We start from the raw sequence: 55,441 nt of genomic DNA, 5'->3' as shown, positions 1-55,441 counted from the left end.
GGTACGAGCTTGCCGCCGGCGTGCACCAGGACGCCCGCGAGCGCGGCGACCGGTATCACCCCGAGCGCGGCCGGGAACAGCGCCGCGAAGAGCAGCAGCCACAGGCCGTGCAGCACCCGCGAGACCTTGGTGCGGGCGCCCGCCTGGACGTTGGCGGCGCTGCGCACGATGACGGCGGTCATGGGCAGGGCGCCGAGCAGGCCGCACACGGCGTTGCCCGCGCCCTGGGCCATCAGCTCCTTGTCGTAGTCGGTGCGCGGCCCGTCGTGCAGCCGGTCCACGGCCGCCGCGCTGAAGAGGCTCTCTGCGGAGGCGATGAGCGCGAACGCCAGGACGGTGCCGATCAGGGCGCCGTCGACCAGGCCGGTGAAGTCGCCGAGGCCGGGTGGCTGGATGGATTCGAACAGACCCTGGACCTCGACCTTGGCGACGGGCAGCGAGAACAGCGCCGTCACGCCGGTGGCGAGTGCCACGGCCGCCAGCGGCGCGGGCACCAGGCCACAGACGCGCGCGGGCAGCTTCTTCCAGAGCACCAGGACGGCGACGGTCCCGGCGCCCAGCGCGAACGCCTTCCACGCCTGATCGTCCGAGACGAGGCCGGAGACGAGGCCGGGCAGCCCGGCGATCTTCTCCAGGCCGCCGCCGGGCGCCTTGAGGTCGCCCATCGCGTAGGACTGGCCGAGGATCAGCACCAGGCCGATGCCGGCCAGCATGCCCTGGACGACCGCGACCGAGATGGCGCGGAACCAGCGCCCGAAACCGAGCAGGCCCAGGGCGAGTTGGAGGGCCCCGGAGGCCAGGACGATCACTCCGAGGGTGCCGAGGCCATGGGTCTGCACGGCCTCGTAGACGAGCACGGTCAGGCCGGCGGCCGGGCCGCTGACCTGGAGGGAGCTGCCGGGCAGCACCCCTACGACGAGACCGCCGACGATGCCCGTGACCAGACCGAGTTCGGCGGGCGCGCCGGAGGCGACGGCGACCCCGACGCAGAGCGGGAGGGCGACGAGGAAGACGACGAGCGAAGCGGTTACGTCCCGCCGCAGCACGGCGGGACCGGGATTGGTGAGCATGGATTCCTCACGTGAGGTGGGGAAGGCGAGCTGGAGTGACCCGTGGCCCCTGGAGGGGACCGGGAGGGAGCCGGGGCGGTCGGCCGCGCCCGGGCCGGCGGGTCACAGCGGAAGGAAGAGGGCGTCGTCCCCGACGGTCCGGTGTCCCAGCACGAGGCCGGTGTGCACCTCGTAGTACCAGGCGTGCAGCCCGAGGCGGCCGTCGGCGAGCCGCTCGGCGACGCACGGGTAGGCGCGCAGCCGGTCGAGCTGGGCGAGCGCGTGGCGCTGCACCGGGACGGCGACGGCGACGTCGGGGGTCTCGCCCTCTTCGGCGCGCAGGGCGGGTGAGGCCCCGCGCTCCAGCCAGCCGCGGACGGCGGGCACCCCGGTGAGGTCCTCGTCGCGGACCAGCGCGCCCACGGCCCCGCAGTGGGAGTGGCCGCAGACGATGATGTCCCGCACCCCGAGGACCGTGACGGCGTACTCGATGGTGGCCATCTCGCCGGCCGGGTATTCGGTGCTGTACTCGGGGACGATGTTGCCCGCCGTCCGGAGCTCGAAGAGGTCGCCCGGCCGGGTGTTGGTGATCAGCGTCGGGACGACCCGGGAGTCGGAGCAGGTGATGAACATGGCTTCGGGGGACTGGCCTGATGCGAGGCCGCTGAGCTCCCCGGTGAGGGACTGTCGCGCGCGGGTCGGGAAGGCGCGGGCGTGGTCGATGAGGGACTGCATGAACGGCTTACCTCCTGGAGGTAGTCGTTGTCGGTCGGACATCGAAGACGTGCGTCATCGGGACGTCTTGACAGGGAATGCCGCTTCGGAGATGTGTGCGGCAGCGAAGAGAGTGACGAAGGCGCTGAAGAGATCTGCCGTGGGCGCGCGTTACTGAGGGTGATGACGTGACCGGACGGTCGTCGGCTGCGCGCGGGGCAGGGACCTTCGGCGGATCAGTGTCTGAAGACCTGGAGGAGCGTGCCGACTTGGCGGCCGGAGCCGCGGGTCGTCACCTGGGGGCGTCTGTCGGGCGGCCCTGTACAGACGTCAACGCCGGTTCCCCCGGGGGAGTTCCCCAGGGGTGCCGTGGTCCGGACCTGCTTGCGGGGCTGGGCCGTTCCGCCCCGGTGGGACACCTGGGCGCGCCACAGGCCCGTCTCGTTCCCGGAGCCGTCTCCGGGGTGGGCGCGCTCGGTCTCGGCGGGCGTCGTGGGGCCCGCCGCGTAGGCGAGGGAAGGGGCCGCCGGGGTCTGCCGGGCCTCGGCCGACCCGGCCGTCAGCAGCACGGCCAGCGCGAGGGTGAGGAGCGCGGCGAGCGTGCCGACAGAGCGTAAACGCATGCTTCCTCGACCCCCTTTCGAGTGACCGTGCTGGTCGATTCTAGCCACACGACGGTCAATGCAGGGGCAAAGCAATTGTCGGTTCGGTTAAGTCTTCGCTCTCGTGGTCAAAAGGTGAACGCACGTGTACGGGGGCCGACTTGTGGTGGAGACGGGACATCTCCCTCGCAAGCCGACCCCCGTACCGGGGCGAATCCGTCAGTACCTCACTTGCCGAGTACGGCCTCCATGACCTTCTTGGCGATCGGCCCGGCGAGCTTGCCGCCGGAGATGTCCTCGCGGTCGATGTCCGAGCCCTCGGGGTCGATGAAGACGGCCACCGCGACCGGCGAGCCGTCGCCCTGCTTGGCGTAGGAGACGAACCAGGCGTACGGCAGCTTCTCGTTGTTGACGCCGTGCTGCGCGGTGCCGGTCTTGGCGCCGACCGTGACGCCGTCGATCAGGGCCGCCTTGCCGGTGCCCTTCTCCGCGGTGTTCTCCATCATGGTCTGGACCTTGCGCGCGGTGTCGGCGGAGACGGCCTGCGACATCACCTCGGGCTTGTGCTTCTCCAGCGTGCCGAGGTCCGGGCCGCGCAGCTCCTCGACCATGTAGGGCTTCATCAGCTTGCCGTCGTTGGCGAGGCCGGCCGTCATCATGGCGATCTGCAGCGGTGTGCTGGCGAGGCTGCCCTGGCCCATGCCGGTCAGCGCGGTCTGCGGGCGGTCGAGCTTCTTGGGGTAGAGGCTCTCGCCGGCCCGCACCGGGATGTCGAGCTTCTGCTGGTTGAACCCGAACTTCTCCGCGGTCTCGCGCATCTTGTCCGTGCCCAGCTTGTCCGCGAGGTCCAGGAAGACGTTGTTGCACGACCACTGGAGGCCGGCCTTCAGGGAGCCGTTGACGCAGTCCGGCGTCTGCACGTCGTTGCGGACCGTGGTGGTGCTCAGCGGCAGCTTGTACGGCACCGGGGCGCTGCCCTTGGCGTCGATGTCCGAGACGATCCCGTGCTCCAGGGCGGCCGCCGCGGTGAGGATCTTGAAGGTCGAGCCCGGGGGGTAGCGCTCTTTGAGCGCCCGGTTCAGGGTCGGCTTGTTCTTGTCGGCCGCGAGCGCGTCCCACGCCTTCTGGTCCTTGTACGTGTTCCCCGCGAAGACCGAGGGGTCGTAGGACGGGGTGGAGGCCAGGGCGAGCACCTTGCCCGTGCGCGGGTCGAGCGCGACGACGGCACCCTTGTACTTGCCGAGCCCCTCGAAGGCCGCCTTCTGCGCCTTGGGGTTGATCGTCGTGACCACGTCGCCGCCGCGCGGCTTCTTGCCCGTGAGCATGTCCGTGGTGCGCTGGAGGAAGAGCCTGTCGTCGGTGCCGCTGAGCAGCTTGTCGTTGACGAACTCCAGCTGGCTGTTGCCGTAGATCTGCGAGGCGTAGCCGGTGACCGGGGCGTACATCTCGGCGTCCTTGAACGTCCGCTTGTACCGGTAGTCACCGGTGGTCTCCGCGGCGCCGGTGACCGGCTGGCCGCCCACGATGATGTTGCCGCGCGGCTGGGCGAAGGAGGCGATCCGGACCCGCTTGTTCTGCTTGTGCTCGGAGAGCTCGTTCCCGCGCACGAACTGCACCCAGGTCGCCTGGACCAGCAGGGCGAGTACGAGCACCCCGACGAAGACGGATATGTGCCGTACGGGTTTGTTCATGTGGGACGCGCTCCCCGGATCGCGGGCATTTCTCTAGTGATGATGCGAATGGGGGGATTTTGGTTGCAGTGAGTTACCCGGGGCCGGTGGGGGACCAGGGGTCAGTGCAGGCCCAGGATGAGGAACAGCACCACCATGCCGACGGCCAGCACGAGGCCGGCCCGGCGGAGCATGGCCTGCGCTTCGCGCAGCTCCTCGGGGGGGTCTTCGGGCGGATCCGACCACAGCATGGGTTCCATGCTCGCGCGGTGGGGGTGGGCGGCGCCTGAGTACGCGTACTCAAGGTGGGGCGGGGCGGGACTTTTCCCCTACCCGCCCCTTCCCGAATGTCCTCAAACGCCGGACGGGCTGATTTTCAGCCCGTCCGGCGTTTGAGGACCGGGGTCCGGGGCGGAGCCCCGTTCTTACGACGGCCAGTACGTCGTCCGCCACGCCCGTGGACCCGCGGCCGGCACCCGACCCGCCGCCAGCCGCCGCGCCGGCGCCGACCACTCCGGACGTGCCTCGTCCCCGGACCGCGCGGCAGCGCCCCCCGCCGCCGCGCGGGCCCGGACCACCGCCAGGGCGGCGGCCAGCTCCTCCGGCGTGGGGTTGCCTCGTACAACCTTGATCATCGGACAGCCCTTCCTAGAGCGGGATGTTGCCGTGCTTCTTCGGCGGCAGCGCCTCGCGCTTGTCCCGCAGCACCCGCAGTCCCCGCACCACATGGCGGCGCGTCTCGTGCGGCATGATCACCGCGTCGACGTAGCCCCGCTCGGCCGCGGCGTACGGGTTGAGCAGCGTGTCCTCGTAGTCCGCGATGAGCTTGGCGCGCAGTTCCTCCTGCTCCTCCGGGGTCTCCGCGGCCGCGATCGTACGGCGGTGCAGGATGTTCACCGCGCCCTGCGCGCCCATGACCGCGATCTGCGCCGTGGGCCACGCGAGGTTGAGGTCGGCGCCGAGGTGCTTGGACCCCATGACGTCGTACGCCCCGCCGAACGCCTTACGGGTGATCACCGTGATCAGCGGCACCGTGGCCTCGGCGTACGCGTAGATCAGCTTGGCGCCGCGCCGGATGATGCCGTTGTACTCCTGGTCCGTGCCCGGCAGGAAGCCCGGGACGTCCACGAAGGTGAGCACCGGGACGTTGAAGGCGTCGCAGGTGCGGACGAACCGCGCGGCCTTCTCGCTCGCGTCGATGTCCAGGCAGCCGGCGAACTGCATCGGCTGGTTGGCCACGATGCCGACCGGGTGGCCCTCGACCCGGCCGAAGCCGGTGAGGATGTTCGGCGCGAACAGCGCCTGCGTCTCCAGGAACTCCCCGTCGTCCAGCACGTGCTCGATGACGGTGTGCATGTCGTAGGGCTGGTTGGCCGAGTCCGGGATGAGGGTGTCCAGCTCCTGGTCGGAGTCCGACACCTCCAGGTCCGCCTCCTCCGGGAAGGCGGGCGGCTCGGAGAGGTTGTTCGAGGGGAGGTAGGAGAGCAGCGCCTTGACGTACTCGACGGCGTCCTTCTCGTCGCCCGCCATGTGGTGGGCCACGCCGGACGTGGCGTTGTGCGTACGGGCGCCGCCCAGCTCCTCGAAGCCGACGTCCTCGCCGGTGACGGTCTTGATGACGTCGGGGCCGGTGATGAACATGTGCGAGGTCCGGTCGACCATCACCGTGAAGTCGGTGATCGCGGGGGAGTACACCGCGCCGCCCGCGCACGGGCCGACGATCAGCGAGATCTGCGGGATCACGCCCGAGGCGTGCACATTGCGGCGGAAGATCTCGCCGAACAGACCGAGGGCGACCACGCCCTCCTGGATGCGGGCGCCGCCGCCGTCGTTGATGCCGACGATCGGGCAGCCGGTCTTCAGCGCGAAGTCCATGGCCTTGCCGATCTTCTCGCCGTACACCTCGCCGAGCGAGCCGCCGAAGACCGTGAAGTCCTGCGAGTAGACGCAGACCGTACGGCCGTCGACGGTGCCGTAGCCGGTGACGACGCCGTCGCCGTAAGGGCGGTTCCGCTCGATGCCGAAGTTGGTCGAGCGGTGCCGGGCGAACTCGTCCAGTTCGACGAAGGACCCCTCGTCCAGCAGCAGTTCGACGCGCTCCCGGGCGGTCAGTTTGCCCTTCGCGTGCTGCTTCTCCACCGCGCGGGCCGATCCCGCGTGCGTCGCCTCCTCGGTCCTGCGGCGGAGGTCGGCGAGCTTGCCCGCGGTGGTATGGATGTCGTATTCCGGCTCGGACACGGGATGCGGCTCCTGCTCGTCCAGAGGGGTGGGCTGACTGGGCTACCGGTTCGTAGCGTATCCGCGCGGATGCGCCGTGGCAGTGCGTCGTCGGCCACACCTTTTTGCCGCCGATTGCCTCCTAAGGTGGCTCTTATGACGCCTGCTGACGCCTCCGGCTCCGCCGCGAACCGCTGGTCCGACCTCGACCGGCCCCCCCTCAACGCCCTCGCGCTCCGGCGCGGGCTCCTGCGCCCCGGCGGCCTGTGGAGCTCCGTCGAGGTGGTGCCGCGCACCGGATCCACCAACTCGGACCTCGTCGCCTCGGCCGCCGCCGGAAAGGCGGCCGAGGGCGCCGTCCTCGTCGCCGAGGAGCAGTCCGCGGGGCGCGGGCGGCTCGACCGCACCTGGACCGCGCCGCCCCGCTCCGGCCTCTTCTTCTCCGTCCTGCTCACCCCGGGGCCAAAGATCCCGATCGAGCGCTGGGGCTGGCTGCCGCTGCTCGCCGGGGTCGCGACGGCCACCGCGCTGTCCCGGGCCGCCGGCGTGGACACCGCCCTGAAGTGGCCGAACGACCTGCTGGTGACGGTCGGCGGCGCCGAGCGCAAGGCCGGTGGGATCCTCGCCGAGCGCTCCGGCGACGGCGTCGTCGTGGGCATCGGGCTGAACGTCTCGCTGCGCGCCGAGGAGCTCCCGGTGCCGACGGCGGGCTCGCTGGCCCTGGCCGGGGCCCGGGTCGTGGACCGCGATCCGCTGCTGCGGGCCGTGCTGCGGTCGCTGGAGGAGTGGTACACGGAGTGGCGACGCGCCGGAGGCGACCCGCGCGCGTCCCGGCTCCAGGAGGCGTACGCCGCGGGGTGCGCGACCCTCGGCCGGACCGTGCGCGCCGAACTGCCGGGCGGCAAAGACCTGGTCGGGGAGGCCGTGGCCGTCGACGGCGACGGCCGGCTGGTGCTGGCCACCGGGGACGGGGTGCAGCAGCCGGTGGGCGCCGGCGACATCGTTCATCTACGGCCCGCGCTGTCGGAAGAGTGAGCTACGGCACACTTGTCGTATCGTTGTGCGCGGAACCTAAGCGAGCAGTGATCGGCAGGGCAGTGCGCACGGATCGGACAGGGGGCGGGCGGTGACCGGCGACGGTGGGGGCACCTCCCGTGCCGTTGAGGCCACGGGCGGCACCCCGGGCGGCGGCAGCGCCGCGCGGGGGAGCGCCGGGGGAACCGGCGATGACGCCGACCGGCAGGGCGCGGACGGCGCGGGCCGGAGTACCGGCCGGGGCGGCGCCAGAGGCGTCGAGGAGTACGGGGACGAGGGCGGCGACCCCATCGCCCTGCGGCTGGAGTCGCTGATCCTCGGTGCCGAGCGCCGCTACACCCCCTTCCAGGCCGCCCGCGCGGCCGGGGTCTCCATGGACCTCGCCTCCCGCTTCTGGCGCGCCATGGGTTTCGCCGACATCGGCCAGGCCCGCGCGCTGACCGAGGCCGACGTGCTGGCCCTGCGACGGCTCGCCGGCCTGGTCGAGGCCGGGCTGCTCAGCGAGCCCATGGCCATCCAGGTCGCCCGCTCCACCGGGCAGACCACCGCCCGCCTCGCCGACTGGCAGATCGACTCCTTCCTGGAGGGCCTGACCGAGCCTCAGGAGCCGGGCATGACCCGGACGGAGATCACCTATCCGCTGGTCGAGCTGCTCCTCCCCGAGCTGGAGGAGTTCCTCATCTACGTCTGGCGGCGGCAGCTGGCCGCCGCCACCGGCCGCGTCGTCCAGGCCCAGGACGACGCGGAGATGGTCGACCGCCGGCTGGCCGTCGGCTTCGCCGACCTCGTGGGCTTCACCCGGCTGACGCGCCGTCTGGAGGAGGAGGAGCTCGGTGAGCTGGTCGAGGCGTTCGAGACGACCGCCGCCGACCTGGTCGCGGCGCACGGCGGCCGGCTCATCAAGACGCTCGGCGACGAGGTGCTGTACTCGGCGGACGACGCGGGCACCGCGGCCGAGATCGGGCTGCGGCTCATCGAGACCATGACCCATGACGAGACGATGCCGGAGCTCCGGGTCGGCCTCGCCTTCGGCACGGTGACGACCCGCATGGGCGACGTCTTCGGCACGACGGTGAACCTGGCCTCCCGGCTGACGTCGATAGCGCCGAAGGACGCGGTCCTGGTCGACAGCGCCTTCGCGGAGGAGCTGGCCCGCAGCGGCGACGCCCCGAAGTCGGAGGTGGAGGCGGCGGCAGCGGCCGACGGCACGGAGAAGTACCGCTTCGCGCTCCAGCCGATGTGGCAGCGGCCGGTGCGCGGGCTGGGCGTGGTCGAGCCCTGGCTGCTGACCCGGAGGAACAACGGCGGCTGAGGGGACGGGCCCGCCCCCGGGGCCTCCCGGCGGCGACCGCGGACGATTGAGGATGTCCCCGCCCGGTGCGATGATCGGCGACGGAAGTTCACGGCCGTTAACGTCACCGGGAGACACCACGTGAGTGAGCACCGCTTCGGGGAATGGGTCGCCGTAAGGCGCCACGGGCACGTCGCCGAACTCGTCCTCGACCGCCCCAAGGCGATGAACGCCGTCTCCACGGAGATGGGCCGCCGCATAGGGGAGGCCACCGCCGCCCTCGCCGCCGACGCCTCCGTAAGGGTCGTCGTCCTCACCTCCACGCACGAGCGCGCGTTCTGCGTGGGCGCCGACCTCAAGGAGCGCAACTCCTTCACCGACGCCGACCTCGGCCGGCAGCGCCCGCACGCCCGCGCCGCGTACACCGGGGTGCTGGAACTGCCCATGCCGACCATCGCCGCCGTGCACGGCTTCGCACTGGGCGGCGGCTTCGAACTGGCCTTGTCCTGCGACGTGATCGTGGCGGACGCCACCGCCGTCGTCGGCCTGCCCGAGGTGTCGGTCGGCGTGATCCCCGGCGGTGGCGGCACCCAGCTGCTCCCGCGCCGGGTCGGCGCCGCCCGCGCCGCCGAACTGATCTTCACGGCGCGGCGGGTGCCCGCCGAGGAGGCGCGGGAGCTCGGTCTGGTGGACCGGCTCGTCGCCGAGGGCGAGGACCGTACGGAGGCGCTGGCCCTGGCCGCGCGCATGGCGGCCAACTCGCCGGTCGGCCTGCGCGCCGCGAAGCGCGCCCTGCGGCTCGGGCACGGCCTGGACCTGCGGACGGGGCTGGAGGTCGAGGACGCGGCGTGGCGCACGGTGGCCTTCTCCGGCGACCGTGCCGAGGGCGTGGCGGCGTTCAACGAGAAGCGGACGCCGGACTGGCCGGGGGAGTGAGCGCTGCGGGCGGTCGGGGTTCCCCGCCCCCTCCGGTCTGCTCCGGTCCTTTCCGCCTACGCTGGTAATTCCCCTGGTACGGCTGTGGCGCGAGGACTGCCAAGCCGGTCATAGGGCGGAATGGGCGCAACATTCATACGCTGGAGTGCAGGTACTGCGCACGGTGACGAATGTGAGGCTCGGGTGGCAGACGGCGGGGAGTGCGACGTCCGGCTGGGCGCCGTCGTGGGGCTCGCACAGGCGATGGCCGCGGCGCAGTCACCGCTGGAGTCGGTGGCCGCCGCGGCGGAGCGGGCCCGGCTGGCGCTGGGCGGCACCTTCGCCGCCATCTCGGCCTGGGAGCGGGAGCACGGCCGGCTGCGGGTGCTGGTGAACGCCGGCGAGCTGGCCGAGGGCGAGGAGCGGTACCCGGCGGACGAGTCGTACCCGGTGCACGACTTCCCCGAGATCGCCGAGATCCTGCACGAGGAGTGGGCGGGCGGCGGCGCCGGGCCCCACGCGTGGATCGAGAGCGCGGCCGGCCCCGAGGACGCCGGGAGTGCGGACGGCCCCGGGGACTCCGGGAGTGCGGCCGGCCCCGAGGGCCCCGAGGGCACGGCCGGCGCCGGTCCGTACGGGTCGGGGGACGCCTACCGCCACCAGCGGGTGGCCGCGCTGACGCGGCGCGGCCGGGGCAGCTGTGTGGTCGCGCCGATCGTGCTGCACGGGCGTGCCTGGGGCGAGCTCTACGTGGCCCGGCCGCCGGGGGTGCCCGCCTTCGGCCGCACGGACGCGGACTTCGCGACGGTCCTGGCCGCCGTGGCCGCGGCCGGCATCGCGCAGACCGAACGGCTGGAGGAGGTGCGCCGGCTCGCCTTCACCGACCCCTTGACCGGGCTGGGCAACCGGCGCGCGGTCGACGCGCGGCTGGACGAGGCGGTGGAGCGGCACCTGGCCGACGGTGTGGTCGTCAGCCTGGTCGTCTGCGATCTCAACGGCCTCAAGAAGGTCAACGACACCCTGGGGCACGCGGTCGGCGACCGGCTGCTGGAGCGGTTCGGCTCGGTGCTGTCCCTGTGCGGGGCGATGCTGCCGGGCACGCTGGCCGCCCGGCTGGGCGGTGATGAGTTCTGTCTGCTGACGGTCGGTCCGGCGGCGGACGAGGTGGTGCGGATCGCGGACGAACTGTGCCGCAGGGCGGCCGGGTTGGAGCTCGGCGAGGGCGTCGCCTGCGGGGTCGCCTCCACGGGCGACCCGATCGGGGCCGTGGGCACGGCCCGCCGGCTCTTCCGGCTCGCGGACGCGGCCCAGTACCGGGCCAAGGCCGCGCGGTCGGCGAAGCCGGTGGTCGCGGGGCGCGACGGCGGGCGCCGGGACCCGGTCGTGCGGCTCGCGGACCACCCGCCGGCCGCGTCGGCCGCCGAGCGACGGCGGTTCCGGGGCCGTAATTCGAACACGTCCGGTGACTGAGGGCCACGGGCGGCGACCGCGGGCGACGGACGGCGGTGAGCGGGAAAGCAGGTGCGGGCGACAGGCGGCGGTGAGCGGGAAGGCGGGTGCGACGGACGGTACGGAGGCCGGTGCCGTGGGCGGCGCGGCGCCGGGTGCGCGGCTCGGGCCCGGCCGTGACCCGGCCCGTGGCGGGGGGCTCCGGGACGACCTGCCGGAGACTATGTACAGACAGCGATTCAGTCTCTAGGGTGCCTGAATATGGATATGCACACTGTGGTGGTGGGGACGGCCGGGACGACCGCGGAAGATGTGATCGCCGTGGCACGCGACGGTGCGCGCGTCGTGATCTCGGACGAGGCGCTGGCCGCCGTCGCCGCCGCGCGGCAGGTCATCGACGACCTGGCCGCCAAGCCCGATCCGGTCTACGGCGTCTCCACGGGCTTCGGCGCCCTCGCCGTCCGCCACATCAGCCCCGACCTGCGCGCCCAGCTCCAGCGCAACATCGTCCGTTCGCACGCCGCCGGCATGGGCCCGCGGGTGGAGCGCGAGGTCGTCCGCGCGCTGATGTTCCTGCGGCTGAAGACCCTCGCCTCCGGCCACACCGGCGTACGCCCCCTCGTGGTCGAGACCATGGCGGCGATCCTCAACGCCGGGATCACCCCGGTCGTGCACGAGTACGGCTCGCTCGGCTGCTCCGGCGACCTCGCGCCGCTCTCCCACTGCGCGCTCACCCTGATGGGAGAGGGCGAGGCCGAGGGCCCCGACGGCACGCTGCGCCCGGCCGGCGAGCTGCTCGCCGCGCACGGCATCGTGCCCGTCGAGCTGCGCGAGAAGGAGGGGCTCGCGCTCCTCAACGGCACCGACGGCATGCTCGGCATGCTGGTGATGGCCTGCGCGGACCTCGCCCGTCTGATCACCTCCGCCGACATCACCGCCGCGCTCTCCCTGGAGGCCCTGCTCGGCTCCGAGAAGGTCCTCGCCCCCGAGCTGCACACCATCCGCCCGCACCCGGGTCAGGGCGCCAGCGCCGACAACATGCTCCGCGTGCTGGCCGGTTCCGGGCTGACCGGGCACCACCAGGACGACGCGCCGCGCGTGCAGGACGCGTACTCGATCCGCTGCGCCCCGCAGGTCGCGGGCGCCGGCCGGGACACCCTGGCCCACGCCCGGCTGGTCGCCGACCGCGAGCTGGCCGCCGCCGTCGACAACCCCGTCGTCCTCGCCGACGGCCGGGTCGAGTCGAACGGCAACTTCCACGGCGCCCCGGTCGCGTACGTCCTGGACTTCCTCGCCATCGCCGCCGCGGACCTCGCCTCCATCGCCGAGCGCCGCACCGACCGGCTGCTGGACAAGAACCGCTCGCACGGGCTGCCGCCGTTCCTGGCCGGTGACCCGGGCGTCGACTCCGGCCTGATGATCGCTCAGTACACGCAGGCCGCCCTGGTCAGCGAGATGAAGCGGCTCGCCGTGCCGGCCTCCGTGGACTCGATCCCGTCCTCGGCGATGCAGGAGGACCACGTCTCCATGGGCTGGTCGGCCGCGCGCAAGCTGCGCACGGCGGTCGGGGCGCTCACGAAGGTCGTCGCCGTGGAACTCGTCGCCGCGACACGCGCCATCGAGCTGCGCGAGGGCCTGACGGCCGCGCCGGCCAGCCGTGCGGTGCTGCGCGCCGTGCGCGCGGCGGGCGTCGAGGGGCCGGGCGGGGACCGGTTCCTGGCCCCCGACCTCGCGGCGGCCGAGGAGTTCGTCCGCTCCGGGAAGCTGGTCGAGGCCGTCGAGCCGGTGACGGGCACGCTGGCCTGAGGCGCTCCCGCTCAGACCCTGCCCGGCGGGATCACCGGTCCGCCGTGCGCGACCTGCGCACGGCGGCGGTGACCAGCGCGCCGCCCGCCGCGACGAACGCGACGCCGCCGAAGACGTACGGGGTGGTGTCCACGCCGCCCGAGGCGGCGAGCAGGGGCTGCGGGGACGCGGGCGTGGCGGGTGCCCCCGCGTCTCCCGCGGTGAGGGTCGCGCTCCGCGCCGTGTCACCCTTTCCGGTGCCGGGCCGCTCGGCCGTCGCGTGCGCGGACGGCATGAACCACACCGCGCAGAGCAGCGAACCGGCGGCGACGGCGGTCAGCAGCGGTCGATGCGCGGTCACGGGATGAATTCCCCCCGAAGTGGCGATTATTGGGGCCGTCGTGCGAGGTGCCCGGCCCCGGCTGACCCGATGTTAGTGATACGAACGGGTACGCGGAAGCCGGGAGACGGGGCGGGAAGCCGCCGATGGGCGGACGAGGGAGTACGGGGCGGTCCGCGGGCCCGCGCTGCCATGGATTCGGGCGGGCTCGGGGGAATAGCACCGGAAAGTCCTCGGGTGAACATCGCCGGAAAGTCAAGGGCATCCCGACCCTGGCAGTCACAACAGCCCCGCCCGCACCATGGAAAGCAGGCATCTACCAGCACCCCGGCTACCGTGCCGACCCCGCGAGGGGCTTTACTGGGGTGGTCTTCCCCACATTTCCCTGAGGTGTGGAACGGACGTATCGGTGCAGGCGTTCCTTAAGCAGAAGCCGGGATACGTGCTGCCCCACGATTCGGCTCGGGGATTTCGGGGTCCAGGAGCAATGGAGAAGCGTGTGATGACGGACGGCAAGCGCCGCAAGGGCCTGGTGGCCGCGGCCGCTGTGCTCGGCGGTGTGCTGACCCTCGCCGCCTGCGGCGGTGGCGACGACGACGGCAAGAGCGGCTCCGCCGGCAACGGCAAGTCCCAGAACAAGGTCGACGCAGCCGCTGCCAAGGAAGCCTCCAAGGCGCAGATCAAGATCGCGCAGAAGGACGGCTCGACCAACGCCGGGATCACCACCGACGCCGCCAAGGTCACCGTCAGTGACGGCGAGCTCACGAGCGTCAAGATGACGACCGACAAGGGCACCCCGGTCGAGGGCACGATATCGCCGGACAAGACCTCGTGGAAGCCCGCCAAGCAGCTGGAGCGGTCCACCAAGTACAAGGTCGTCGTCGAGGCCAAGGACTCCGAGGGCCGTAAGGCCACGGAGAACTCCTCCTTCGCCACGGTCTCGCCGACCAACAGCTTCATCGGCTCCTTCACGCCGGAGGACGGCTCGACCGTCGGCGTCGGCATGCCCGTGTCGATCAACTTCGACAAGCCGATCAAGGACCGCAAGGCCGTCCAGTCCGGCATCACGGTCAACTCCAGCACCGGCCAGAAGGTCGTCGGCCACTGGTTCGGCGACCAGCGGATCGACTTCCGCCCGCAGGAGTACTGGAAGGCCAACTCCGACGTCACCCTGAAGCTGGACCTCGACGGCGTCGAGGGCGCCCCGGGCGTCAAGGGCGTGCAGAAGAAGACCGTCACCTTCAAGATCGGTCACTCCCAGGTCTCCACGGTCGACGTGAAGTCGCACCAGATGACGGTCGTCCGGGACGGCAAGACCATCAAGACCATCCCGATCTCGGCCGGCAGCCCCGAGAACCCGACGTACAACGGCAAGATGGTGATCTCCGAGAAGTTCAAGGAGACCCGCATGGACGGCTCGACCGTCGGCTTCACCAAGGGCAACGGCAAGGGCGAGTACGACATCAAGGACGTGCCGCACGCCATGCGCCTGTCCACGTCGGGCACGTTCATCCACGGCAACTACTGGGGCAGCGGCATCTTCGGCTCCGCGAACACCAGCCACGGCTGCATCGGCCTGGAGGACAAGCAGGGCGCGGACGACCCGTCGACGTCCGGCTCCTGGTTCTTCAGCAACTCGCAGCTGGGCGACGTCGTCGAGGTCAAGAACTCCAACGACAAGACGATCGCTCCGGAGAACGGCCTCAACGGCTGGAACATGGACTGGAGCGCGTGGGTCGCGGGGAGTGCGACGGGCGCCTGAGTCTGTAGCTTTTTTCGCCGGGCGGCGGCTTGCACGGTTTGCGTGCGGGTCGCCGTCCGGCGTTTTGGGGGGTCCTTCGTTCGGGTGACGGGGTGGGTTGCGGGTCGGGGTGCCGCTGCGCGGGGCTATTTCCCCACCCCGCCCCTTCCCGAATGTCCTCAAACGCCGGACGGGCTGAAAATCAGCCCGTCCGGCGCTTGAGGACACCGCGCGGAGCGCGGAAGGGGGTCTGGGGGCTTGCCCCCAGTTACGGGAAGGGGCGGGGCTGGGGAAAAGCCGCCCGCAGGGCCGTCACCGCACCCCGCACGCCCCGGCCACCCCGCGAGACAATGGAACACCCGCGCGAAACCCCCCGCCGGGCCGGAACCCGAGGAGCACAGACACCCGTGGGCAAGCGCAGCACCCGGCAGCGACCCGAGGACGCCCCCCGAGCCGCCGTGGAGGCGGCCCTGGCCGCCCTGCGTGCCGTCCCCGCGGACGACCTCGACGACGCCCTCTACGCCGCCGCCTCCGCCCTTACGGCCGATCCGGCGGGCCCGGAGGCCGTGAGCCGCGCCCTGCTGGGCACCGCCGAGAAGGTCGTACGGCGCGCGTGGGAGGACGGCTGGCAGCCCGCGGACGTCGCCAGGCTCGTACGGCGTGAGCTGACCGCCGCCGAGCTGCGCTTCACCGTCGACGCCGTGGCCGCGGAGGCGCGGCGCTACGCCCCGGATACGCTCTCCGCCCGCTGGGCGGCCCAGCTGGGCGAGCTGGAGGCCCGGGTGTGGTGGGAGGCCGACGACGCGTTCCTGGAGGGCTTCGCGGGCCGTGAGCGGCTGAGCCGCTTCGAGGCGGCCGCGTGCGGGCTGGGCGCGCTGCGGCTGATCGGCTCGCTGCCGCGGATCGGCGCGACGGGGCCGCTGCCGGGCGCCGCCCGGCCCGTGGGCGCGCGTACGGACCGTCCCGCCGTCGCCGTGGAGCCGCGGATGCTCACCCGGATCCGGGCGCTGCTGGCGAAGGCGGAGTCGACGGAGTTCGCGGAGGAGGCCGAGGCGCTGTCCGCGAAGGCCCAGGAGCTCATGGCCCGCTACTCCCTGGACGAGGCCCTGCTCGCGGCCCACGCCACGGAGCCCGTGGACGGCCCCGGGGCCTGGCGGATCGGCGTCGAGGGCCCGTACGAGTCCGCGAAGGCCCTGCTCCTCGACGCGGTCGCGGAGGCGAACCACTGCCGGTCGGTGTGGTCGAGCGAGTTCGACTTCTCCACGGTCGTCGGCTTCGAGGCGGACTTGGAGCTGGTGGAGCTGATGTACACGTCGCTGCTGGTGCAGGCCACGACGGCGATGCGGCGCGCGGGCGACGACCACCACGCGCGCGGCCGCTCGCGCCGCACCCGCGACTTCCGTCAGTCCTTCCTCATCGCCTACGCCGCCCGTATCCGCGACCGGCTCACGGCGACGGCGGCGGCCGTGGTGGCGGAGGCGGCGGACGGCGCCGCCGAGACTCCGGCGGAGGTCCTTCCGGTGCTGGCGGCGCGGGACGTGGCGGTGGGGGAGTCGACGGAGCGGCTCTTCCCGACGACGACGTCGCACCGTCTGAAGGGGCGCGACGCGGAGGGGTGGGCGCGGGGGGAGGAGGCGGCGGACGCGGCGCGGCTGCGGTGACGGTTTGCGGGGTGGGGCGGGGCGGGTGCGGGGTGCGCCTGCGGCGGGCCTTTCCCCACCCCGCCCCTTCCCGAATGTCCTCAATCGCCGGACGGGCTGAAATTCAGCCCGTCCGGCGATTGAGGACCGGGGTCCGGGGCGGAGCCCCGGTTCGGGAAGGGGCGGGGTGGGGAAAAAGCCCCGCGCAGCGGACCGCTCACCCATCCCCGCCCGGCCGCGCGAAGTACGTACCCGGAGGCACCCCCACCCCCCTCCGGAACGCCGCCACGAACGCGCTCGGCGACCCGTACCCCACCCGTCGCGCCACCGACGACACCGTCGCCCCCGCCGCGAGCAGCGGCATGGCCGCCTGGAGGCGCAGTTGCGTGCGCCACTGCCCGTACGTCAGGCCCGTGCCGGAGACGAACGCCCGCGCGAGCGTCCGCGCGCTGGCGCCCACGACCGTTCCCCACTCCGTCAGCGTCCGTCCGTCGGCCGGGTCGGCGCGGAGGGCCTCCGCGACGCGGCGGGCGCGGGCGTCCGCGGGGTCGGGGGCGCGGACCGTCGTCACGGACACCGGGCGCAGGAGGTCGAGGACGACGCTCTCGGCCCGGAGCCGGGCGTCGGCCGGGATGCGGTCGGCGTCCTGCGCGAGGTGCCCGATGAGCTCGCGCAACAGCCCGGACACCGCCACGACTTGGGGCTCGTCCCAGGTGACCGGGCAGCGGTCCGGCCAGAAGTAGAGGCTGCGGAGCAGGGCCGAGGAGGTCGCCCCCGTGGCGTGCGGCACCCCGGCCGGGATCCAGAGGGCGACGGTGGAGGGGAGCACCCAGGTGCGGCCGGCGGCCCGTACGGCGAGGACGCCGTGGGGCGCCCAGGCGAGCTGATGGGCACCGTGCTCGTGGCGGGCGAACCACTCGCCGTCGCCGAGGGGGAAGCTGCCGACGGCGATCGCGCTGCCGAGGGGCGCGACGAGGCGGCCGTGCGGGGGGTGTTCGTCCGGGCCTTTCCGGTACGGGCGGTGCTCGTCCTGGCCTTCCCCGTGCGGGCGGTGCCCGTCGCAGCTTTTCCGGTACGGGCGGTGCTCGTCCTGGCCCTCCCCGTACGGGCGATGCTCGTTCCGGCTCTCCCCGTGCGGGCAGTGCCCGTCGCCGCCTTTCCGGTGCGGACTGTGCTCGCCCCCGCCCTTGCCGTGCGGACTGTGCCCGCCCCCACCCTTCCCGTACGGCCCGTGCTCGCCCCCACCCCCGTCCTCCCCCCGCGGACCCCGCCCGCCCTCACCCTGTCCGTCCGGCGACATCAGTTGACCCCCTGGCCCGTATCCGACACCCCGCCCATCTTCCTAGCCTCGGACCATGCCGATGAACTTCATCCACCGCCGCCTCTGCGCCTCCGACAAATGGGCGCGCGCGATCGAGGACGAACTGCTGCCCTGGGCGCTCGAAGGGATCACGCTCGGGCCCGAGACGCTGGAGATCGGTCCCGGTTACGGTGCCACCACGCGCGTACTGCTGCCCAAGGTCTCCCGCCTGACGCTCGCCGAGGCCGACGCCTCCTACGCGGCCCGGCTGCGCGGGGAGTTCGGTGACCGGGCGGACGTCCTGCACGCCGACGGCAGCGCGCTGCCGCTGCCCGACGACCGCTTCGACTCCGTCGCCTGCTTCACCATGCTCCACCACGTCCCCTCGCCGCGCGCCCAGGACCGGCTCTTCGCCGAGGCCCGCCGGGTGTTGCGCCCCGGTGGCTTTTTCACCGGTTGCGACGCCCTCGGCAACTGGGGTTTCCGGTTGATCCATCTCGGTGACACCTGTGTGCCCGTACCGCCGGAGACGCTGGAGGGCCGACTGCGGCGGGCGGGCTTCGACGACTGTGAAGTCAGCGTAGGAAAGGGGAGTTTCCGCTTCATCGCCCATCGGCGATGAGACCGGACGCGGGGGTGTCCGGGAGCGCGGGGGCGGCCGCGATGACGGGGGTACCGCGGCCGCCCGCGCCGCACGGAACACGACAGGGCGCCGCCCGCGCCGTCCTCGCTACGATCGCGTGTCATGGACATAGCCGCGTATGTGATCCTCGCCGTGCTCATCCCGCTCCTCGGAGCGCTGAGTTCGACCCAGGAGCGCAGACTCAAGCGGCTGGACCGCAGGATCAAGGAGCTCGACCGCAAGACGGACCTGATCCTGCGGCACATGGGCATCGCCGAGCCGGCCGACGGGTCCGAACTGGGGCAGGTGAGAGCCCTCTTGAGCAAGGGTAAGAAGATCGAGGCGATCGCGGCCTACCGGAAGATCACGGGCGCCGACCTGAGGGAGGCGAAGGAGGCCGTCGACCGGATGTAGCCGGCCGGACGCCGCCGAGGGCCGGTGCCACCGTCGGCCGGACACCACTGCGGGTCGGTGCCACCGCCGGCCGGACATCACCACGGGCCGGCGCCACCCGGCTCCGGGCCGCCGCCGGCCGGACGCGCCCGGGACTGCCAGGGCCCCGATTTCGCCGGGGGCGGAACGCCGTCGGCCCCCGGCCGGGCGGGACGCTCCTACTCTGAAGGGGTGAGCACCCACGCGCCGAACCAAGCCCGCGTCGTCCCCCTGTGCCCGGCCGCCGCCGCGCGCCCGACCCCCGCGGCCAAGGAACCGCTGTGGCGGGACGTCGTCGGCGACGTGCTGCGCCGCGAACGCCGCGCGCAGGAACGCACGCTGAAGGACGTCGCCGACGCGGGCCGGATCTCGATGCCCTACCTCTCCGAGGTCGAGCGCGGCCGTAAGGAGGCGTCGTCCGAGGTCCTCGCCGCCGCCGCGCAGGCCCTCGGCCTCGGGCTGGCCGACCTCCTCGCCCTCGTCCAGGAAGAGCTCGCCCGCCTCGGCGGGGCGCGCCCGGCCGGGCCCCGTACGGCCGCCGCCCCGGTCGCCCCGGTGCGCTCCCTCCACGCGGCCCGCTCCGCGCCCACGGCACGCTACGGAGCGGCGCCGCCGGTCTCGCGGCAGGGCGAGGTGCGGCTCGCGGCATGAGCCGTGCGGGCCGAAGGCGGCCATCGCCTCCCCCGTGGGGCGACGGCCGCCTCCGCGCGGCGCCTCGGGGCGCCGCCGTCACCGCCGGGCGGCCGCGAGCTCCCGCCGGCTGAGCACGGCGTCGGCGAGCCCGTAGTCCACCGCCTCCCGCGCGGTGAAGAACTTGTCGCGGTCCATGTCCTCGCGGAGGGTCGCGACGTCGTGAGGGGTGTGCCGGGACAGCACCTCCTCGACCTCCGAGCGGATCCGGAGCATCTCCTTGGCCTGGAGGGCGAGGTCGGAGACGGTCCCCTGCCGCCCGCCGCTCGACGGCTGCCCCAGCAGCACCCGGGCGTGTTCGAGGACGAACCGGCGCCCGGGGGCCCCGCCTGCGAGGAGGACCGCCGCCGTCGAGGCCGCCTGACCGACGCAGAACGTCGAGATCGGCGAGCTGACGAAGGTCATCGTGTCGTAGATCGCCATGAGCGAAGTGAACGAGCCGCCCGGCGAATTGAGGTAGATCGCGATCTCGCTCTCCGGACTGGACGACTCCAGGTGGAGCAACTGCGCGATGACGACGTTCGCGACACCGTCGTCGATCTCCGTGCCGATGAAGATGATCCGCTCGGACAGCAGCCGGCTGAAGACGTCGTACGCCCGCTCGCCCTGCTGGGTGCGCTCGACGACCGTGGGAATGGTGTACTGGCTCATCGTCAGAGTCCGATCCGTCGCTTCGTACCGGCCGGCCGGACGTCGTCGAGGGACTCGACGACGCGGTCGACCATGCCGTACTCCTTGGCCTGCTGGGCCGTGAACCACCGGTCGCGGTCGCCGTCGCGGGAGATCGTCTCCGGGGTCTGGCCGGTGTGCTCGGCGGTGATGCGCTCTACGGCCCGCTTGGTGAACTCCAGGTTCTCGGCCTGGATGGCGACGTCGGCGGCGGTCCCGCCGATGCCCGCCGAGGGCTGGTGCATCATGATCCGCGCGTTCGGCAGGGCGAAGCGCTTGCCCGCCGCGCCGACGGTGAGGAGGAACTGCCCCATGCTGGCGGCGAATCCCATGGCCAGCGTGGAGACGTCGTTCGGGATCAGCCGCATCGTGTCGTAGATCGCGAGGCCGGCCGTGACCGAGCCGCCCGGGCTGTTGATGTAGAGGCTGATGTCGGTCCGCGGGTCCTCCGCGGACAGGAGCAGCAGCTGGGCGCAGACCCGGTTGGCGGAGACTTCGTCGACCTGGGTGCCGAGGACGACGATCCGCTGGGTGAGGAGCTGTGCCGCGAGGTGGTCGTCGAACCGCGTGGACGGCGTGTCCCCTTCGGAGGCGCGGGGGTGTCGGTACGCGTCCGATCCGGTGATGAGTGCTGACATGGGACCTCCTCGTCGTGGCGCGGCTGCCGAGCGCCGCGGGTCCCTCCACTCTCGGCCCGCCCGGGCCGGTCCGTAAGCGATCTCGGCCCGCAGCAGATTCGCCGAGGGCAGAGCGGCGGGGGTCGTACGTATCCGCCCACGGCCCGCCGGGGCGTGCCCCTTTCGGTGGCGGGCGCCGCCTTGCTGGAATGCCCGTATGAATCCTCTGAATCCTCAGGGCACCTCTCGGCGGCGTTTCCTGCACACGACGGCCCTGGCGGTCGCTCCGCTGGCGGCGGGGGGCGTGCTCGCCACGGCCCCGCCCGCGCGGGCGGGTTCCCCTTCCAGGGCGGCGTGCTGGGAGGGCGACTGGCCGCCGCGGCTGCGGGCCGCGGTCGCCGACGCCATGGCCGAGGCCGTGCGGTACGCGCGCGCGGCGCACTGGCCTTTCGGGGCGGTGCTGGTCGATCCGGCCGACGGCGCCGTCGTCATGGGCGTGGGCAACACCTCGGAGGGCGGCGACGCCACGGCGCACGCGGAGATGAACCTCCTGCGCCGGGCCGCCGCGGCGGGCGTCCCCCTCCGGTCGCACATCGTGGTGAGCACGGCCGAACCCTGCCCGATGTGCGCGGGCGCCCTCGTCTGGTCCCGGGTACGGGGCGTCGCCTACGGCACCTCGATCGCGCACCTCGTCGCCGTGGGGATGTCCCAGATCGAGGTCCCCTTCGCGGACATCGTCGACGCCTCGACGATGCCGCGCCCGTCCCTGGCCCACCACATCCGCACGGACCTCACGGACCCGCTGTACCGCACCGTGCCGCAGGGGTGAACGCCCGGCGGCCCCGGCGCCCACGCCCGCCGGGGCCGGCACCGGGCACCCGGGTGGGTACGCGAGCCCGTCAGGCGTCCGGCGAGGACGCCCCGGCGATCCCGACCGGGCATGAGACGCCCGTGCCGCCGATCCCGCAGTACCCCGCCGGGTTCTTGTCCAGGTACTGCTGGTGGGCCGGCTCGGCCGGGTAGAACGGGCCCGCCGGGAGGATCTCCGTGGTGATCGGGCCGTAGCCGGAGCCGCGGAGGACGGCCTGATAGGCGTCGCGGGAGGCTTCCGCCACCGCCTGCTGGGCCGGGGAGTGGGTGTGGATCGCGGAGCGGTACTGGGTGCCGCGGTCGTTGCCCTGGCGGAAGCCCTGGGTGGGGTCGTGGGACTCCCAGAAGAGCTTCAGGAGGGCCTCGTACGAGGTCAGGGCCGGGTCGAAGACGACGCGGACGGCCTCGGTGTGGCCGGTGAGGCCGCTGCACACCTCCTCGTAGGCCGGGTTCGGGGTGTGGCCGCCCTGGTAGCCGACCAGGGTCGTCCAGACGCCCGGGGCCTGCCAGAACTTGCGCTCGGCGCCCCAGAAGCAGCCCAGGCCGAAGTCCGCGACCTCCAGGCCCTCGGGGTAGGGGGCCGCGAGCGGGGTGCCCAGGACCGTGTGGCGCTCCGGGAGGGTGAATTCCGGCTCCGGGCGGCCCTTCAGGGCCTCTTCGGGGCTGGGGAGACGGGTCTCATGGCGGGAGAAGAGCATTGCGGCTCCAGGGGAGGGCCGGACGGACGGGCTGTCCCGTCAACGTGCGGGGCCGTCCGGCGATTCCCGCCGGTCGGCGGTTCCGCCCGCCGGACGGACGGCGGCTCCCGGGCGGCGGGTGATTCCGACCGGTGTCCGGTGGCTCGGTCCACGGCCGCGCGGCCCGGTGGTCGCCGGGCCGCGCGGTGACCCCGGAGGGTGTGTCCCGTCCGGCTGTTCCGCGGATTCGGCGATCGCGGCCCGCGGTCTGCCGACCGGGGTTCCTGACCACGGGCAGCACGTGCAGGCCGGAGTCGGCACGCAGCCTCGATTGTGCGGCCGTCGCGGCCTGCGGGTCCTGGCCGGCCGCAGGCTCCGGCCGTTCCGTGATCACGGGCCGCGAACGTACGGCCCGGCGCCTCCGGCCGTACCGCACCCGCCTACCCCGGCGCCGGCCGCCCCCGCCACCGGCCGCTCAGCGGCCCCCGCCCTGCTCCCAGCCCGCCACCGCCCGCGCCCGGTACATCAGGTACGCCCCCACCGGGTCCTGCTCGTACGACCACGGGACCGCCCCGATGTGGCCGTCGACGGCGCGCAGCTGTTCCATCGCCTCCGGGTAGCGCTCCGCACGTACCAGGAACCACACCAGCAGGTGGCGGACGTGCGGCAGCACCGGGTGGTCGGCCGGGGCGCCGGCCACCGCGAAGCGGGCCGCCTCGATCGCCTGCGACACCACCACGCCCTGGTACAGACCGGGGACCAGCTCCACGTCCGGCAGGTGGTCGTGGACGGCGAACAGCGGCAGCGCCGGCAGCAGGCTGCCCGGGGCCGCGCCGGCCGCCGCACTCTGCGCGAAGGCGTCCGCCCGCTCCTGCGAGCCGTGCCACTTCGCGCTCCAGTAGCGGAGCGCGACCAGGTGCGCCCCCATGTGCTGCGGGGCGCGCGCGACCACCCGCTCCCACAGCGACTGGAACTCCGCCTCGGAGGCGCCGAGCCCCCGGGCCACGCCCAGTTCGACGATGGCCGGGACCGGGTCGCCCGGGGCCAGCAGGGCGGCCTCGGCGCAGACCGTGCGGGCCTCCTCCAGGATCATCCGGAAGTCCTGCGAGGACGGGTCGCGCAGCGCCTGCTGGACCAGGAACTCGGCCTGCACGGCCGCGCCGCCCGCGTCCTTGGGGGCCACCACGCGCCAGTGGCGCAGCCACATGCCGCCCGTGCCGGGCGTCTCCGCCAGCTCCTGGGCCGCCGCGCCCGCCAGCGTCTGCACCCGCTGCCACCGCAGCTCCGCGGCCGTCTTCGCGTCCGTACGGGCCAGCAGCTCGGCGGCCGGCTTCCAGTCCTGGGTGCGGCGCGCCTCCAGGACCGCCGCGAGCAGCTCCTCGTCCGGGCCGGGCAGCCGGACGTCGAGCCGCTCGGCGGGCAGGAAGCCGTACGCCCCGGCGGGGTCGACGGCCGTCCGGGCGCCCTGCGTCACCTCCTGGCCGGCCCGCCTGCGACGCATCGCGGGGCCGATCAGGACACCGCAGACGACCACGATGGCGAGCAGGATGAACAGAAACTCCATGAGGTGTCCCGGGATGCGATGCGTGGGGGCCGACATCAGGACAACGCGGCAGCCCGGCGGATCGTTCATCCGCCAGTTACAAGTGAACAGGAGTGTTCGGGTACCCGGGGTACTACCCTCGGGGAAATGAGCGACCAGCACTCTTTCGAAACCCTCGCCATCCACGCCGGGCAGGAGGCGGACCCGCTGACGGGGGCCGTCGTGCCGCCCATCTACCAAGTCTCCACCTACAAGCAGGACGGCGTCGGCGGCCTGCGGGGTGGCTACGAGTACAGCCGGAGCGCCAACCCCACGCGCACGGCGCTGGAGGAGAACCTGGCGGCGCTGGAAGGTGGCCGCCGCGGACTCGCCTTCGCGTCGGGCCTCGCCGCCGAGGACACCCTGCTGCGGACGCTGCTGTCGCCGGGTGACCACGTCGTCATCCCGAACGACGCCTACGGCGGAACGTTCCGCCTCTTCGCCAAGGTCATCCAGCGCTGGGGCGTCGAATGGTCCGTGGCGAACACCTCCGACCCGGCCGCCGTCCGCGCCGCCGTCCGGCCGCGCACCAAGGTGATCTGGGTCGAGACGCCGTCCAACCCGCTGCTCGGCATCACGGACATCGCCGCCGTGGCCGAGGTGGCGCACGCCGCGGGGGCGCGGCTGGTCGTCGACAACACCTTCGCGAGCCCTTACCTCCAGCAGCCGCTGTCCCTGGGCGCCGACGTCGTCGTGCACTCCACCACCAAGTACGTGGGCGGCCACTCCGACGTCGTCGGCGGTGCGCTCGTCACGGCCGACGCGACGCTGGCCGAGGAGCTCGTCTACCACCAGAACGCGATGGGCGCCGTCGCCGGCCCCTTCGACTCCTGGCTGACGCTGCGCGGCATCAAGACGCTCGCCGTGCGCATGGACCGGCACAGCGCCAACGCGGCCCGCGTCGCCGAGCTGCTCGTCTCGCACCCCAAGGTCACCAAGGTCTACTACCCGGGCCTGCCGGAGCACGAGCTCCACGAGGTCGCGGCCAAGCAGATGAAGGACTTCGGCGGCATGGTGTCCTTCCGTGTCGAGGGCGGCGAGGAGGCGGCGGTCGAGGTCTGCAACCGCACCGAGCTGTTCACCCTCGGTGAGTCCCTCGGCGGCGTGGAGTCGCTGATCGAGCACCCGGGCCGGATGACGCACGCGTCCACGGCGGGCTCGGCGCTGGAGGTCCCGGCGGACCTCGTGCGCCTGTCGGTCGGCATCGAGTCGGTGGACGACCTGCTGGCGGACCTGACCCAGGCGCTCGGCAAGTAACCGACCGGCCGGAAGGGGGCGGGCGCGGGACCACTCCGCACCCGCCCCTTCGCACACCCGGTGGCCGCCTGAGCGGGCTCGGCGAAGTCCGGCGCGGTCCGGCAGCGCCCGAAGGGGCGCGGGGCTGTGACATGGTGCGGCTCCGCCGCGTGGGCGCGACCGGCCACGACGCACCCGCGGACGGCGCACCGGACTGTGAGCGGAGCGCCTAGCGGTCCCACAGCGACGGCGCCGACCACGGCTCCACCAGCGCCGCCCATACGCAGAACGCCACCGTCCCCGCCGCCAGCAGCGCCCACCCCACCGCCCGTACCGCCCGGCGGCGGCGCAGTACGCGACCGCCCCGCGCGGCGGCACGCGCGGCGAGGCCCGGGGGCAGCGGCAGGTGGCGGAGGTCCAGCATCCGGCGGACCGCGTCCTCCTTACGGTCGAGGCCGCTCACGATCCGGCCCGCCGGGGACGGGTGCGCCACGGTCCGGCGGTGGCCCGGCCCGCGCGCGGCGCACCGCCGAGAAGCACCTCGACGGCGCGGGTGCGCAGCGCCCGGACGCGCTCCACCGGCAGGCCCAGGAGCGCCGCCGTCTGCTCCTCGGCCAGGCCCTCGGCGAGGCACAGGACGAGGACCAGGCGCTCCTGAGGGGCGAGCGGGGCCAGTACCCCACCGGGGGCCGGGCTCCCGGACCGGCGGGCGGCGCGCGCGTACCGGGTCGCCAGCTCCTGGCGGGCGCGGTCGTACGGATCCTCGCCGCGCGCCCGGTCCCAGGCGGCGTACGTGGCGGCCAGCGCGGCCGTCAGCAGCCGCTCGGCGGCCTCGTGGCGGCGGGGTACGGGCTCCCCGGGGCCGTGCGGACCGCCCACCGGGCCGGGCGCGCCGTCGGTCGCCTCGCCGGTGAGCAGCGCGGCGACGTGCAGCAGCCTGCCGCCCGCGCCCCCGACGAACTCCTCGAACTCATGGGCGCGACGGAGCTCCCTGGCCGCCCGCCGCTCTCGCACCCGTCGCCGCCCCCGTCCCCGGGCTCCCCGGTCCGTGTCCCGCACGCGCGGACGCCGTCCGTACGCGTGTCGTAGGCACCAGGAGAGGGCAGCCGGCGGCCCGGGTCAAGAGGCCGGCGTGGCCGGGGGAAGGGCGTTGTGCACCTCGGAGAGGGCGGAGTTGAAGCGGGTGAGCAGGGTGCAGAAGACGTCCCGCTCGTCCTCGGTCCAGCCGGAGGTCACCAGGGCCATCAGCTCGCGCCGGGAGCCGCGCACCTCGTCGAGGCGGGCCTTGCCACGCGGGGACAGCTGGAGCACGACGGCCCGGCCGTCCTCGGGGTGCGAGGTCCGCTTGACGAGACCGGTGTCGACCAGCGGCGCCACCTGACGGGTGACGGTCGAGGAGTCGATGCCCATGCCCGCGGCGAGCGCCTTGACGCCCATCGGGCCTTCCTGGTCGAGACGGTTGAGCAGCAGATAGGCGGCGCGGTCCATGGAGTTGCGGACCTGGCCTACACCGCCGAGCCGGGTCTGTTCGGCGCGACGGGCGAAGACGGCCACCTGGTGCTGGAGGGCGTCGAGGACGCCTGGGGCGAGGTCGGTCGTCATGTCCGGAGGGGTGGGCATGGCCTGGGGCTCACTTCGTGCGGCGGGCAGGGAATCGCTGAGGATTGGGGGACAGAGTACGCGGCCCGGCGGGCGCTCGTACGGGTGCTGCGCAAACCGCTCGGTATGCGCCGCCGCCGGTCCGCCTCCCTTCCGCGCCGGTATGCGCGGATGTGCGCGTCCTGTGACGGTGGTTGCGGAGGCGAGCTGCGAGACTGGCGGCATGGCTGCACGAGTTGATGACGAAGGCGCTGTCCAAGGCATGACCGGTCAGTCCACCGACAGCTTCGCCGGCGGGGGAGCCGGCCCGGCCCCGGGTGCGCCGGCCCATGACCACCGGCCCGATACATCCGGGATGTCCGGGAGCGGGTCCCCGGAGGCGCCCGGGATATCCCTTGATGTCTCGCTGGAGGATGTGCGCGAGGCCCAGAAGATGCTCTCCGGCGTCGCCCGCGAGACCCTCATGGAGGGCAGCCGCTTCCTGTCCCGGCTGGTCGGCGCCCCGGTCCATCTGAAGTGCGAGAACCTCCAGCGCACCGGCTCCTTCAAGGTGCGCGGCGCGTACGTCCGGATCGCCGGCCTGTCCGCGGGGGAGCGCGCGGCCGGGGTGGTGGCCGCCAGCGCGGGCAACCACGCGCAGGGCGTGGCACTGGCCGCCTCGCTCCTGGGCGTGCGCTCCACGGTGTTCATGCCGGAGGGCGCGCCCCTGCCCAAGGTGGCCGCGACCCGGGAGTACGGCGCCGAGGTGGTGCTGCGGGGGCAGATCGTCGACGAGGCGGTGCGCGCCGCCCAGGACCACGCCCGGGAGACCGGCGCGGTCTTCATCCACCCCTTCGACCACCCGGACGTCATCGCGGGCCAGGGCACCCTGGGCCTGGAGATCCTGGAGCAGTGCCCCGAGGTGCGCACCATCGTGGTGGGCGTCGGCGGCGGCGGTCTGGTGGCCGGGATCGCGGTGGCGGTGAAGGCGTTGCGGCCCGACGTACGGGTGGTGGGCGTGCAGGCGGCGGGCGCCGCCGCCTATCCGCCCTCGCTGGCCGCGGGCGAGCCGGTGTCGATACCCGCGCCGGCGACGATGGCCGACGGCATCAAGGTGGGCCGCCCCGGCGACATCCCCTTCCGGATCATCGAGGAGCTGGTCGACGAGGTCCGCACGGTCTCCGAGGACGACCTCTCCAGCGCCCTGCTGCTCTGCCTGGAGCGGGCCAAGATGGTGGTCGAGCCGGCCGGGGCGAGCCCCGTGGCGGCGCTGCTCGCCGACCCCGGCTCCTTCGAGGGGCCGGTCGTCGCCGTGCTGTCCGGCGGCAACGTCGACCCGCTGGTGCTCCAGCGCACCCTGCGGCACGGTATGGCGGCGGCGGGCCGTTATCTGTCGCTGCGGGTGCGGCTCACCGACCGACCGGGGGCGCTGGCCGCCCTCCTGGAGGTGCTTTCGGGGGTCGACGCCAACGTCCTGGACGTGGGCCATGTGCGCACCGATCCGCGGCTCGGGCTCACGGAGGCGGAGGTCGAGCTGCATCTGGAGACCAAGGGCACGGAGCACTGCGCGATGCTGAGGAGCGCCCTGCGCGAGGCGGGATATCTGGTGATCCCCTGACGCCGGGTGACCGCCTTTCGGCAGAGGGTGTTTGGGGGCTCCGAGGAGCCCATTCACAGGGCGGGAGGACAACAGCGACCGTAAAATCCTGTAATACGTCACCCAAACGGGGAGAACCTCCATGCCAGGCGCCATTTTTGCCGAAGGTCTGGTGAAGACCTTCGGCGATGTCAGGGCTCTGGACGGCGTCGATCTCGACGTACCGGAAGGAACCGTTCTAGGACTTCTCGGCCCCAACGGCGCCGGCAAGACCACCGCAGTGCGCGTCCTCACCACCCTGCTCAAGCCCGACAGCGGCACCGCCCGCGTGGCGGGCATCGACGTCCTGAAGAAACCCCACGAGGTCCGCCGCTCCATCGGGCTCTCCGGCCAGTTCGCCGCCGTCGACGAATATCTGACGGGCCGTGAGAATCTCCGGATGGTCGGTCAGCTCTACCAGATGAGCGCGCGCGACGCGAAGGCGCGCGCGAGCCGGCTGCTGGACCGCTTCAACCTCGCCGACGCCGCCGACCGCATCGCCAAGACCTACTCCGGCGGCATGCGGCGCCGTCTCGACCTCGCCGCCGCCCTGGTCGTCAGCCCGCCCGTGATGTTCATGGACGAGCCCACCACCGGCCTCGACCCGCGCAACCGGCAGCAGCTCTGGGAGGTCATCGAGGAGCTGGTCGCGGGCGGTACGACCCTGCTGCTCACCACGCAGTACCTGGAGGAGGCCGACCGCCTCGCGCACGACATCGCGGTGGTCGACCACGGCAAGGTCATCGCCCGCGGCACCTCCGACCAGCTCAAGGCGCGCACCGGCGGGGAGCGCGTCGAGGTCGTGGTGCACCAGGCCGGCCACATCGCCCCCGCCGACGAAGTGCTGCGCGGCTTCGGCAAGGGCGAGTCGAAGGTCGAGGAGCACACCCGGAAGATCACCGTCCCGGTCTCCGGCGGCGCGAAGCTGCTCGCCGAGGTGATCAGAGAACTGGACGCCCGGGGCATCGAGATCGACGACATCGGCCTGCGCCGGCCGACGCTGGACGACGTCTTCATCTCGCTCACCGGGCACGTGGCCGAGGCGGAGGAGGCCGAAGGGCAGGGGCCGGGGAGCGGCAAGGCGCCGGACGGCAGGCCGGGGCACAAGCGGCACGACAGGACGGAGGCGGCCTCGTGAGCATCCTCGACGGCGCTCCCACGGCGGCGGGCCCGCGTCCGTACGGCGGCATCGGCCAGTCCGTGCGCGACTCCCTGGTCGTCGCCAGGCGCAATCTGATCCGGATGGCCCGGATCCCCGAGGTGGTCATCTTCGGACTGATCCAGCCGATCATGTTCGTGGTGCTGTTCAGCTATGTCTTCGGCGGCTCGATCGCCGTCGGCGGCAACACCGACCCCTCGGCCTACCGCGAGTTCCTGATGGCCGGCATCTTCGCGCAGACCGTCACCTTCGCCACGGCCGGCGCGGGCGCCGGCATCGCCGACGACATGCACAAGGGCCTCATCGACCGCTTCCGCTCGCTGCCCATGGCGCGTGGCGCGGTGCTCACCGGCCGCACCCTCGCCGACCTCGTACAGACGGCGCTGACGCTGGTGGTGCTGGCGATCGTCGCGGTGATCGTGGGATGGCGCACCCACGCGGGCATCCCCAAGGCGGTGGCGGGCTTCGCGCTGCTGCTCCTGCTGGGCTACGCCTTCTCCTGGATCGGCGCGCTGATCGGGCTGTCCGTGCGGACCCCGGAGGCGGCCACCTCGGGCGGGCTGATCTGGCTCTTCCCGCTGACCTTCATCTCGAACGCCTTCGTGCCCTCCGACAACATGCCGATGGTGCTCCGCAACATCGCCGAGTGGAACCCCTTCAGCGCCACGGTGCAGGCGGCCCGGCAGCTCTTCGGCAACTTCCCGGACGGCTATCCGGTGCCCGCGGCCTGGCCCATGCAGCACCCGGTGTGGGCCTCGCTGATCTGGTCCGTGGTGATCATCCTGGTGTTCCGGAGCCTGTCGGTGCGGAAGTACCGGTCGGCGACGGCCTGACGCCGGGCGGCGACCGTTCCGTACGGCTACGGCTACGGCTACGGCTACGGCGGAGCCCCGGACCCGATTCCCGGGTCCGGGGCTCCGCCGTAGCGTGGTGAAGGGCCCGGCGCTCCGGGCCGCGGCCTCAGGCCGTGTAGGGCTTGGCCTCCAGGATGCGGACCATGGCCTTCTTGCCGTTCGGCAGCTCGTACGAGGCGTCCTCGCCGATCTTCTTGCCGTTGACGCCCGAGCCCAGCGGGGACTGCGGGGAGTAGGTCTCGATGTCCGTGCTGGCGTACTCACGGGAGGCGAGCAGGAAGGTCATGGTGTCGTCCGGGTCGCCGTCGAAGGCGATGGTGACGACGGTGCCGGGCGCGACGACGCCGGTCGCGGCCGGGGCCTCGCCGACCTTCGCGTTCTCCAGCAGCTGCGTGAGCTGGCGCACACGGAGCTCCTGCTTGCCCTGCTCCTCCTTGGCCGCGTGGTACCCGCCGTTCTCTCGCAGGTCACCCTCCTCGCGGGCCGCCGCGATCTTCATCGCGATCTCGGTGCGAGCGGGACCAGACAGGTACTCCAGCTCGGCCTTGAGCTGGTCGTACGCCTCCTGAGTCAGCCAGGTGACGTTGTCGCTGGTCTGGGTCACAGGTGCTCCTCGTCGGTACTGGGAAAAACTTGGGGGGACGGCTGGGGTAACAGCCGGGATACAAATGAACGCCCTACTCAGAAGGGTGCGCCTTCAAAGGTGGGCGAAACCACGAGCCTAACAATTACGTCCGTAAAGGGGGAAGAAGCCAGCGGGAGGAAACGCGCAAGAAACGCGTCAGTGCTGGTCAGCCGCGTGACGAGCTGGTGCAGCCCTCGAGCGCGGTGGCCGAGGCGAGCTTGGTGGTGCGGAGCGTGACCAGCTCCGTGAAGTGGTCCTCGCGGCGGTCGAGCGTGACGTCCTTACGGGCGACCTCGCTGCCGTCCTCGCCCAGCGCGCGCAGCGTGCAGATGGCCGTGACGTCCTTGTCCTTACGGATCTCCAGGACGGCCTCGACGGTGGTGTCGGAGACCGGCTTCGAGCGGATCAGCTGCCCGGTGACGTCCGACGACGTGATGTAGTGCACGGCCGACCAGCCGACCACGGCCAGCAGGCAGGCGCCCAGCACCGCCCCGATGATCTTCAGCTTGCGGTCGGCGCGCTCGTCCGCCGAGCGGCCGTAACGACCGTCGGGCAGGCCCTCGCGTACCGCAGCCATGATCTTTCCTCCTGGTCGGGGACCGGTCGGGAAACTGGAATGAATCGTCTCCCGCTTCGGTCACTATAGGAGGCGCCCCGACACACCGATAAGACGGGCCATGACCAGTGACTGAGGATCGAGTCTTGACTGAGCAGCTGCGACTGATGGCCGTGCACGCCCACCCCGACGACGAGTCGAGTAAGGGCGCGGCCACGATGGCCAAGTACGTGTCCGAGGGGGTGGACGTGCTGGTCGCGACCTGCACGGGTGGTGAGCGTGGCTCCATCCTCAACCCCAAGCTCCAGGGCGACCCGTACATCGAGGAGCACATCCACGAGGTGCGCGCCAAGGAGATGGCAGAGGCGCGCGACATCCTCGGCGTCAAGCAGGAGTGGCTGGGCTTCGTCGACTCCGGGCTGCCCGAGGGCGACCCGCTGCCGCCGCTGCCCGAGGGCTGCTTCGCGCTCCAGGACGTCGACGAGGCGGCGGGCGAGCTGGTGAAGCTGATCCGCGAGTTCCGCCCGCACGTGATCACCACGTACGACGAGAACGGCGGCTACCCGCACCCCGACCACATCATGACCCACAAGATCACGATGGTGGCCTTCGAGGCGGCGGGCGACCCGTCCCGCTACCCCGACGCGGGCGAGCCGTGGCAGCCGCAGAAGCTCTACTACAACCAGGGCTTCAACCGGGAGCGCACCCTGGCCCTGCACGAGGCGCTGCTGGCCAGGGGCCTGGAGTCGCCCTACGGCGAGTGGCTGGAGCGCTGGCTGACGGCGGGCCGGGAGCGGACCCTGACCACCTACGTCCCGTGCGCCGACTTCTTCGAGATCCGGGACAAGGCGCTGATCGCGCACGCGACCCAGATCGACCCGGACGGCGGCTGGTTCCGGGTGCCGCTGGACCTTCAGCGGGAGGTCTGGCCGACCGAGGAGTACGAGCTGGCGAAGTCTCTCGTCGGCACGTCCCTCCCCGAGGACGACCTCTTCGCGGGTATCCGCAACAATTGACCCCATGACGACCTCCCCCGCGCTCACGCATCTGGTGCCCCTCGCCGCGGAGCTTGACCAGAACAAGGTCACTCCCGGTGTGCTCGGTTTCGTGGTCTTCGCCCTGATCGGCGGCGCCGTCTGGCTGCTGATGAAGAGCATGAACAAGCACATGAACAAGGTGGACTTCGAGGAGGCCCCGGAGGAAGCGCCGGCGGTCGCCAAGGGCTCCACCGCCGCGAGCGGCACCAGCGCCTAGCGGCACAGGCCGGGGCCGACCGCCCCCCCCCGCACGGCCGTGGCCCACCGGGCCGCGGCCGCCTTCGGGTGTGCCCGCGCCGGGCCGCGCCCCTCCGTGCGTCCTCGCGCCCCCTCCTCCTTCCGGGCGCCGTGTCCCGATCGAGCCTGTGGACAACTCACCGATCGGGCCGGGGTGGGGAAGGATGGGGTCATGCCGAACCGCCTGGCCCATGAGACGTCCCCGTACCTCCTCCAGCACGCCGAGAACCCGGTGGACTGGTGGCCGTGGTCGCCCGAGGCTTTCGAGGAGGCCCGGCGGCGCGATGTGCCCGTGCTGCTGAGCGTCGGGTACTCCAGCTGTCACTGGTGCCATGTGATGGCGCACGAATCCTTCGAGGACGACGACACGGCCGCGTTCCTCAACGAGCACTTCGTCTCGGTCAAGGTCGACCGCGAGGAGCGCCCGGACGTCGACGCGGTCTATATGGAGGCCGTGCAGGCGGCCACCGGCCACGGCGGCTGGCCCATGACGGTCTTCCTCACCCCCGGGGCCGAGCCCTTCTACTTCGGCACGTACTTCCCGCCCGAGCCCCGGCACGGCACGGCGTCCTTCCCGCAGGTCCTGGAGGGCGTCCGGGCCGCCTGGGCCGACCGCCGGGAGGAGGTCGGCGAGGTCGCCGGCCGGATCGTGCGCGATCTCTCCGAGCGCACCCTCACCCTGAGCCTCGCCGAGGAGGACGCCGACGGCGAGGACGGGCCGGCCGGTGCCATGGCCGTGCCGCCGGGCCCGGAGGATCTCCACCAGGCCCTGATGGGGCTCACCCGGGACTTCGACGCCGTGCGCGGCGGCTTCGGCGGCGCGCCGAAGTTCCCGCCGTCCATGACCCTGGAGTTCCTGCTCCGCCACCACGCCCGCACGGGCTCCGAGGCCGCCCTCCAGATGGTGGAGGCCACCTGCGAGGCCATGGCCCGCGGCGGGATCTACGACCAGCTCGGCGGCGGCTTCGCCCGGTACGCGGTGGACGCCACGTGGACGGTGCCGCACTTCGAGAAGATGCTCTACGACAACGCCCTGCTCTGCCGGGTCTACGCCCACCTGTGGCGGGCCACGGGCTCGGCCCTCGCACGCCGGGTGGCCCTGGAGACGGCCGACTTCCTGGTCCGCGAGATGCGCACCGACCAGGGGGGCTTCGCGTCCGCCCTGGACGCCGACAGCGGAGTCGTGGACGAAGGGGGGCACCTCCCGGCGGCAGCCGGGGGAGGTGGGGGCAGGCACGCCGAGGGCGCCTATTACGTGTGGACGCCGCGGCAGCTGCGGGAGGTCCTGGGCGAGGAGGACGGCGAGCTGGCCGCCGCGCACTTCGGGGTGACCAAGGAGGGCACGTTCGAGGAGGGCGCCTCGGTCCTCCAGCTGCCGGACACCGAGGTCCTGCTGGAGGCGGGCCGGCTCGCCGCACTGCGCCGCAAGCTGCTGGCGGCGCGGGACACCCGGCCCCGCCCGGGCCGGGACGACAAGATCGTGGCCGCCTGGAACGGCCTGGCGATCGCCGCGCTGGCGGAGACCGGCGCGTACTTCGACCGCCCGGATCTCGTGCAGGCCGCGACGGACGCCGCCGATCTGCTCGTCCGCACCCACATGGACTGGCACGCGCGGCTGTTCCGCACCTCCCTGGACGGGGTGGCCGGCGCCCACGCCGGTGTCCTGGAGGACTACGCGGACGTCTCCGAGGGCTTCCTCACGCTCACCGCGGTCACCGGCGAGGGGGTGTGGGCGGACTTCGCGGGGCTGCTGCTGGACTCCGTCCTGGTCCACTTCCGGGGCGAGGACGGCGGCTTCTTCGACACCGCCGACGACGCCGAGGCCCTGATCCGCCGTCCGCAGGACCCCACGGACACCGCCACCCCCTCCGGCTGGACGGCGGCCTGCGGCGCCCTGCTGACGTACGCCGCGTACACCGGCAGCGCCCCGCACCGGGAGGCGGCGGAGCGCGCGCTCGGCGTGGTGCGGGCGCTCGGCCCGAAGGCGCCGCGCTTCATCAGCTGGGGCCTGGCCGCCGCCGAGGCGCTGCTGGACGGGCCCCGCGAGGTCGCCGTGGTCGGCCCGCAGGACCACCCCGGGACCCTGGCCCTGCACCGCACCGCCCTGCTGTCGACGGCCCCCGGGCTGGCGGTCGCCGTGGGCGAGGCGGGCTCGGAGGAGGTGCCGCTGCTCGCCGGGCGGCCGCTCCTCGACGGCAGACCGGCCGCGTACGTCTGCCGGGACTTCACCTGCCGGAGGCCGACGGACGACCCGGCGGTGCTGGCGGCGAGCCTGGCGGGGCGGGAGTAGCGGGCCGGGCCCCCGGGGCGGCCGGGCGGGTCCGGCGGCTCAGAGGGTGAGGCCCCGGTCGAGGACGTCGAGGGTGCGGCCGATGAGCGTGATGAGGTCCTCGGTCTGGCCCCGCTCGACCCAGCGCATCAGGGCCTCGTGCATCGCCGCGAGCACGGCGGCGATGACCACCCTCAGCTCCAGGTCGTCGGCCGGGCGGCCGGTGCGCTCGGCCAGCACGCCGCAGAGCATCCGCGCCGACTCGCCCGTCCCCTCGGCCTGCCGGCCGCGCAGCGAGGACACCTCGCGGACCAGCCTGGTCCGCTGCTTGAGCTCGGCGATGTCGCTGTCGATGACATGGCGCATCGAGGCGAGGATCCCCTGGCGGATGGCCTCGACCGGGGGCTCGCTCATCGGCCGGGCCCGGATCGCCGCCTCCAGCAGCGGGTCGTACTCATCGGTCAGGACGATGTCGTCCTTGGTGGGGAAGTAGCGGAAGACCGTGCTGGGGGAGACGTCGGCGGCCTCGGCGATCTGGTCGACCGGGGTCGCGTCGTACCCCTGCTTCTCGAAGAGCCGGTAGGCGGCGTGGCGGATCGCCTGACGGGTCTGGATCTTCTTCCGCTCGCGCAGCCCGAGCCGGGGCTCGGACGACGCGGCGGAGGAGGTGTCTGCGGAGGCCATGGCAGCATTCTCGGGCATCGGCCTTCCCGGGGACCACGCCGTGGTCCCCGGCGGCGTCCCGGCCGCGCCGCCGGACACGGCGAAGGCCGCGACCTCGGGGAGATCGCGGCCTCGGGGGCTGCGGGACGGGCGTCCCGGGGGCCGGGGCGCCGGCCGCCGGCGTGCTCAGGTGTGCGTATAGGCGACCAGCGAGATGCCCACGTAGTGCACGATGAACGCCGCCAGCGTCAGCGAGTGGAAGACCTCGTGGAAGCCGAACCAGCGCGGGGACGGGTTGGGGCGCTTGATGCCGTAGATCACGCCGCCCACGCTGTAGAGCAGGCCGCCGACGATCACGAGGACGAGCACCGCGATGCCGCCCTTCCGCAGGAAGTCCGGCAGGAAGAAGACGGCGGCCCAGCCCATGGCGATGTAGCAGGGGGTGTAGAGCCAGCGCGGCGCGCCGACCCAGAACACGCGGAAGGCTATGCCCGCGGCGGCCGCCGCCCAGACCGCCCAGAGCAGGGCCTGACCCCTGCCGCCGGGGACGAGCAGCATGGTCAGCGGGGTGTAGGTGCCGGCGATGATCAGGAAGATGTTGGCGTGGTCGAGCCGGCGGAGCACGGCGTTGACCCTGGGGCTCCAGTTCCCCCGGTGGTAGAGGGCGCTGATGCCGAAGAGCAGGCAGGCGGAGAGCACGTAGACCGCACAGGCGATACGGCCCCGGGTGCTGTCCGCGAGGGCGGTCAGGAAGACGCCGGAGATCAGGACGGCGGGGAACATCCCGGCGTGCAGCCAGCCGCGCAGGCGCGGCTTGGCGGTCGGCAGGGGGAGGCCGGGCGGGGCGGCGGCCGCGGCGCCGGCGGGGGCGGGCTGCGCGGGAAGCGCTGCGTCGGGCGCGGAAGTCATGGCGGCATGGTACCTACGGCACCGTAAGTTACGGATCAGTATCACGTGGCGATGGTCACGGGGGTGCCCCCTGGACAGAAACGGGGCGGAGTCGGATGATCAAATGAGTGCGGGCGGCACCGGATGAGCGGTCACGAAGCGTCTGGGTCGCAGCCCCCAAGGGGCACCTTCCACAGCAGCGGACCGAGCGGGCGACAGGGCGAGGTCCGTCAACCCTCGAATCTGACGCCGGGGCAGCGTGGTCCCCGGCGGGACGGAGCGATCGTGGCGCGCAGCAATGCGGCTCCCACCACCCTCACCAACCACCAGGAGCTGATCTCCTGGGTCGACGAGATCGCCGCCCTCACCCAGCCGGACCAGGTGGTCTGGTGCGACGGTTCCGAGGCCGAGTACGAGCGCCTGTGCGAGGAGCTCGTCGCCAAGGGCACCTTCCGCAAGCTCGACCCCGTCAAGCGCCCCCACTCCTACTACGCCGCCTCCGACCCGAGCGACGTGGCCCGCGTCGAGGACCGTACGTTCATCTGCTCCGAGAAGGAGTCCGACGCCGGTCCGACCAACCACTGGAAGGCACCCGCGGAGATGCGGGAGATCTTCGCCGGTGAGCAGGGCGTCTTCCGCGGCTCGATGCGCGGTCGCACGCTCTACGTGGTGCCGTTCTGCATGGGCCCGCTCGGCTCGCCGCTGTCCGCGATCGGCGTGGAGCTCACCGACTCCGCCTACGTCGCCGTCTCGATGCGCACCATGACCCGGATGGGCCGGGCGGTCCTCGACGAGCTCGGCACCGACGGGTTCTTCGTCAAGGCGGTGCACACCCTCGGTGCCCCGCTGGCCGAGGGCGAGGCCGACGTCCCGTGGCCCTGCAACACCACCAAGTACATCTCGCACTTCCCCGAGGACCGCGAGATCTGGTCCTTCGGCTCCGGCTACGGCGGCAACGCCCTGCTGGGCAAGAAGTGTTACGCGCTGCGCATCGCCTCCGTCATGGCCCGGGACGAGGGCTGGCTCGCCGAGCACATGCTCATCCTCAAGCTGACCCCGCCGCGCGGCGAGGCGAAGTACGTGGCCGCCGCCTTCCCGTCCGCCTGCGGCAAGACCAACCTCGCCATGCTGGAGCCCACCGTCCCGGGCTGGACGGTCGAGACCATCGGCGACGACATCGCCTGGATGCGCTTCGGCGAGGACGGTCGGCTCTACGCCATCAACCCCGAGGCCGGTTTCTTCGGTGTCGCGCCCGGCACCGGCGAGCACACCAACGCCAACGCCATGAAGACCATGTGGGGCAACTCCGTCTTCACCAACGTCGCCCTCACCGACGACGGCGACGTGTGGTGGGAGGGCATGACGGAGGAGCCGCCCGCGCACCTCACGGACTGGAAGGGCAACGACTGGACCCCGGCGAGCGGCACCCCCGCCGCCCACCCCAACGCCCGCTTCACCGTCCCCGCCGCGCAGTGCCCGATCATCGCGCCCGAGTGGGAGGACCCCAAGGGCGTGCCGATCTCGGCGATCCTCTTCGGCGGCCGCCGCGCCTCGGCCGTGCCGCTGGTGACCGAGTCCTTCGACTGGCAGCACGGTGTCTTCCTCGGCGCCAACGTCGCCTCCGAGAAGACCGCCGCCGCCGAGGGCAAGGTCGGCGAGCTGCGCCGCGACCCCTTCGCCATGCTGCCGTTCTGCGGCTACAACATGGGCGACTACATGGGCCACTGGCTCGAGGTCGGCAAGGGCAAGGACCAGGCCCTGCTGCCGAAGATCTACTACGTGAACTGGTTCCGCAAGGACGCGGACGGCCGGTTCGTGTGGCCGGGCTTCGGTGAGAACAGCCGGGTGCTCAAGTGGATCGTCGAGCGCCTGGAGGGTGCGGCGGAGGGCGTCGAGACGCCCATCGGCGTGCTGCCGACCAAGGAGGCCCTGGACACGGACGGCCTGGACCTGGGCGCGGACGATCTGGACTTCCTGCTGTCCGTGGACAAGGAGGTCTGGCGCGAGGAGGCCGCGCTGATCCCCGAGCACCTGAACACGTTCGGCGAGCACACGCCGAAGGAGCTGTGGGACGAGTACCGGGCGCTGGTGCGGCGCCTGGGCTGAGGCCGGGAGGGTGCTGGAGGCCGGGCCTCCAGCACCTGCGCGACGTGCTCCCCGCCGGTCAGGCGGGGATGCCCAGCGCCGCCGCGTGCGCCCGCAGGCACTCCGCGGCGACGGCCTGACCGGCCGGGTCGTTCGCCGAGGTCGCGACGACCAGCGCCTGTCCGGCGAGCTGGTGCGCCCGCTGGTGCAGGGCGCCGATACGGGCGGGGGTGGCGCGGTCCGCGGAGGGGGCCGCGCGGAGCGGGGCGCTGCCGCGCATCCGGGTGATCCGCTCGGCGAGCCGCTCCGCGGCGTCGTCCAGCGTGCCGGACGGCGCGAGGGCGCGCAGTTCGTCGGTGACGGTCAGCAGCGCGGTGAGGTGGCCCGCCAGGCGGATGTCCAGCTGTTCCTCGCGGGAGTGGTGCAGCTCGCGCGCGCTCCAGCGCTGTGCGGACAGGCTGTGGACCGACTGCGTCCGGATCGGCTCGTACATGGATGGCCTCCTGAATACCTCAGAAGGCCATCCTAACTTAGACGGCATCTAAAGTTGTTTTACTTACAGGGCGAGATCTTGCTCAGGGCTGGCTGTAGCCGTCCAGGAAGGTGCCGATCCGCGTCACCGCTTCTGCCAGGTCCTCGGTGTTCGGCAGCGTGACCAGACGGAAGTGGTCGGGCTCCGGCCAGTTGAAGCCGGTGCCGTGCACCACCATGATCTTCTCGGCCCGGAGCAGGTCCAGGACCATCTGCCGGTCGTCCTTGATCTTGTAGACCTTGGGGTCGAGCCGGGGGAAGGCGTACAGCGCCCCCTTGGGCTTCACACAGGTCACGCCCGGGATCCGGGTCAGCAGCTCGTACGCCACGTCACGCTGCTCCCGCAGCCGGCCGCCGGGCAGCACCAGGTCGTTGATCGACTGCTTGCCGCCGAGCGCCGTGGCCACCGCGTGCTGCGCGGGCATGTTCGCGCACAGCCGCATGTTGGCGAGGATCGTCAGGCCCTCGATATAGCTGTCGGCGTGCGCCTTCGGGCCGCACACGGCCATCCAGCCGCTGCGGTACCCCGCGACCCGGTAGGACTTCGACAGGCCGTTGAAGGTCAGGGTGAGCAGGTCCGGGGCGATGGCCGCGGTCGGCGTGTGGGTGACGCCGTCGTAGAGGATCTTGTCGTAGATCTCGTCGGAGCAGACGATCAGGTTGTGGCGGCGGGCGATCTCCGTCAGGCCGCGCAGCATCTCGTCGTCGTAGACCGCGCCCGTGGGGTTGTTCGGGTTGATGATGACGATGGCCTTGGTGCGGTCGGTGACCTTCCGCTCCACGTCGGCGAGGTCCGGCATCCAGTCCGACTGCTCGTCGCAGCGGTAGTGCACCGCCGTGCCGCCGGCCAGCGAGACGGACGCCGTCCACAGCGGGTAGTCCGGCGCCGGGACGAGCACCTCGTCGCCGTCGTCGAGCAGCGCCTGCATCGACATCTGGATCAGCTCCGAGACGCCGTTGCCGAGGTAGACGTCCTCGACGGACAGCTCGATGCCCTTGGTCTCGTAGTGCTGCACCACCGCCCGGCGGGCGGAGAGCAGCCCCTTGGCGTCGCCGTAGCCGTGTGCGCTGCCGACGTTGCGGAGCATGTCCTCAAGGATCTCCGGCGGGCACTCGAAGCCGAAGGTCGCGGGGTTGCCGGTGTTGAGCTTGAGGATGCGGTGACCTGCCGCTTCCAGCCGCATCGCCTCCTCGAGCACCGGGCCACGGATTTCGTAGCAGACGTTGGCGAGCTTCGTTGACTGGATCACCTGCATGACGGCCACCATACGGGGGCCCCGGGACCCCCGCGCGTGGATTCCCGTCACACCGGAGGGCCGCTCAGGGCCCGGACCGGCGCCCCGGCGACCGCCGGACCGTCCGCCCCGCCAGGACGTCCGTCCGGCGCCCGTCTTCCATCACAAAGCGTCCGGCAATCAGGACATAAGGAATGCCGGTCGGAAGTGTCCGCGGGGCTTCGAAAGTGGCACCGGCGGCCACGGTCGCCGGATCGAAGAGCACCAGGTCGGCGCGGTATCCCTCGCGTACGAGACCCCGGTCGGGCAGCCTCAGCCGGGCCGCGGGACGCGACGTGAGATGCGCCACGCACTCCTCCAGCGAGAGCACCCCGAGCTCCCGCGCGTAGTGGCCCAGGTAGTGCGGAAACGTGCCGTACGCCCGGGGGTGCGGCTTGGCGCCGTGCAGGATCCCGTCGCTGCCGCCGGTGTGCGCGCGATGGCGCATGATCGCCCGTACGTTCTCCTCGTGCCCCACGTGCTGGAGGATCGTCGGCCCCAGCCGGTCGGCGATCAGCAGCCCGCGGGCGACGGCCCACGGCCGCTCGCCGCGCGCCCGGGCGAGGGCGGCGACGGTCCGGCCGACGTACCCGGTCAGCGCCGGGTCCGCCACCCCGGAGATCTCGATGGCGGCCCAGTCGATCGGCACCCCGTGACAGCCGTCCGCGCCCTCGGTCTCCATCGCGTGCCGGATCCGCTCGGCCGTCGCGTCGTCCCGCAGCCGCGCCAGGACCGCCTCCGGGCCGCCCTCGCCCGCCCAGCTCGGCAGCATCGCGACGAGCGTGGTGCAGCCCGGGGTGTACGGATAGGTGTCCAGGGAGAGGTCGGCGCCGTCCGCGAGCGCGGCGTCGAGCAGCGCCAGCAGCTCGGGGGCGCGGCCCTCGTTCACCCCGAAGTTCATGGTCGCGTGCGCGAGGTGCAGGGCGCAGCCCGCCTCCCGGGTGAGGGCGATCATCTCCGCGTACGCGTCGAGCGCGCCGGCCCCGTACGAGCGGTGGTGCGGGCAGTAGTAGCCGTCGTACGCGGCGACGACCCGGCACAGCTCCGTCAGCTCGGCGTCGCTCGCGTACATGCCGGGGGTGTAGGTGAGTCCGGAGGAGAGGCCCACCGCGCCCTGTTCCAGGCCCTCGGCGACCAGCCGTTTCATCCGCTCCACCTCGGCTTCCGTGGCCTTCCGGTCCTCCCAGCCGACCGCGAGCATCCGCACGGTGCCCTGCGGGACGAGATAGGCGGCGTTGACGGCGATGCCCTGCCGGTCGAGCCGGTCCAGGTAGCCGCCGACGGTCCGCCAGTCGAAGTCGACGCTCGTGTCCCCGGGGCCGCCGCCGTTCCAGCCGGTGATCTGGGCGCGGACCTCGGCGAGGGTGCGGTCGTCGACGGGCGCGTACGACAGGCCGTCCTGGCCGAGGACCTCCAGGGTCACGCCCTGGGCGGTCTTGGCCTCGTGCGCGGGGTCGCGGAGGAGGGCGAGGTCGCTGTGGGCGTGCATGTCGATGAAACCGGGGGAGAGGGCGAGGCCGTGGGCGTCGAGCACACGGCCACCGCCGGGGCGGCGGCCGTGCCCCTCTCCGCGGATCTCGGCGATGCGGCCGTCCTTGAGGGCGACGTCCGCGCGGTAGGAGGGGGCGCCCGTGCCGTCGACGACGCGGACGTCGCGGAGGACGGTGTCCATGGTGGTCCTTTCCCCGGCTCCGGCCCCGCCCGCCGCACGGCGGGTCGTCGCCGTGCCGGTGCGTCAGAAGAACGTGCGGACGTATTCCGTGACCGTGCCGTCCTCCTCCACCAGGGGGATCAGCTGCCACTTGTCGAACGTCGTGCACGGGTGCGACAGCCCCAGCCCCACCCAGTCCCCGACCTCCAGCTCCGCGCCCTCCGCCAGCTCCACGAAGGTGTGCTGATCGGCGAGGGCCACGACCGTCATGCCCCCGGCGGGCCGTACGGAGCCGTCGCGCGCGGAGCGTACGAGCTGCGGCTCGGGCAGGTCGATGTCGTACGGGGCGTCGCGCTTGCCCGCGTTGAGGTAGGCGCGGCCCGGCTCCGGGCGGGAGACGACCTGGGCCCACAGCCGTAGCGCGGGGAGCAGGGCGCCCTGCTCCGGGTGGCGGTTGAACGGTGTCTTCCGGCGGTAGAGGCCGTCGTCGTGGGTGACGTAGGCCCCGGCGCGCAGCACCTTCCGCACGGGGGCGGACAGCGGCGGGAGCTCCGCCAGGACGTCGGCGACCGCGTCGAACCACGTGCTGCCGCCCGCGCTCACCACGATCTCCGCCGCCCCGGCGAACCGGCCGGTCCGGTCGAACTCCACGGCGAGCGCGGTCAGCCGCCGCAGCCAGGTCCGTACGAGCCCGGCGTCGGCCTCCGGTATCTCGCCCTCGTAGCCGGCGACGCCGGCCAGCCGCAGCGTGTCCGTGGCGGCCACGGCGTCCGCGACGGCGGCGCACTCCTCCTCGGTGCGCGCCCCCGTGCGGCCGCCGTCGGCGCCCAGTTCGACGAGGACGTCCAGGGGGCGTGCGGCGCCGGCCGCGCGCAGGGCGGTGTCCATGAGCTCCACGCCGCGCGCCGAGTCGACGTAGACGAGGAGGCGGAAACCGGGGTCGGCGGCGAGCTCCGCCGCGAGCATGCGCAGGGCGGCCGGGTCCACGACCTCGTTGGCGAGCAGTATCCGCCGGACGCCGAAGGCGCGGTAGACGCGGACCTGCGCGGGGGTCGCGGCGGTGAGGCCCCACGCGCCGCGGGCGAGCTGGCGCGCGAACAGCTGCGGCGCCATGGCGGTCTTGGCGTGCGGCGCGAAGGCGAGGTCGCGCTCGGCCGACCAGCGCTCCATGAGGGCGAGGTTGTGGTCGAGCGCGGCCGCGGAGAGGGTGAGCACGGGGGTGGTGAAGCCGCCGGTGAACAGCGGGCGGCGCTCGGCGGCCAGCGCGCCGGCGGTCAGGCCCTCCGCGTCCGGGGGCAGGCCCTTGAAGCGGTGGTCGAGGCGTTCCTCGCCGAGGCGCGCGACGGCGGCCTCGCTGAAGGGTCCGGCGCCGCGCGGCATGAGGCCTCCCGTGAACGTCAGTTGCAGTATGCGCAACATCCATTGCGTATATCGCTCACCGCTGTCTAACATCCCGGCAGGCGCAGGGTCAACGGATGTCCCGGAACGTCCGGGACACCGTCACATGGCGTGCACGGCGGGCTTTTCGGCGAGTGAGGGGTACGGGGTGACCGGCGTCGGCGGGGCGGACACGGACGCGGAAGTGGTCTGCCTCGGCGAGGCCATGGTCGCCTTCCGGCCCTCCTGCCCCGGCCGCCTGGGCGACGTGCCGTCCTTCGAACGAGGCGTCGGCGGAGCGGAGGCGAACGTCGCCTGCGCCCTCGCGGCGGCGGGGCACCGCACACGGTGGATCGGCCGGGTGGGCGCGGACGCCTTCGGCGACTACGTGGTGTCGGCGATCGCGGCGTACGGCGTGGACGTCTCGGCGGTCCGCCGCGACCTGCTGCGACCGACAGGGATCTACTTCCGGACGGCGGGCGAACGGGCGGTGACGGGCGCCCCGGAGGCGGGTGCCGGGGCCGTTGCGGAGCCGGACGCTCCCGCGTCGGCGGACCCCCGCGAGGACGCGCCGCCCGGCGCCCCGGTGGCGGACCTCTCCGGCCCTGTGCCGACGGGTTCCCCTGCGGGTGTGCGCGGGCCGGCGCCGGAGACGGCCGAGGGCGTACGTGTGGAGGCGTCGTCCGGTGCTCCGGGTACGGGTTGCTCCGGTCCCGTGCCGGTGGGCCCTTGCGTGGACGCGTCGCCCGGCGCTCCGGCGGCGGACCGCTGTGGTCCCGTGCCGCCGGGCTCCTGTGCGGACGTAACCGGCCCGGTGCCGGGTGTCGCCGCCGACGTGGGCTCCCACGAGGGCGCTCACGCCGAGCTCGCCGAAGTCGCCTACTACCGTGCCGGGTCCGCCGCCTCCGCCATGTCCCCCGAGGTCGTCCCCCGCGCGGCCGCCTGGGCCGGGCGGGTGCTGCACCTGACCGGGATCACCCCCGCGCTCTCCGCCGGCTGCCTCGCCCTCGTCCGCGCGCTGACGGACCGCGCGCTGCCCGGCCGCCCGCTGCTCTCCTTCGACGTCAACTACCGCGTGGGCCTGTGGCGGGACGCGCCCGAGGGCCCCGCCGTCCTCACCGAGCTCGCCCGCCGCTGCGACCTCGTCTTCGTCGGCGAGGACGAGGCGGAGGCGGCCTGGGGCCTGCACGGCCCCGCCGCGATCCGGGCCGCGCTGCCCGAACCGGACGTCCTGGTCGTCAAGCGGGGCGCGGCGGGGGCGGTGGCGTACGTACGGGAGGGGTACGACGCGGACGCGACGAGCGCGGACGCGGGCTCCGGCCGGCCCGCCCCCGAGGGCCGGGCGCCCCGAGAGGCCCACGCCCAGGGGGGTGGCGGCCTGCCGCCCCGTACGCCGGGGCCGGTCGCCCCCGGCGAGGGCGCGTCCGGGCCCGGCACCCCGGAACACGGAACCCGCCGCGCCCCGGACCGTTCCCGTCCTGGCGGTCCTGGCGGTCCTGGCGGTCCTGGCGGTCCTGGCGGTCCTGGCGGTCCTGGCGGTCCTGGCGGTCCTGGCGGTCCTGGCGGTCCTGGCGGTCCTGGCGGTCCTGGCGGTCCCGGCAGCGTTGGCGGCCCCGCCCGCCCCCGCGACCGGGTCCTCTCCGTCCCCGCCCTCCGTGTCGACGTCGTCGCCCCCGTCGGCGCCGGTGACGCCTTCGCCGCCGGGTTCCTCTCCGCCACCCTGCGCGGGCTGGGCGTCCGGGCACGGTTGCGGCACGGGCACCTCATGGCCGCCGCCGCGCTCACCACCGCCGGGGACCTCGGCGCGCCGCCGCGCCGGGCGGACGCCGACCGGCTGGCCGCGCTCGACGACGCCGCCTGGGGGAGACTGCGACTCGGCCCCGGCTGGACGCACCGTCCGCCCGCGGCCGAGGCCCCGTACGCCGAGGTGGAGGACCGCACCGCATGAACGACCCCGCGCACTCGCGCGCCACGACCGCCCGCCACGGGAACGGCGGGTCACGCGCATGAGCCAGACCGTCGACCGGGCGCTGACCATCCTCCCGCTCCTCGCCGAGGGCCCCGCCAACCTCGAACAGGTGGCGACCCGGCTCGGCGTCCACAAGTCCACCGCGCTGCGCCTCCTGCGCACCCTGCACGAGCACGGCTTCGTCCACCGCCAGCAGGACCAGCGCTACCGCCTCGGCGCCCGCCTGTTCGCCCTCGCCCAGCAGGCCGTCGAGAGCCTCGACGTACGGGAGATCGCCCACCCCCACCTCGTCGCCCTCAACGAGGCGTGCGGCCACACCGTGCACCTCGCCGTGCACGAGGAGGGCGAGGTCCTCTACATCGACAAGGTCGAGAGCCGCTACCCCGTACGGATGTACTCCCGCATCGGCAAGCCCGTCGCGATCACCGTCGCCGCCGTCGCCAAGCTGCTCCTCGCCGACCTCCCCGAGCCCGAGCGCCGCGCGCTCGCCGAGCGGCTCGACTACCCGGCCTACACCGCCCGTTCGACACCGAACGCCGCCGCCTTCCTCAAGGAGCTGGCTACCGTGCGCGAGCAGGGCTGGGCCACCGACCTCGGCGGCCACGAGGAGTCCATCAACTGCGTCGGGGCGCCCGTCCGGGGCGTGGCCGGGCGCGTCGTCGCGGCCTGCTCCATCTCGGCGCCCAACGTCGTCGTCACCGCCGAGGAACTCCTCGCGCTCCTCCCGCTGCTGCGCCGCACCGCCGAGGCGATCAGCGCGGAGTACTCCGGAAGACCTCTTCCCGGAGACCGGCACGACCCGTCCCGCTCGTTCCCCCTCACGAAGGAAACGCCATGACCCAGAAGACCGCGGTCCACCCCGCCGGCCACGCCGCCGCGCCCGCCAAGTTCTCGCACGGCGTGCGCAAGGGCAATATCCTCCAGGTCGCCGGCCAGGTCGGCTTCCTGCCCGTCGAACCGGGCCAGGAGCCCGTGCTCGCCGGGCCGACCCTGCGCGAGCAGACCCGGCAGACCCTCGCCAACGTCAAGGCCGTCCTGGAGGCGGGCGGCGCGAGCCTGGAGGACGTGGTCATGCTCCGCGTCTACCTGACCGACACCGCGCACTTCGCCGAGATGAACGAGGTCTACGACGAGTTCCTCGCCGACCTCAAGGAGGCCCCGGCGGCCCGTACGACGGTGTACGTGGGCCTGCCCGACGGCCTGCTGGTCGAGATCGACGCCCTCGCCGTGCTCGACTGACCCGCGACGGCCCCGCCCGCCCGGGGCGGGGCCTACGCGACGCGGGCGACCATGCGGCAGTTGGCGCACCAGAAGAGATAGCCGTTGGCGTCGACGTCCTCGCTGCCGCAGGCGAGGCACGGGCACCCGACGAAGTTCGCCGGCACCCAGGAGTGCGACGCCCGGGCGATCCGCACGTCCGCGTTGGCCTCCCTGGCGTAACACTCGATGCACACCCCGCCGTTGTGCCCGGGGAGCTTCATCGTCCGTTCGTGGCACACGACGCACATCGCCGTGCCGACCAGTTCGGGCGCGAGCGGCGTCCGTTGCGCCCGCTTGACCGGTACGTCGCGCTCGCCCGCCGTCATGCGAGCACCGTGCCCGTGCCGGCACACCCGCTGCACTCCGTCGTGACCTCATCGCCCTCGTGCGACTCCCACGTGGCGTGCCCCGATCCACCGCAGTCGGGGCAGTCCTTCTCCGGGGGTAGCGACATGGGTCATCCTCCCTGGCCCGCCTTACGTCGCAACGAGAGTACGCCGACGCCGATCTCCCCGGGCGCGTTCCCGCGAGCCGGGTGCGGGCGGGCGGACCACGACGGTCCGGTGCACCGCCCCTTGGCGCGGGCGGTGCACCGGACCGTCCTTACGGTGCGCGTCCGGCGCGTACGGCGGACGTTTCCGTCAGCCCTTCGCGCAGTACTGCTGCTCCTTGCCGATCGCCCGGTACATGCAGTCCGAGGTCTCCAGGAGCTGGAGCACCGCTTCCCGGTTGCGGGCCGTCTCCCGGTCGATCACCTCGTCCGGCGGGTAGAAGCCGCCGCCCGCGCCGCTCTCGCCCGGATACATCTCGAAGGTGTACGCGAAGATCCGCTGGCTGCCCCACAGCCAGTCGTCGATGGTCCCGTCGGTGATGTACAGGTCGCTCGACTGCTCGGGGGTGTAGCCGTTGCTGGCCGCCATGGCCTTGCCGACGGCCGCGTAGGCGTCGTGGTCGTCCTGGCTGAGGCCGGGCGCGGTGTCGTCGTACGTCCAGCCGAAGGGCCAGAGGACCAGCTCGCTGTAGGTGTGGAAGTCGATGGCCGTCTTGATCTGCTGCTTCCCGCCGACCACCCGGCCGCGGACGAAGTCGGCGACGACCTTCACCTCGGGCGCGGACTCGGGGCCCGAGCCGCGGTAGGTCTCGGATCCGGTGCTGCCCGAGGAGCCGTTGCAGCAGCCCCACTTGAAGTTCCAGTTGCGGTTGAGGTCCGTGCCCCTGTTGCTCGACCCGGCGTTGGGCTGGCGGTTCTTGCGCCAGCTGCGGTACGAACCGGACGCGATGTCGTATTCGCCGCCGTCGGGGTTGACGTCCGGCACGACCCAGATCTCCCGGCTGTCGACCATCTTGGTCACCCGCGGGTCGCTGCCGTACTTCGAGCCGAACTCCTTGAGCAGGTAGAGGGCCATCTCCACGGTGAGGTGCTCGCGCGCGTGCTGGTGGGCGGTGAAGAGGACCTCGGGCTCGGCCTCGTCCACGGCCACGTTCTTGCTGATCTTGACGGCGACGATGTCGCGGCCCTCGTAGGACTTGCCGATGACCTTCTTGCTCATGATGTCCGGGTGGGCGGCGACGTCGGCGTCGATCTCCGCCATGGCCTCGCCGTAGTTGTGGTACTTGGCGTCGGCGGGCGGGAAGTCGAAGGGCGCCGCCTTGGCGCCGCCCGAGCGGTCCGGCGGGCCGGGCAGCGGGCGCACCCGGTAGCCGAGGTTCCGGATCGTCTCGGCCTGCGCGGCGTCCGCCGTGATCACGACGGAGTCCCGGCGGACGGCGTCGATGGCGGCTCCGGTGGCGGCCACGGCGGTGCGTTGTGCGGCCGTGCGCGGGCCGGTGACCTCGTAGGAGTGCGAGGTCCGCGCGTCGTCGCGGGAGGCGGCGGGGACGGCCAGGGCCATGGTGAGCACGGCGGCGACGGCGGTGGCCCACCGTGCTCTGCCGTGCGGTCGCGGTCGCATGCGGTCTCCTCGGGGGGTGAGGTCGTGCGACGGGTGGGGGGTATGCGTCAGCAGCGAACGGTGTCAGTGTCGAGAGATGGCATGAACCGGTCAAGTGCTCGCGTGTGAGCGAATCAGGCCAACTTCCCTTTCACTTCCGACCGATTGATTGCGCACGCTCTCCTCCGAACCAACAATGCACACGTCAAAACTGACGGGATCGGCTCATGGGTCCCTCAGGTCGCAGGCCCCTCATGTCTCAGGTCACCCGTCTCACGGGTCACTCGTATCACGGATCACTCGGAACACAGGTCACTTGGACCACAGGTCCAGAGAGGACACCCCCCATGGCCCTCCAGCCCCTCGCAAGACGACCTCTCCTCGGCGCGCTCTCGGCGCTGATGCTCGCCGGCGCGGCCCTCGTGGGCACCGGCGCGGCTCCGGCCGGCGCGGCCCCCGCCGCCAAGCCCAAGGCCGTCGACTTCGCCGGCACCGTCGCGCTCAGCAACTGTTCCGGCTCGCTCGTCCGGATGCCCGGCTCGGCCGACACCGACCCGGCGCTGGTCATGACCAACGGTCACTGCCTGGAGACCGGCATGCCGGCCGCCGGGGAGGTCATCGTCGACCGCGCCTCCAGCCGTACCTTCAGCCTGCTCAACTCCACGGCGGGCAAGGTCGCCACGCTCCGCGCCACCAAGGTCTCGTACGCCACGATGACCGACACGGACGTCACGCTGTACGAGCTGAACACCACGTACGCGCAGATCAAGCAGCGCTACAACATCAACGCGCTGAGCCTCTCCCCCGACCACCCGACCGCGGGCACGGCGATCAAGGTCGTCTCCGGCTACTGGAAGCGGATCTACTCCTGCAACGTCGACGGGTTCGTCTACCGCCTCCGCGAGGGCGACTGGACCTGGAAGGACTCGCTCCGCTACACCTCGTCGTGCGACGTCATAGGTGGTACGTCCGGCTCGCCCGTCGTCGACGCCACCACGGGCAAGGTCGTCGCGATCAACAACACCGGCAACGAGAGCGGCGAGCGCTGCACGATGAACAACCCGTGCGAGGTCGACGAGAACGGCCAGGTCACCGTCCGCCAGGGCATCAACTACGCCGAGCAGACGTACGGCATAACCAAGTGCGTGGGCGCCGGCAACAAGATCGACCTCGAGCTGCCGGGCTGCACGCTCCCCAAGCCGTAAGGGTTACGCGCGCCGAAGGCGCCGGGCGGGCCCACGGGTTCGTCCGGCACCTCGGCGCGCCCGGTTACGGCAGCCCGTGGACGTGCGGGCCCACCCCGTTCGACCAGGCGTTGCCCGCGCTCGCGTCCCAGTTCGTGGACCACGTCATCGCGCCCCGGATCCCCGGGTAGGTCTTCGCGGGCTTGAACGAGCCGCAGCCCGTGCCCTTGGCCAGGCAGTCGAGCGCGTCGTTCACCACGGACGGGGGGACGTAGCCGCTGCCCGCGCCCCGCGTCGACGCGGGCAGGCCGAGCCCGACCTGGGACGGCGCCAGGCCGCCCTCCAGCTGGATGCAGGCCAGCGCGGTGATGAAGTCGACGGAGCCCTGCGAGTACACCTTGCCGTCGCAGCCGTTCATCGAACCGCTGTTGTAATACTGCATGTTGACGACCGTAAGGATGTCCTTGATATTCAGCGCGGTCTTGAAGTAGCCGGCCGACGTCGACTGCATGTCGATGGTCTGCGGGGCCATCGTGATGACGAGCCTGCTGCCCGCCTTCGCCGAGAGGGAGCGCAGCGCCTGCGTCATGTACGTCGGGTTGAGTCCGTTCTCCAGGTCGATGTCGACGCCGTCGAAGCCGTACTTCTGCATCAGGGCGTAGAGGCTGCTCGCGAAGTTCTCCGCGGACGCGGAGTCGTTGACGCTCACCGTGCCCCGCTCGCCGCCGACGGAGACGACGACCGACTTGCCCGCCGCCCGCTTGGCCGCGATGTCGGCCTTGAACTGCGCCTCGGTGTACTTCAGCGCGGGGTCCAGGGCGAAGGTGACGGCGCCGGGCGTCGCGGTGGCGTCCGCGAAGGCGACGGCGATGATGTCGTACTGGCTCTGCACGTCGCTGATCCGCTGGACGGTGGCGCCGTTGTCGAAGTTCTGCCAGTACCCCGTGACGGCGTGCTTGGGCACGGCCGGCCCGTCGCCGCCCCCGGCCGCCGTGGTGACGGTGACCTCGGCCGACTGCGGCGACTCGCCCGCGCCGTTGGTCGCCGTCACCCGGAAGCGGTACGTGGTGGCGGGCGCGAGCCCGGTGACGGTGGCCGATGCGCCCGCGACGGACTGCGTCTTCGCGCCGTCCTGGTAGACGTTGTAGCCGGTCGCGCCCGTGACGGGGCTCCAGGACAGGCCGACCGAGGTGGCCGTGGCCGTCCCGGCCGTCAGACCGCCGGGGGCGCCCGGCACGGGGTCGCCGGGGTCGCCCCCGCCGGGGCCGGTCAGGGTGACGTCGTCGGCGAAGTAGGCGGCCTGCCCGTACCAGCCGTGCGTGTGGACCGTGACCGAGGTCGTGTCCGGGCCGGTCGTGAACGAGGTGGTCAGCTGCTGCCAGTCGGTCGCGGACGGTGTCCAGGTCGAGACGTCCGTCGTGCCGGTGCCGCTCGCGCCGAGGTACACGTACGCGCCCCGGACCCATGCGCTCAGCGTGTACGAGGAGTTGGGCAGCACGCTCACCGTCTGCGCGCACCGGGCGTTGTCGGCACCGGCCGGGGTGGCCTTGAGCGCGCCCGTGCCGTTGTGGACGGGGGAGGAGACCACCGTGCCGCTGTCGCCCGAACAGGTCCAGTACGAGAGCCCGGACTCGAATCCGGGGTTCTTGGCGAGGTTCGCGGCGCCGGCCGCCAGGGCCGGTGCCCCGGCGTCCAGGCCGGCGAGGCCGCCGGCCGCGAGGAGCGCCGAGGCGAGGACGCCGCCGAGCCGGCGCCCCCGCCCCCGCCCGGGGTCCCTTCCTCTCAGGAAGATTCTTCCGATGTGCCGCGCGCGGTCCATGAGGGCCTCCGGTGGGAGTCGGGGCTGGTGCGGGGCGGGCGACCGGGGTGAGGCTGGGGGGTGGGCGCCGCCTTGTGCGCGTAAAGATGGTCTAGGCCAATGCGTTCGTCAATACGTTCGTCAAGGTTCCCGCGAAGACCGCCAGGCCACCGCGTGGGCGCACGGCCAAACCCCGAGGAACGGTTCTCAGCCGCCCCGTTGGTGGATAAAGTGCGGAGGCATCAGCACAGGGCAGTATCGATCTGCGTCCGCCGCAGCCCACCGCGTCCGGAGTGAACGGGGAAGCCTACGTGCCCCTTGCGATAGCAGTCACCAGCCTCGACCTGGTGATCTCGGCGCCCGACGGGCGGGCCCCCGACGCCGCCGTGTTCCAGCCGCCCGAGGCGCAGTCGCTGGACACCGCCGTCACCCAGACGGCCGTCCTGCTGGACCGGTGCGGCCACGTCGTCACCCTCTACCCCGACTCGCTGCCCGCTCCGTACGTCCGGCGCCTGCACACGATCCGGGCCGTGCTGGAGAGCGACCGGCTGGCCCTGCTGCCCGTCCCGCTGCCGCCGCTCGCCGTCGCGGTCCTCGCCCGCCAGCTGCGCCTGCTGTCCCTCTCCGACCTCGGCCCCGGCGTCCTCGCCGCCGCGGCCCGGCTCCTCGCCCACTACGTCTACGCCGGAGCCCAACTGCCCGGCGTGGGCGGGCTCGACCGGGTCGACGTCGGGCTCGGCGCCCACCTCGCCTCGCTCGTGCCCGGCTCCCGGTTCGGCGTCCTCGTCAACCCCGCGCGCCGGCTCTTCCGCATCGGCGGGGGCGCCGACCTGCCCGCCGGACCGGGCTTCGGCACCCGGCTCACCGTCGCGCGCGCCAGACCCGCCAAGGGCGAGGACTGGGTGGCCGGCACCCTCGCCCCCCACTGGCGCGTCCAGGGCGTCCACGAGGCCCCGCTGCCCGCCGGGTCCGCGCGCTGGTGGGGGAGCCGGGGGGTGGTCGAGTTCGCCGCCGCGATCCCCGACCCCACCGTGCTCTACCAGCTTGTGTCGTCCGTAAGGAGGGAACGGTGCCACTGGTGCGGCCTCGAACTCATCGGTGACCGCTGCGCGTTCTGCGCCGGACCGCTGCCGCGCGCCGACGGCGCCGACGGTCCGGGCGCCGGGGCGGCCGGTGGCGCCCGTACCGCCCTGGCGGGGCCGCCCGGCCGCGCCCGTACCGCCCTGGCCGGCCGCTGACCCCGCGCCCGCGGCCCGGCTGCCCCTCCTCCGCCCTTCGCCCCCGCGTCCCGGCCACGTCCCGAACGAGGTTCGCCGCCCCATGAATTCACGTCAGCGCCGCGGGATCGTCCTGCTGCTCCTGTCGGTCCTCTGCGCCCTGGGCGCCTTCGCCGGGGTCTTCTCCGTCGTCCACGACGCCGAGTCGAAGGTCGGCCCCGAGGCCACCGCCTACCGGCTGCGCGCCGACATCCCCGCCTACCAGCACCTGGAGGACGCCCGGGGCAGCTTCGAGCGGATCTCGATGCCCAGGCGCTGGCTGCCGGAGACCGCCGTCACCGACCTCGCCGCCCTCAAGGGCAAGATCGCCGTCACCCCGCTGCGCAAGGGCTCCCTGCTCCAGGAGGACATGATCGTCTCCCGGCCGGAGGTCGGGCCCGGCCAGCAGGAGATCGCCATCATGATCGACGCGGCCACCGGCGTCGCCGGGAAGATCAACGCGGGTTCGAAGGTCAACATCTACGCCACCTTCGACGGCAAGGACCAGGGCACCAAGCCCGTCTCCAAGGTCATCGTCAGCAACGCCCGGGTCATCGCCGTGGGCCGGCTCAAGGCCCTCGACCGCGACGGCGGCGGCACCGCCGCGGCCACCACCCGGCGGGCCGGCGAGGCCGTGCCGATCACCTTCGCCCTGGACACCAAGGACGCCCAGCGGGTCGCGTACGCCGAGTCGTTCGCCTCCCATGTGCGGCTCGCGCTCGTCGCGCCCGGCGGCGACGGCGAGATCAGCAGCGGCGACCGCACGTACACGCTCGACGGCGACAAATAGCGGTAAGGGGACACCGTGACGATCAGAATCCTCCCGGCCGTCGGTGACCCGGACGCCGCCCGCGCCATCTGCGGGCTCCTCGGCCAGCTTCCCGGCGTCGAGCCGCTGCGGGTGGCCGAGGACGCCACCCGCCTCCTGGACACCCTCGCGGGCCTGGCCGCCGCCTCGGTCGCCGACCTCCCCGAGGTCGTCCTCGTCCATGAACGCCTCGGGCCCTTACCGGCCCTCGAACTCATCCGTGAAGTGGCGCTCCGCTTCCCCGCCACCGGGGTCGTCCTCGTCACCGCGACGCCCAGCCCCGCGCTCTACGCCGCCGCCATGGACGCCGGCGCCCGGGGCCTCGCCGGGCTCCCGCTCTCGTACGAGGAACTGGGCACCCGGGTGCAGGCCGCCGCCCACTGGGCCGCCGGCGTCCGCCGGCACCTCGGCAGCGGACCGGAGACCCTTACGGAGGACGGGGCCGGCGGCTCGCTCGTCGCCGTCGTCGGCGCCAAGGGCGGGGTGGGCACGACCGTCACCGCCGTCCAGCTCGCCCTCGCCGCGAGCGCCGCCGGGCGGTCCGTCGCCCTCGTCGACCTGGACCTCCAGTCCGGGGACGTCGCCTCGTACCTGGACGTCCAGTTCCGCCGCTCCATCGCCGACCTCGCCGGCATCAGCGACATCTCCCCCCGGGTCCTCCAGGACGCCGTCTTCCCGCACCCCGCCGGCCCCGGCCTGCTGCTCGCCCCCGCCGAGGGCGAGCGCGGCGAGGAGGTCGGCGACCTCGCCGCCCGGCAGATCGCCGCCGCCCTGCGCGGCCGGTACGAACTCGTCGTCGTCGACTGCGGCACCCAGATCACCGCCGCCGGGGCCGCCGTGGTCGAACTGGCCGACATCGCCCTGCTGGTGACGACGCCCGACGTGGTGTCCGTACGGGGCGCCAAGCGGATGGTCCGGCTCTGGGAGCGGCTGCAGATCCGCAAGGCGGAGGAGACCACGACCGTCGTCAACCGGCACACCCGGAGCGCCGAGATCCAGCCTTCCCTCGTCGAGCGCACCACGGGCACGAAGGCCGCCCGGACGACGGTCCCGGCCGGTTACAAGGACCTCCAGCCCGCCGTCGACTCCGGCCGGATGCAGGACCTCGACGCGCGGTCGCCCGTCCGGCAGGCGCTGTGGGCCCTCGCCGCCGAGCTCGGCCTCGCCGCGGCGGCCCCCGGCGCCTCCCGGGGCCCGGCCCACGCGGACCGCTCGCCAAGCCGATCTCCGACTTCCAGGGCATCCAGTTCATGCTCGCCGACATGGCCATGAAGCTGGAGGCCGCCCGCCAGCTGACGTACGCGGCCGCCGCGAAGTCCGAGCGGGTCGATGCCGACCTGACCTTCTTCGGCGCCTCGGCCAAGTGCTTCGCCTCCGACGTCGCCATGGAGGTCACCACGGACGCCGTCCAGCTCCTCGGCGGCTACGGCTACACCCGTGACTACCCGGTGGAGCGCATGATGCGCGACGCCAAGATCACCCAGATCTACGAGGGCACCAACCAGGTCCAGCGCATCGTCATGGCGCGCAACCTCCCGAAGTAGCCCCGCCGCCCGCGCGCCGGGCACACGGCGGAAGAGGCCCCCCGGCACCCTGCGATGCCGTTGGCGAATCCGGGGCCTGCGCACTTCGCCCCGCCGGTTATCCGGCGGGGCGAAGTGCTGCCAGGTGG

At 72.9% G+C, this 55,441-nt stretch carries 52 protein-coding genes and 2 pseudogenes (1 of these 54 cut by a window edge); 28 read left to right on the top strand and 26 right to left on the bottom strand.

The features are described from left to right. The 6 genes from AF335_RS28100 to AF335_RS28075 form a co-directional block, all read right to left on the bottom strand. On the bottom strand, nucleotides 1-1,070 hold the 5' portion of the coding sequence (locus tag AF335_RS28100) for a SulP family inorganic anion transporter (RefSeq protein WP_102921253.1). Its footprint begins 415 nt before the window's first position; the window shows 1,070 of its 1,485 coding nt (coding positions 1-1,070); the start codon lies at nucleotides 1,068-1,070; its stop codon lies beyond the left edge, outside the window. Nucleotides 1,071-1,172: 102 nt separating this feature from the next. Then, a complete protein-coding gene (locus tag AF335_RS28095; RefSeq protein ID WP_102921252.1) occupies nucleotides 1,173-1,784 on the bottom strand; it encodes a carbonic anhydrase in 612 nt (203 codons plus the stop codon). Between the two features lie 808 nt (nucleotides 1,785-2,592). Beyond that, nucleotides 2,593-4,056: a peptidoglycan D,D-transpeptidase FtsI family protein gene (locus AF335_RS28085; RefSeq protein WP_102921250.1), complete on the bottom strand. Its 1,464-nt coding sequence runs from the start codon at nucleotides 4,054-4,056 to the stop codon at nucleotides 2,593-2,595. Between the two features lie 101 nt (nucleotides 4,057-4,157). Continuing rightward, on the bottom strand, nucleotides 4,158-4,286 hold the full coding sequence (gene mmpB, locus AF335_RS34880) for a morphogenic membrane protein MmpB (RefSeq protein WP_376697774.1): 129 nt from the start codon (nucleotides 4,284-4,286) through the stop codon (nucleotides 4,158-4,160). Nucleotides 4,287-4,460: 174 nt separating this feature from the next. Then, nucleotides 4,461-4,670: an acyl-CoA carboxylase epsilon subunit gene (locus tag AF335_RS28080; protein ID WP_102921249.1), complete on the bottom strand. Its 210-nt coding sequence runs from the start codon at nucleotides 4,668-4,670 to the stop codon at nucleotides 4,461-4,463. Between the two features lie 13 nt (nucleotides 4,671-4,683). Next, nucleotides 4,684-6,273 (bottom strand): acyl-CoA carboxylase subunit beta, encoded by a 1,590-nt coding sequence (locus tag AF335_RS28075; RefSeq protein WP_102921248.1) that lies wholly within the window; start codon nucleotides 6,271-6,273, stop codon nucleotides 4,684-4,686. Nucleotides 6,274-6,408: 135 nt separating this feature from the next. Between AF335_RS28075 and AF335_RS28070 the strand changes: the two genes are divergently transcribed. The 5 genes from AF335_RS28070 to hutH all read left to right on the top strand — a co-directional run bounded on the left by AF335_RS28070 (nucleotide 6,409) and on the right by hutH (nucleotide 12,748). Then, nucleotides 6,409-7,287, top strand: coding sequence for a biotin--[acetyl-CoA-carboxylase] ligase (locus tag AF335_RS28070; RefSeq protein ID WP_102921247.1), 879 nt, complete (start codon nucleotides 6,409-6,411; stop codon nucleotides 7,285-7,287). 91 nt (nucleotides 7,288-7,378) lie between these two features. Continuing rightward, complete coding sequence (locus AF335_RS28065) at nucleotides 7,379-8,599, top strand: adenylate/guanylate cyclase domain-containing protein (protein WP_102921246.1); 1,221 nt, start codon at nucleotides 7,379-7,381, stop codon at nucleotides 8,597-8,599. A 120-nt stretch (nucleotides 8,600-8,719) separates the two neighbouring features. Beyond that, nucleotides 8,720-9,514: an enoyl-CoA hydratase/isomerase family protein gene (locus tag AF335_RS28060; protein ID WP_102921245.1), complete on the top strand. Its 795-nt coding sequence runs from the start codon at nucleotides 8,720-8,722 to the stop codon at nucleotides 9,512-9,514. 243 nt (nucleotides 9,515-9,757) lie between these two features. Beyond that, nucleotides 9,758-10,963 (top strand): GGDEF domain-containing protein, encoded by a 1,206-nt coding sequence (locus AF335_RS28055; protein WP_228773615.1) that lies wholly within the window; start codon nucleotides 9,758-9,760, stop codon nucleotides 10,961-10,963. A gap of 240 nt (nucleotides 10,964-11,203) precedes the next feature. Continuing rightward, nucleotides 11,204-12,748, top strand: a complete 1,545-nt coding sequence (gene hutH, locus AF335_RS28050; protein ID WP_102921243.1) for a histidine ammonia-lyase — start codon at nucleotides 11,204-11,206, stop codon at nucleotides 12,746-12,748. 31 nt (nucleotides 12,749-12,779) lie between these two features. Here the strand turns inward: hutH and AF335_RS28045 are convergent, their stop codons facing one another. Next, nucleotides 12,780-13,088: a hypothetical protein gene (locus AF335_RS28045; protein WP_102921242.1), complete on the bottom strand. Its 309-nt coding sequence runs from the start codon at nucleotides 13,086-13,088 to the stop codon at nucleotides 12,780-12,782. Between the two features lie 466 nt (nucleotides 13,089-13,554). Between AF335_RS28045 and AF335_RS28040 the strand changes: the two genes are divergently transcribed. Next, a complete protein-coding gene (locus AF335_RS28040; RefSeq protein WP_102921241.1) occupies nucleotides 13,555-14,829 on the top strand; it encodes a L,D-transpeptidase in 1,275 nt (424 codons plus the stop codon). A 386-nt stretch (nucleotides 14,830-15,215) separates the two neighbouring features. Next, nucleotides 15,216-16,469: a DUF2786 domain-containing protein gene (locus AF335_RS28035; RefSeq protein ID WP_311775553.1), complete on the top strand. Its 1,254-nt coding sequence runs from the start codon at nucleotides 15,216-15,218 to the stop codon at nucleotides 16,467-16,469. 196 nt (nucleotides 16,470-16,665) lie between these two features. Here AF335_RS28035 and AF335_RS28030 read toward each other — a convergent pair whose 3' ends face one another. Beyond that, the gene (locus tag AF335_RS28030) at nucleotides 16,666-17,748 is read right to left on the bottom strand and encodes an AraC family transcriptional regulator (protein WP_184742943.1); all 1,083 of its coding nucleotides are present in this window, start codon (nucleotides 17,746-17,748) and stop codon (nucleotides 16,666-16,668) included. A gap of 55 nt (nucleotides 17,749-17,803) precedes the next feature. On the opposite strand from AF335_RS28030, the gene AF335_RS28025 reads away from it, so the two are divergent. The 3 genes from AF335_RS28025 (at nucleotide 17,804) to AF335_RS28015 (ending at nucleotide 19,453) form a co-directional block, all read left to right on the top strand. Then, complete coding sequence (locus tag AF335_RS28025; protein ID WP_102921239.1) at nucleotides 17,804-18,370, top strand: class I SAM-dependent methyltransferase; 567 nt, start codon at nucleotides 17,804-17,806, stop codon at nucleotides 18,368-18,370. 123 nt (nucleotides 18,371-18,493) lie between these two features. Then, a complete protein-coding gene (locus AF335_RS28020; RefSeq protein WP_102921238.1) occupies nucleotides 18,494-18,784 on the top strand; it encodes a hypothetical protein in 291 nt (96 codons plus the stop codon). Nucleotides 18,785-18,994: 210 nt separating this feature from the next. Beyond that, nucleotides 18,995-19,453, top strand: a complete 459-nt coding sequence (locus AF335_RS28015) for a helix-turn-helix domain-containing protein (RefSeq protein ID WP_102921237.1) — start codon at nucleotides 18,995-18,997, stop codon at nucleotides 19,451-19,453. Between the two features lie 78 nt (nucleotides 19,454-19,531). On the opposite strand, the gene AF335_RS28010 is transcribed toward AF335_RS28015, so the two are convergent. Both AF335_RS28010 and AF335_RS28005 read right to left on the bottom strand, forming a co-directional pair. Then, nucleotides 19,532-20,143 (bottom strand): ClpP family protease, encoded by a 612-nt coding sequence (locus AF335_RS28010; protein ID WP_102921236.1) that lies wholly within the window; start codon nucleotides 20,141-20,143, stop codon nucleotides 19,532-19,534. A 2-nt stretch (nucleotides 20,144-20,145) separates the two neighbouring features. Then, entirely contained in the window at nucleotides 20,146-20,799 is a 654-nt protein-coding gene (locus AF335_RS28005; protein ID WP_102921235.1) for a ClpP family protease, read from the bottom strand. Between the two features lie 196 nt (nucleotides 20,800-20,995). Here AF335_RS28005 and AF335_RS28000 point away from each other — a divergent pair, with 196 nt between their 5' ends. Next, nucleotides 20,996-21,607 (top strand): nucleoside deaminase, encoded by a 612-nt coding sequence (locus AF335_RS28000; RefSeq protein ID WP_102921234.1) that lies wholly within the window; start codon nucleotides 20,996-20,998, stop codon nucleotides 21,605-21,607. Nucleotides 21,608-21,677: 70 nt separating this feature from the next. Here the strand turns inward: AF335_RS28000 and msrA are convergent, their stop codons facing one another. Beyond that, nucleotides 21,678-22,346: a peptide-methionine (S)-S-oxide reductase MsrA gene (gene msrA / locus AF335_RS27995; RefSeq protein ID WP_102921233.1), complete on the bottom strand. Its 669-nt coding sequence runs from the start codon at nucleotides 22,344-22,346 to the stop codon at nucleotides 21,678-21,680. Between the two features lie 454 nt (nucleotides 22,347-22,800). Beyond that, complete coding sequence (locus tag AF335_RS27990; protein ID WP_102921232.1) at nucleotides 22,801-23,889, bottom strand: hypothetical protein; 1,089 nt, start codon at nucleotides 23,887-23,889, stop codon at nucleotides 22,801-22,803. A 126-nt stretch (nucleotides 23,890-24,015) separates the two neighbouring features. Between AF335_RS27990 and AF335_RS27985 the strand changes: the two genes are divergently transcribed. Beyond that, nucleotides 24,016-25,164, top strand: a complete 1,149-nt coding sequence (locus AF335_RS27985; protein WP_102921231.1) for a cystathionine gamma-synthase — start codon at nucleotides 24,016-24,018, stop codon at nucleotides 25,162-25,164. A 208-nt stretch (nucleotides 25,165-25,372) separates the two neighbouring features. Here the strand turns inward: AF335_RS27985 and AF335_RS34875 are convergent, their stop codons facing one another. The 3 genes from AF335_RS34875 to AF335_RS27975 all read right to left on the bottom strand — a co-directional run bounded on the left by AF335_RS34875 (nucleotide 25,373) and on the right by AF335_RS27975 (nucleotide 26,763). Then, nucleotides 25,373-25,606 carry a hypothetical protein gene (locus AF335_RS34875; protein ID WP_184742940.1) on the bottom strand — a complete coding sequence of 78 codons (234 nt, stop codon included), beginning with the start codon at nucleotides 25,604-25,606 and terminating at the stop codon, nucleotides 25,373-25,375. Next, entirely contained in the window at nucleotides 25,603-26,157 is a 555-nt protein-coding gene (locus tag AF335_RS27980; protein WP_170127824.1) for a sigma factor-like helix-turn-helix DNA-binding protein, read from the bottom strand. The genes AF335_RS34875 and AF335_RS27980 overlap by 4 nt, the downstream gene beginning before the upstream one ends. Before the next feature lie 105 nt (nucleotides 26,158-26,262). After that, nucleotides 26,263-26,763, bottom strand: a complete 501-nt coding sequence (locus tag AF335_RS27975; protein ID WP_184742937.1) for a MarR family winged helix-turn-helix transcriptional regulator — start codon at nucleotides 26,761-26,763, stop codon at nucleotides 26,263-26,265. Nucleotides 26,764-27,097: 334 nt separating this feature from the next. Here AF335_RS27975 and ilvA point away from each other — a divergent pair, with 334 nt between their 5' ends. The 3 genes from ilvA (at nucleotide 27,098) to AF335_RS27960 (ending at nucleotide 30,349) form a co-directional block, all read left to right on the top strand. Then, nucleotides 27,098-28,339 (top strand): threonine ammonia-lyase, encoded by a 1,242-nt coding sequence (ilvA, locus tag AF335_RS27970; protein ID WP_102921462.1) that lies wholly within the window; start codon nucleotides 27,098-27,100, stop codon nucleotides 28,337-28,339. Between the two features lie 121 nt (nucleotides 28,340-28,460). Continuing rightward, nucleotides 28,461-29,495 carry an ATP-binding cassette domain-containing protein gene (locus AF335_RS27965; RefSeq protein ID WP_244927189.1) on the top strand — a complete coding sequence of 345 codons (1,035 nt, stop codon included), beginning with the start codon at nucleotides 28,461-28,463 and terminating at the stop codon, nucleotides 29,493-29,495. Then, nucleotides 29,492-30,349, top strand: coding sequence for an ABC transporter permease (locus AF335_RS27960; RefSeq protein ID WP_244927188.1), 858 nt, complete (start codon nucleotides 29,492-29,494; stop codon nucleotides 30,347-30,349). The genes AF335_RS27965 and AF335_RS27960 overlap by 4 nt, the downstream gene beginning before the upstream one ends. Before the next feature lie 127 nt (nucleotides 30,350-30,476). Here the strand turns inward: AF335_RS27960 and greA are convergent, their stop codons facing one another. Together greA and AF335_RS27950 are read right to left on the bottom strand one after the other, a co-directional pair. After that, nucleotides 30,477-30,974, bottom strand: a complete 498-nt coding sequence (greA, locus tag AF335_RS27955) for a transcription elongation factor GreA (protein WP_102921229.1) — start codon at nucleotides 30,972-30,974, stop codon at nucleotides 30,477-30,479. 187 nt (nucleotides 30,975-31,161) lie between these two features. After that, entirely contained in the window at nucleotides 31,162-31,572 is a 411-nt protein-coding gene (locus AF335_RS27950; protein ID WP_102921228.1) for a DUF4307 domain-containing protein, read from the bottom strand. 125 nt (nucleotides 31,573-31,697) lie between these two features. Here AF335_RS27950 and mca point away from each other — a divergent pair, with 125 nt between their 5' ends. The 3 genes from mca (at nucleotide 31,698) to AF335_RS27935 (ending at nucleotide 35,115) form a co-directional block, all read left to right on the top strand. Then, nucleotides 31,698-32,567: a mycothiol conjugate amidase Mca gene (gene mca, locus AF335_RS27945; protein WP_102921227.1), complete on the top strand. Its 870-nt coding sequence runs from the start codon at nucleotides 31,698-31,700 to the stop codon at nucleotides 32,565-32,567. Between the two features lie 4 nt (nucleotides 32,568-32,571). Beyond that, complete coding sequence (locus AF335_RS27940) at nucleotides 32,572-32,805, top strand: flagellar basal body-associated FliL family protein (RefSeq protein WP_102921226.1); 234 nt, start codon at nucleotides 32,572-32,574, stop codon at nucleotides 32,803-32,805. Nucleotides 32,806-32,997: 192 nt separating this feature from the next. After that, a complete protein-coding gene (locus AF335_RS27935; RefSeq protein WP_102921225.1) occupies nucleotides 32,998-35,115 on the top strand; it encodes a thioredoxin domain-containing protein in 2,118 nt (705 codons plus the stop codon). A 39-nt stretch (nucleotides 35,116-35,154) separates the two neighbouring features. On the opposite strand, the gene AF335_RS27930 is transcribed toward AF335_RS27935, so the two are convergent. Both AF335_RS27930 and trhA read right to left on the bottom strand, forming a co-directional pair. Continuing rightward, nucleotides 35,155-35,778 carry a TetR/AcrR family transcriptional regulator gene (locus AF335_RS27930; RefSeq protein ID WP_102921224.1) on the bottom strand — a complete coding sequence of 208 codons (624 nt, stop codon included), beginning with the start codon at nucleotides 35,776-35,778 and terminating at the stop codon, nucleotides 35,155-35,157. Between the two features lie 165 nt (nucleotides 35,779-35,943). After that, the gene (gene trhA / locus AF335_RS27925; protein ID WP_102921223.1) at nucleotides 35,944-36,666 is read right to left on the bottom strand and encodes a PAQR family membrane homeostasis protein TrhA; all 723 of its coding nucleotides are present in this window, start codon (nucleotides 36,664-36,666) and stop codon (nucleotides 35,944-35,946) included. Nucleotides 36,667-36,930: 264 nt separating this feature from the next. Between trhA and AF335_RS27920 the strand changes: the two genes are divergently transcribed. After that, nucleotides 36,931-38,751 carry a phosphoenolpyruvate carboxykinase (GTP) gene (locus AF335_RS27920; protein ID WP_102921222.1) on the top strand — a complete coding sequence of 607 codons (1,821 nt, stop codon included), beginning with the start codon at nucleotides 36,931-36,933 and terminating at the stop codon, nucleotides 38,749-38,751. Nucleotides 38,752-38,809: 58 nt separating this feature from the next. On the opposite strand, the gene AF335_RS27915 is transcribed toward AF335_RS27920, so the two are convergent. The 4 genes from AF335_RS27915 to AF335_RS27900 form a co-directional block, all read right to left on the bottom strand. Then, the gene (locus AF335_RS27915) at nucleotides 38,810-39,223 is read right to left on the bottom strand and encodes an SCO4983 family protein (RefSeq protein WP_102921221.1); all 414 of its coding nucleotides are present in this window, start codon (nucleotides 39,221-39,223) and stop codon (nucleotides 38,810-38,812) included. Nucleotides 39,224-39,305: 82 nt separating this feature from the next. After that, nucleotides 39,306-40,517, bottom strand: a complete 1,212-nt coding sequence (locus tag AF335_RS27910; protein WP_102921460.1) for a pyridoxal phosphate-dependent aminotransferase — start codon at nucleotides 40,515-40,517, stop codon at nucleotides 39,306-39,308. A gap of 64 nt (nucleotides 40,518-40,581) precedes the next feature. Further along, a complete protein-coding gene (locus AF335_RS27905; protein ID WP_102921220.1) occupies nucleotides 40,582-42,207 on the bottom strand; it encodes an N-acyl-D-amino-acid deacylase family protein in 1,626 nt (541 codons plus the stop codon). A gap of 63 nt (nucleotides 42,208-42,270) precedes the next feature. Continuing rightward, nucleotides 42,271-43,566, bottom strand: coding sequence for an amino acid deaminase (locus AF335_RS27900; protein ID WP_102921219.1), 1,296 nt, complete (start codon nucleotides 43,564-43,566; stop codon nucleotides 42,271-42,273). Between the two features lie 223 nt (nucleotides 43,567-43,789). On the opposite strand from AF335_RS27900, the pseudogene AF335_RS27895 reads away from it, so the two are divergent. The 4 genes and pseudogenes from AF335_RS27895 to AF335_RS27870 form a co-directional block, all read left to right on the top strand. Next, nucleotides 43,790-44,056: pseudogene (locus AF335_RS27895) on the top strand (PfkB family carbohydrate kinase); the annotation flags it as partial. A gap of 417 nt (nucleotides 44,057-44,473) precedes the next feature. Beyond that, on the top strand, nucleotides 44,474-45,511 hold the full coding sequence (locus AF335_RS36740; protein ID WP_411158108.1) for a PfkB family carbohydrate kinase: 1,038 nt from the start codon (nucleotides 44,474-44,476) through the stop codon (nucleotides 45,509-45,511). Nucleotides 45,512-45,569: 58 nt separating this feature from the next. Further along, nucleotides 45,570-46,370 carry an IclR family transcriptional regulator gene (locus AF335_RS27875; RefSeq protein WP_102921218.1) on the top strand — a complete coding sequence of 267 codons (801 nt, stop codon included), beginning with the start codon at nucleotides 45,570-45,572 and terminating at the stop codon, nucleotides 46,368-46,370. Continuing rightward, a complete protein-coding gene (locus AF335_RS27870; RefSeq protein ID WP_102921217.1) occupies nucleotides 46,367-46,771 on the top strand; it encodes a RidA family protein in 405 nt (134 codons plus the stop codon). The genes AF335_RS27875 and AF335_RS27870 overlap by 4 nt, the downstream gene beginning before the upstream one ends. Nucleotides 46,772-46,803: 32 nt before the next feature. On the opposite strand, the gene AF335_RS27865 is transcribed toward AF335_RS27870, so the two are convergent. Together AF335_RS27865 and AF335_RS27860 are read right to left on the bottom strand one after the other, a co-directional pair. After that, a complete protein-coding gene (locus AF335_RS27865; RefSeq protein ID WP_102921216.1) occupies nucleotides 46,804-47,118 on the bottom strand; it encodes a hypothetical protein in 315 nt (104 codons plus the stop codon). 315 nt (nucleotides 47,119-47,433) lie between these two features. Further along, complete coding sequence (locus AF335_RS27860; protein ID WP_102921215.1) at nucleotides 47,434-48,744, bottom strand: M14 family metallopeptidase; 1,311 nt, start codon at nucleotides 48,742-48,744, stop codon at nucleotides 47,434-47,436. A gap of 326 nt (nucleotides 48,745-49,070) precedes the next feature. Here AF335_RS27860 and AF335_RS27855 point away from each other — a divergent pair, with 326 nt between their 5' ends. Then, the gene (locus tag AF335_RS27855) at nucleotides 49,071-49,928 is read left to right on the top strand and encodes a S1 family peptidase (protein WP_102921214.1); all 858 of its coding nucleotides are present in this window, start codon (nucleotides 49,071-49,073) and stop codon (nucleotides 49,926-49,928) included. 64 nt (nucleotides 49,929-49,992) lie between these two features. Here AF335_RS27855 and AF335_RS27850 read toward each other — a convergent pair whose 3' ends face one another. Continuing rightward, the gene (locus AF335_RS27850) at nucleotides 49,993-51,726 is read right to left on the bottom strand and encodes a chitinase (protein WP_102921213.1); all 1,734 of its coding nucleotides are present in this window, start codon (nucleotides 51,724-51,726) and stop codon (nucleotides 49,993-49,995) included. A 290-nt stretch (nucleotides 51,727-52,016) separates the two neighbouring features. On the opposite strand from AF335_RS27850, the gene AF335_RS27845 reads away from it, so the two are divergent. The 4 genes and pseudogenes from AF335_RS27845 to AF335_RS27830 form a co-directional block, all read left to right on the top strand. After that, on the top strand, nucleotides 52,017-52,943 hold the full coding sequence (locus tag AF335_RS27845; protein WP_102921212.1) for a hypothetical protein: 927 nt from the start codon (nucleotides 52,017-52,019) through the stop codon (nucleotides 52,941-52,943). Nucleotides 52,944-53,025: 82 nt separating this feature from the next. Then, a complete protein-coding gene (gene cpaB / locus AF335_RS27840) occupies nucleotides 53,026-53,751 on the top strand; it encodes a Flp pilus assembly protein CpaB (protein ID WP_184742934.1) in 726 nt (241 codons plus the stop codon). A 15-nt stretch (nucleotides 53,752-53,766) separates the two neighbouring features. After that, complete coding sequence (locus tag AF335_RS27835; protein WP_102921211.1) at nucleotides 53,767-55,041, top strand: CpaE/TadZ family protein; 1,275 nt, start codon at nucleotides 53,767-53,769, stop codon at nucleotides 55,039-55,041. Continuing rightward, nucleotides 54,972-55,313: pseudogene (locus tag AF335_RS27830) on the top strand (acyl-CoA dehydrogenase family protein); the annotation flags it as partial. The gene AF335_RS27835 and the pseudogene AF335_RS27830, both read left to right, overlap by 70 nt. Between the last annotated feature and the right edge of the window lie 128 nt (nucleotides 55,314-55,441).

Source organism: Streptomyces eurocidicus, from assembly GCF_002891295.1.
Lineage (GTDB): Bacteria > Actinomycetota > Actinomycetes > Streptomycetales > Streptomycetaceae > Streptomyces > Streptomyces eurocidicus.
Note: the sequence above shows the minus strand (reverse complement) of the source record. Positions and strands in the feature narration are given on the sequence as shown.

Coding starts and splice junctions, on each gene's coding strand:
- AF335_RS28095 (WP_102921252.1), bottom strand. CDS start 1,784: ATGCAGTCCCTCATCGACCACGCCCGCGCCTTCCCGACCCGCGCGCGA.
- AF335_RS28085 (WP_102921250.1), bottom strand. CDS start 4,056: ATGAACAAACCCGTACGGCACATATCCGTCTTCGTCGGGGTGCTCGTA.
- mmpB (WP_376697774.1), bottom strand. CDS start 4,286: ATGCTGTGGTCGGATCCGCCCGAAGACCCCCCCGAGGAGCTGCGCGAA.
- AF335_RS28080 (WP_102921249.1), bottom strand. CDS start 4,670: ATGATCAAGGTTGTACGAGGCAACCCCACGCCGGAGGAGCTGGCCGCC.
- AF335_RS28070 (WP_102921247.1), top strand. CDS start 6,409: ATGACGCCTGCTGACGCCTCCGGCTCCGCCGCGAACCGCTGGTCCGAC.
- AF335_RS28055 (WP_228773615.1), top strand. CDS start 9,758: ATGGCCGCGGCGCAGTCACCGCTGGAGTCGGTGGCCGCCGCGGCGGAG.
- hutH (WP_102921243.1), top strand. CDS start 11,204: ATGGATATGCACACTGTGGTGGTGGGGACGGCCGGGACGACCGCGGAA.
- AF335_RS28040 (WP_102921241.1), top strand. CDS start 13,555: ATGGAGAAGCGTGTGATGACGGACGGCAAGCGCCGCAAGGGCCTGGTG.
- AF335_RS28030 (WP_184742943.1), bottom strand. CDS start 17,748: ATGTCGCCGGACGGACAGGGTGAGGGCGGGCGGGGTCCGCGGGGGGAG.
- AF335_RS28025 (WP_102921239.1), top strand. CDS start 17,804: ATGCCGATGAACTTCATCCACCGCCGCCTCTGCGCCTCCGACAAATGG.
- AF335_RS28020 (WP_102921238.1), top strand. CDS start 18,494: ATGGACATAGCCGCGTATGTGATCCTCGCCGTGCTCATCCCGCTCCTC.
- AF335_RS28010 (WP_102921236.1), bottom strand. CDS start 20,143: ATGAGCCAGTACACCATTCCCACGGTCGTCGAGCGCACCCAGCAGGGC.
- AF335_RS28005 (WP_102921235.1), bottom strand. CDS start 20,799: ATGTCAGCACTCATCACCGGATCGGACGCGTACCGACACCCCCGCGCC.
- AF335_RS28000 (WP_102921234.1), top strand. CDS start 20,996: ATGAATCCTCTGAATCCTCAGGGCACCTCTCGGCGGCGTTTCCTGCAC.
- msrA (WP_102921233.1), bottom strand. CDS start 22,346: ATGCTCTTCTCCCGCCATGAGACCCGTCTCCCCAGCCCCGAAGAGGCC.
- AF335_RS27990 (WP_102921232.1), bottom strand. CDS start 23,889: ATGGAGTTTCTGTTCATCCTGCTCGCCATCGTGGTCGTCTGCGGTGTC.
- AF335_RS27985 (WP_102921231.1), top strand. CDS start 24,016: ATGAGCGACCAGCACTCTTTCGAAACCCTCGCCATCCACGCCGGGCAG.
- AF335_RS27975 (WP_184742937.1), bottom strand. CDS start 26,763: ATGCCCACCCCTCCGGACATGACGACCGACCTCGCCCCAGGCGTCCTC.
- ilvA (WP_102921462.1), top strand. CDS start 27,098: ATGTCCGGGAGCGGGTCCCCGGAGGCGCCCGGGATATCCCTTGATGTC.
- AF335_RS27965 (WP_244927189.1), top strand. CDS start 28,461: ATGCCAGGCGCCATTTTTGCCGAAGGTCTGGTGAAGACCTTCGGCGAT.
- AF335_RS27950 (WP_102921228.1), bottom strand. CDS start 31,572: ATGGCTGCGGTACGCGAGGGCCTGCCCGACGGTCGTTACGGCCGCTCG.
- AF335_RS27940 (WP_102921226.1), top strand. CDS start 32,572: ATGACGACCTCCCCCGCGCTCACGCATCTGGTGCCCCTCGCCGCGGAG.
- AF335_RS27935 (WP_102921225.1), top strand. CDS start 32,998: ATGCCGAACCGCCTGGCCCATGAGACGTCCCCGTACCTCCTCCAGCAC.
- AF335_RS27930 (WP_102921224.1), bottom strand. CDS start 35,778: ATGGCCTCCGCAGACACCTCCTCCGCCGCGTCGTCCGAGCCCCGGCTC.
- trhA (WP_102921223.1), bottom strand. CDS start 36,666: ATGACTTCCGCGCCCGACGCAGCGCTTCCCGCGCAGCCCGCCCCCGCC.
- AF335_RS27915 (WP_102921221.1), bottom strand. CDS start 39,223: ATGTACGAGCCGATCCGGACGCAGTCGGTCCACAGCCTGTCCGCACAG.
- AF335_RS27910 (WP_102921460.1), bottom strand. CDS start 40,517: ATGCAGGTGATCCAGTCAACGAAGCTCGCCAACGTCTGCTACGAAATC.
- AF335_RS27905 (WP_102921220.1), bottom strand. CDS start 42,207: ATGGACACCGTCCTCCGCGACGTCCGCGTCGTCGACGGCACGGGCGCC.
- AF335_RS27900 (WP_102921219.1), bottom strand. CDS start 43,566: ATGCCGCGCGGCGCCGGACCCTTCAGCGAGGCCGCCGTCGCGCGCCTC.
- AF335_RS36740 (WP_411158108.1), top strand. CDS start 44,474: ATGTCCCCCGAGGTCGTCCCCCGCGCGGCCGCCTGGGCCGGGCGGGTG.
- AF335_RS27875 (WP_102921218.1), top strand. CDS start 45,570: ATGAGCCAGACCGTCGACCGGGCGCTGACCATCCTCCCGCTCCTCGCC.
- AF335_RS27870 (WP_102921217.1), top strand. CDS start 46,367: ATGACCCAGAAGACCGCGGTCCACCCCGCCGGCCACGCCGCCGCGCCC.
- AF335_RS27865 (WP_102921216.1), bottom strand. CDS start 47,118: ATGACGGCGGGCGAGCGCGACGTACCGGTCAAGCGGGCGCAACGGACG.
- AF335_RS27860 (WP_102921215.1), bottom strand. CDS start 48,744: ATGCGACCGCGACCGCACGGCAGAGCACGGTGGGCCACCGCCGTCGCC.
- AF335_RS27855 (WP_102921214.1), top strand. CDS start 49,071: ATGGCCCTCCAGCCCCTCGCAAGACGACCTCTCCTCGGCGCGCTCTCG.
- AF335_RS27850 (WP_102921213.1), bottom strand. CDS start 51,726: ATGGACCGCGCGCGGCACATCGGAAGAATCTTCCTGAGAGGAAGGGAC.
- cpaB (WP_184742934.1), top strand. CDS start 53,026: ATGAATTCACGTCAGCGCCGCGGGATCGTCCTGCTGCTCCTGTCGGTC.